This is a genomic window from Aeribacillus composti, assembly GCF_007827555.1.
Lineage (GTDB): Bacteria > Bacillota > Bacilli > Bacillales > Aeribacillaceae > Aeribacillus > Aeribacillus composti.
The window spans coordinates 1-54,304 of sequence record NZ_VISS01000030.1 but is presented as its reverse complement, the minus strand read 5'-3'; the positions used below and the strand labels follow the sequence as shown (position 1 = coordinate 54,304).

The 54,304-nt window shown below is 39.2% G+C and carries 56 protein-coding genes, 2 tRNA genes and 2 rRNA genes; 1 reads left to right on the top strand and 59 read right to left on the bottom strand.

From position 1 onward, the window contains the following. Window positions 1-320 precede the first annotated feature (320 nt). From lysS to metG, 47 genes are all read right to left on the bottom strand, one after another. Window positions 321-1,823 (bottom strand): lysine--tRNA ligase, encoded by a 1,503-nt coding sequence (gene lysS / locus FB379_RS14710; RefSeq protein ID WP_130157184.1) that lies wholly within the window; start codon window positions 1,821-1,823, stop codon window positions 321-323. A gap of 89 nt (window positions 1,824-1,912) precedes the next feature. After that, window positions 1,913-2,905, bottom strand: coding sequence for a tRNA dihydrouridine synthase DusB (dusB, locus tag FB379_RS14705; protein ID WP_144598270.1), 993 nt, complete (start codon window positions 2,903-2,905; stop codon window positions 1,913-1,915). Between the two features lie 15 nt (window positions 2,906-2,920). Then, complete coding sequence (locus tag FB379_RS14700; RefSeq protein WP_063387553.1) at window positions 2,921-3,136, bottom strand: helix-turn-helix domain-containing protein; 216 nt, start codon at window positions 3,134-3,136, stop codon at window positions 2,921-2,923. After that, a complete protein-coding gene (folK, locus tag FB379_RS14695; protein ID WP_063387554.1) occupies window positions 3,088-3,615 on the bottom strand; it encodes a 2-amino-4-hydroxy-6-hydroxymethyldihydropteridine diphosphokinase in 528 nt (175 codons plus the stop codon). Before folK ends, FB379_RS14700 begins: the two co-directional genes overlap by 49 nt. After that, window positions 3,612-3,974 carry a dihydroneopterin aldolase gene (gene folB / locus FB379_RS14690; RefSeq protein WP_063387603.1) on the bottom strand — a complete coding sequence of 121 codons (363 nt, stop codon included), beginning with the start codon at window positions 3,972-3,974 and terminating at the stop codon, window positions 3,612-3,614. The genes folK and folB overlap by 4 nt, the downstream gene beginning before the upstream one ends. Beyond that, entirely contained in the window at window positions 3,970-4,818 is an 849-nt protein-coding gene (gene folP / locus FB379_RS14685; protein ID WP_063387555.1) for a dihydropteroate synthase, read from the bottom strand. Before folP ends, folB begins: the two co-directional genes overlap by 5 nt. Then, the gene (pabC, locus tag FB379_RS14680; RefSeq protein ID WP_144598269.1) at window positions 4,809-5,687 is read right to left on the bottom strand and encodes an aminodeoxychorismate lyase; all 879 of its coding nucleotides are present in this window, start codon (window positions 5,685-5,687) and stop codon (window positions 4,809-4,811) included. Before pabC ends, folP begins: the two co-directional genes overlap by 10 nt. A gap of 2 nt (window positions 5,688-5,689) precedes the next feature. Then, on the bottom strand, window positions 5,690-6,277 hold the full coding sequence (pabA, locus tag FB379_RS14675; RefSeq protein WP_066247253.1) for an aminodeoxychorismate/anthranilate synthase component II: 588 nt from the start codon (window positions 6,275-6,277) through the stop codon (window positions 5,690-5,692). After that, window positions 6,274-7,704, bottom strand: a complete 1,431-nt coding sequence (locus FB379_RS14670; protein WP_144598268.1) for an anthranilate synthase component I family protein — start codon at window positions 7,702-7,704, stop codon at window positions 6,274-6,276. The genes pabA and FB379_RS14670 overlap by 4 nt, the downstream gene beginning before the upstream one ends. Window positions 7,705-7,846: 142 nt before the next feature. After that, window positions 7,847-8,776 carry a cysteine synthase A gene (gene cysK, locus FB379_RS14665; RefSeq protein WP_066247248.1) on the bottom strand — a complete coding sequence of 310 codons (930 nt, stop codon included), beginning with the start codon at window positions 8,774-8,776 and terminating at the stop codon, window positions 7,847-7,849. Window positions 8,777-8,861: 85 nt separating this feature from the next. Next, window positions 8,862-9,743, bottom strand: a complete 882-nt coding sequence (locus FB379_RS14660) for a peptidylprolyl isomerase (protein ID WP_144598267.1) — start codon at window positions 9,741-9,743, stop codon at window positions 8,862-8,864. A gap of 22 nt (window positions 9,744-9,765) precedes the next feature. Further along, a complete protein-coding gene (hslO, locus tag FB379_RS14655; RefSeq protein ID WP_066247243.1) occupies window positions 9,766-10,650 on the bottom strand; it encodes an Hsp33 family molecular chaperone HslO in 885 nt (294 codons plus the stop codon). Between the two features lie 7 nt (window positions 10,651-10,657). Further along, window positions 10,658-11,431, bottom strand: a complete 774-nt coding sequence (locus tag FB379_RS14650; RefSeq protein WP_063387562.1) for a type III pantothenate kinase — start codon at window positions 11,429-11,431, stop codon at window positions 10,658-10,660. Between the two features lie 128 nt (window positions 11,432-11,559). Continuing rightward, the gene (gene ftsH, locus FB379_RS14645; RefSeq protein ID WP_066247240.1) at window positions 11,560-13,521 is read right to left on the bottom strand and encodes an ATP-dependent zinc metalloprotease FtsH; all 1,962 of its coding nucleotides are present in this window, start codon (window positions 13,519-13,521) and stop codon (window positions 11,560-11,562) included. 93 nt (window positions 13,522-13,614) lie between these two features. Then, the gene (gene hpt / locus FB379_RS14640; RefSeq protein ID WP_066247237.1) at window positions 13,615-14,157 is read right to left on the bottom strand and encodes a hypoxanthine phosphoribosyltransferase; all 543 of its coding nucleotides are present in this window, start codon (window positions 14,155-14,157) and stop codon (window positions 13,615-13,617) included. A 20-nt stretch (window positions 14,158-14,177) separates the two neighbouring features. After that, window positions 14,178-15,554 (bottom strand): tRNA lysidine(34) synthetase TilS, encoded by a 1,377-nt coding sequence (gene tilS / locus FB379_RS14635; protein WP_133309093.1) that lies wholly within the window; start codon window positions 15,552-15,554, stop codon window positions 14,178-14,180. Between the two features lie 207 nt (window positions 15,555-15,761). Next, window positions 15,762-16,736 (bottom strand): protein kinase domain-containing protein, encoded by a 975-nt coding sequence (locus FB379_RS14630; protein ID WP_063387566.1) that lies wholly within the window; start codon window positions 16,734-16,736, stop codon window positions 15,762-15,764. Then, window positions 16,705-17,436 (bottom strand): vWA domain-containing protein, encoded by a 732-nt coding sequence (locus FB379_RS14625; RefSeq protein ID WP_066247229.1) that lies wholly within the window; start codon window positions 17,434-17,436, stop codon window positions 16,705-16,707. The genes FB379_RS14630 and FB379_RS14625 overlap by 32 nt, the downstream gene beginning before the upstream one ends. A gap of 76 nt (window positions 17,437-17,512) precedes the next feature. Continuing rightward, on the bottom strand, window positions 17,513-19,996 hold the full coding sequence (gene spoIIE, locus FB379_RS14620; RefSeq protein WP_144598266.1) for a stage II sporulation protein E: 2,484 nt from the start codon (window positions 19,994-19,996) through the stop codon (window positions 17,513-17,515). 349 nt (window positions 19,997-20,345) lie between these two features. Beyond that, window positions 20,346-20,417, bottom strand: a tRNA-Glu gene (locus FB379_RS14615). 10 nt (window positions 20,418-20,427) lie between these two features. Next, window positions 20,428-20,504 (bottom strand) — tRNA-Met (locus tag FB379_RS14610). 170 nt (window positions 20,505-20,674) lie between these two features. Next, window positions 20,675-21,052, bottom strand: a complete 378-nt coding sequence (locus tag FB379_RS14605; RefSeq protein ID WP_063387569.1) for a S1 domain-containing RNA-binding protein — start codon at window positions 21,050-21,052, stop codon at window positions 20,675-20,677. An 82-nt stretch (window positions 21,053-21,134) separates the two neighbouring features. Further along, the gene (locus FB379_RS14600) at window positions 21,135-21,512 is read right to left on the bottom strand and encodes an FtsB family cell division protein (protein ID WP_242009344.1); all 378 of its coding nucleotides are present in this window, start codon (window positions 21,510-21,512) and stop codon (window positions 21,135-21,137) included. A 20-nt stretch (window positions 21,513-21,532) separates the two neighbouring features. Further along, entirely contained in the window at window positions 21,533-22,108 is a 576-nt protein-coding gene (gene yabQ, locus FB379_RS19305) for a spore cortex biosynthesis protein YabQ (RefSeq protein WP_422386933.1), read from the bottom strand. Window positions 22,109-22,149: 41 nt separating this feature from the next. After that, entirely contained in the window at window positions 22,150-22,455 is a 306-nt protein-coding gene (gene yabP / locus FB379_RS14590) for a sporulation protein YabP (RefSeq protein ID WP_063387572.1), read from the bottom strand. A 111-nt stretch (window positions 22,456-22,566) separates the two neighbouring features. After that, the gene (locus FB379_RS14585; RefSeq protein ID WP_063387573.1) at window positions 22,567-22,830 is read right to left on the bottom strand and encodes an RNA-binding S4 domain-containing protein; all 264 of its coding nucleotides are present in this window, start codon (window positions 22,828-22,830) and stop codon (window positions 22,567-22,569) included. Next, window positions 22,827-24,305: a bifunctional methyltransferase/pyrophosphohydrolase YabN gene (gene yabN, locus FB379_RS14580; RefSeq protein ID WP_144598264.1), complete on the bottom strand. Its 1,479-nt coding sequence runs from the start codon at window positions 24,303-24,305 to the stop codon at window positions 22,827-22,829. Before yabN ends, FB379_RS14585 begins: the two co-directional genes overlap by 4 nt. Continuing rightward, entirely contained in the window at window positions 24,298-25,905 is a 1,608-nt protein-coding gene (locus FB379_RS14575) for a putative polysaccharide biosynthesis protein (protein WP_158640206.1), read from the bottom strand. Before FB379_RS14575 ends, yabN begins: the two co-directional genes overlap by 8 nt. A gap of 698 nt (window positions 25,906-26,603) precedes the next feature. Beyond that, entirely contained in the window at window positions 26,604-27,140 is a 537-nt protein-coding gene (spoVT, locus tag FB379_RS14570; RefSeq protein WP_063387575.1) for a stage V sporulation protein T, read from the bottom strand. Between the two features lie 190 nt (window positions 27,141-27,330). Next, window positions 27,331-30,858 (bottom strand): transcription-repair coupling factor, encoded by a 3,528-nt coding sequence (gene mfd, locus FB379_RS14565; RefSeq protein ID WP_242009343.1) that lies wholly within the window; start codon window positions 30,856-30,858, stop codon window positions 27,331-27,333. A gap of 66 nt (window positions 30,859-30,924) precedes the next feature. After that, on the bottom strand, window positions 30,925-31,152 hold the full coding sequence (locus FB379_RS14560) for an anti-sigma-F factor Fin (protein WP_063387577.1): 228 nt from the start codon (window positions 31,150-31,152) through the stop codon (window positions 30,925-30,927). 76 nt (window positions 31,153-31,228) lie between these two features. Further along, the gene (pth, locus tag FB379_RS14555) at window positions 31,229-31,786 is read right to left on the bottom strand and encodes an aminoacyl-tRNA hydrolase (protein ID WP_144598262.1); all 558 of its coding nucleotides are present in this window, start codon (window positions 31,784-31,786) and stop codon (window positions 31,229-31,231) included. 80 nt (window positions 31,787-31,866) lie between these two features. Further along, window positions 31,867-32,481 carry a 50S ribosomal protein L25/general stress protein Ctc gene (locus FB379_RS14550; protein ID WP_144598261.1) on the bottom strand — a complete coding sequence of 205 codons (615 nt, stop codon included), beginning with the start codon at window positions 32,479-32,481 and terminating at the stop codon, window positions 31,867-31,869. Between the two features lie 190 nt (window positions 32,482-32,671). Then, window positions 32,672-33,628, bottom strand: a complete 957-nt coding sequence (locus FB379_RS14545) for a ribose-phosphate diphosphokinase (RefSeq protein WP_063387580.1) — start codon at window positions 33,626-33,628, stop codon at window positions 32,672-32,674. 19 nt (window positions 33,629-33,647) lie between these two features. Continuing rightward, window positions 33,648-35,027 (bottom strand): bifunctional UDP-N-acetylglucosamine diphosphorylase/glucosamine-1-phosphate N-acetyltransferase GlmU, encoded by a 1,380-nt coding sequence (gene glmU / locus FB379_RS14540; RefSeq protein WP_063387581.1) that lies wholly within the window; start codon window positions 35,025-35,027, stop codon window positions 33,648-33,650. Window positions 35,028-35,679: 652 nt separating this feature from the next. Then, window positions 35,680-35,973, bottom strand: a complete 294-nt coding sequence (gene spoVG, locus FB379_RS14535; protein WP_063387582.1) for a septation regulator SpoVG — start codon at window positions 35,971-35,973, stop codon at window positions 35,680-35,682. Window positions 35,974-36,133: 160 nt separating this feature from the next. Further along, the gene (gene ridA, locus FB379_RS14530; RefSeq protein ID WP_063387583.1) at window positions 36,134-36,508 is read right to left on the bottom strand and encodes a 2-iminobutanoate/2-iminopropanoate deaminase; all 375 of its coding nucleotides are present in this window, start codon (window positions 36,506-36,508) and stop codon (window positions 36,134-36,136) included. A gap of 35 nt (window positions 36,509-36,543) precedes the next feature. Beyond that, window positions 36,544-37,365, bottom strand: coding sequence for a pur operon repressor (gene purR, locus FB379_RS14525; protein WP_063387584.1), 822 nt, complete (start codon window positions 37,363-37,365; stop codon window positions 36,544-36,546). A 56-nt stretch (window positions 37,366-37,421) separates the two neighbouring features. Then, window positions 37,422-38,291, bottom strand: a complete 870-nt coding sequence (gene ispE, locus FB379_RS14520; RefSeq protein WP_063387585.1) for a 4-(cytidine 5'-diphospho)-2-C-methyl-D-erythritol kinase — start codon at window positions 38,289-38,291, stop codon at window positions 37,422-37,424. A gap of 149 nt (window positions 38,292-38,440) precedes the next feature. Beyond that, on the bottom strand, window positions 38,441-38,629 hold the full coding sequence (locus tag FB379_RS14515) for a small, acid-soluble spore protein, alpha/beta type (protein ID WP_063387586.1): 189 nt from the start codon (window positions 38,627-38,629) through the stop codon (window positions 38,441-38,443). A gap of 136 nt (window positions 38,630-38,765) precedes the next feature. Beyond that, entirely contained in the window at window positions 38,766-39,032 is a 267-nt protein-coding gene (gene veg, locus FB379_RS14510; protein ID WP_063387587.1) for a biofilm formation stimulator Veg, read from the bottom strand. A 190-nt stretch (window positions 39,033-39,222) separates the two neighbouring features. Then, a complete protein-coding gene (yabG, locus tag FB379_RS14505; protein WP_063387588.1) occupies window positions 39,223-40,119 on the bottom strand; it encodes a sporulation peptidase YabG in 897 nt (298 codons plus the stop codon). Window positions 40,120-40,194: 75 nt separating this feature from the next. Continuing rightward, the gene (gene rsmA / locus FB379_RS14500) at window positions 40,195-41,073 is read right to left on the bottom strand and encodes a 16S rRNA (adenine(1518)-N(6)/adenine(1519)-N(6))-dimethyltransferase RsmA (protein ID WP_063387589.1); all 879 of its coding nucleotides are present in this window, start codon (window positions 41,071-41,073) and stop codon (window positions 40,195-40,197) included. Beyond that, window positions 41,027-41,635 (bottom strand): ribonuclease M5, encoded by a 609-nt coding sequence (gene rnmV / locus FB379_RS14495; RefSeq protein WP_186439261.1) that lies wholly within the window; start codon window positions 41,633-41,635, stop codon window positions 41,027-41,029. The genes rsmA and rnmV overlap by 47 nt, the downstream gene beginning before the upstream one ends. A gap of 129 nt (window positions 41,636-41,764) precedes the next feature. After that, a complete protein-coding gene (locus FB379_RS14490) occupies window positions 41,765-42,952 on the bottom strand; it encodes a G5 and 3D domain-containing protein (RefSeq protein WP_066247264.1) in 1,188 nt (395 codons plus the stop codon). A gap of 235 nt (window positions 42,953-43,187) precedes the next feature. Next, window positions 43,188-43,955, bottom strand: coding sequence for a TatD family hydrolase (locus tag FB379_RS14485; RefSeq protein WP_063387590.1), 768 nt, complete (start codon window positions 43,953-43,955; stop codon window positions 43,188-43,190). 96 nt (window positions 43,956-44,051) lie between these two features. Next, the gene (gene metG / locus FB379_RS14480; RefSeq protein ID WP_094244833.1) at window positions 44,052-45,995 is read right to left on the bottom strand and encodes a methionine--tRNA ligase; all 1,944 of its coding nucleotides are present in this window, start codon (window positions 45,993-45,995) and stop codon (window positions 44,052-44,054) included. 315 nt (window positions 45,996-46,310) lie between these two features. Between metG and FB379_RS14475 the strand changes: the two genes are divergently transcribed. Then, on the top strand, window positions 46,311-46,595 hold the full coding sequence (locus FB379_RS14475; protein ID WP_063387592.1) for an AbrB/MazE/SpoVT family DNA-binding domain-containing protein: 285 nt from the start codon (window positions 46,311-46,313) through the stop codon (window positions 46,593-46,595). Window positions 46,596-46,626: 31 nt separating this feature from the next. Here FB379_RS14475 and rsmI read toward each other — a convergent pair whose 3' ends face one another. The 12 genes from rsmI to FB379_RS14415 all read right to left on the bottom strand — a co-directional run. Then, window positions 46,627-47,502, bottom strand: coding sequence for a 16S rRNA (cytidine(1402)-2'-O)-methyltransferase (rsmI, locus tag FB379_RS14470; protein WP_066247202.1), 876 nt, complete (start codon window positions 47,500-47,502; stop codon window positions 46,627-46,629). Window positions 47,503-47,550: 48 nt separating this feature from the next. Then, the gene (locus tag FB379_RS14465; protein ID WP_066247199.1) at window positions 47,551-48,288 is read right to left on the bottom strand and encodes a tRNA1(Val) (adenine(37)-N6)-methyltransferase; all 738 of its coding nucleotides are present in this window, start codon (window positions 48,286-48,288) and stop codon (window positions 47,551-47,553) included. A 72-nt stretch (window positions 48,289-48,360) separates the two neighbouring features. Next, window positions 48,361-48,726: a DNA replication initiation control protein YabA gene (gene yabA / locus FB379_RS14460; protein ID WP_063387595.1), complete on the bottom strand. Its 366-nt coding sequence runs from the start codon at window positions 48,724-48,726 to the stop codon at window positions 48,361-48,363. A gap of 13 nt (window positions 48,727-48,739) precedes the next feature. After that, window positions 48,740-49,567 (bottom strand): competence/sporulation regulator complex protein RicT, encoded by an 828-nt coding sequence (gene ricT, locus FB379_RS14455; protein WP_063387596.1) that lies wholly within the window; start codon window positions 49,565-49,567, stop codon window positions 48,740-48,742. Between the two features lie 2 nt (window positions 49,568-49,569). Further along, window positions 49,570-50,562 (bottom strand): DNA polymerase III subunit delta', encoded by a 993-nt coding sequence (gene holB, locus FB379_RS14450; protein ID WP_063387597.1) that lies wholly within the window; start codon window positions 50,560-50,562, stop codon window positions 49,570-49,572. A 16-nt stretch (window positions 50,563-50,578) separates the two neighbouring features. After that, entirely contained in the window at window positions 50,579-51,019 is a 441-nt protein-coding gene (locus FB379_RS14445; protein WP_144598260.1) for a YaaR family protein, read from the bottom strand. A 12-nt stretch (window positions 51,020-51,031) separates the two neighbouring features. After that, entirely contained in the window at window positions 51,032-51,361 is a 330-nt protein-coding gene (locus FB379_RS14440; protein WP_063387599.1) for a cyclic-di-AMP receptor, read from the bottom strand. A 109-nt stretch (window positions 51,362-51,470) separates the two neighbouring features. Further along, a complete protein-coding gene (tmk, locus tag FB379_RS14435; protein WP_063387600.1) occupies window positions 51,471-52,106 on the bottom strand; it encodes a dTMP kinase in 636 nt (211 codons plus the stop codon). Window positions 52,107-52,111: 5 nt separating this feature from the next. Further along, on the bottom strand, window positions 52,112-53,551 hold the full coding sequence (locus FB379_RS14430; RefSeq protein ID WP_144598259.1) for an aminotransferase class I/II-fold pyridoxal phosphate-dependent enzyme: 1,440 nt from the start codon (window positions 53,549-53,551) through the stop codon (window positions 52,112-52,114). Between the two features lie 81 nt (window positions 53,552-53,632). Continuing rightward, window positions 53,633-53,836 (bottom strand): sigma factor G inhibitor Gin, encoded by a 204-nt coding sequence (locus FB379_RS14425; RefSeq protein ID WP_063387602.1) that lies wholly within the window; start codon window positions 53,834-53,836, stop codon window positions 53,633-53,635. A 120-nt stretch (window positions 53,837-53,956) separates the two neighbouring features. After that, window positions 53,957-54,072, bottom strand: a 5S ribosomal RNA gene (gene rrf, locus FB379_RS14420). 138 nt (window positions 54,073-54,210) lie between these two features. After that, window positions 54,211-54,304, bottom strand: a 23S ribosomal RNA gene (locus FB379_RS14415); the annotation flags it as partial.

Here is a 54,304-nt window from a genome sequence, read left to right as displayed (position 1 = left end):
AGCCAGGATCAAACTCTCCAAAAAAAGTTTGTCACCAAATGCTCTTTTAGAATCAACAGGCACGCTTTTCGTTTTGTTCAGTTTTCAAAGATCATGTTGAAAAAAAGACGACTTTCTTATAATAACCTTAAATTTTTACTTTGTCAACAGATTTTTTTATCATTGTATCATTGATCATCAATAAGGACGGGTATTAATATAACACCATTTTCATAACAAATCAATAGTTTTGCATAAAAAAATTTATTTTATATAAAAAAATTATTCCATTTCCAGCAGGAAGACAAAAGGGAGACCAGCCGTCTCCCTTTTGAAAATCATCATTTGTTTCTCATCTGCGGGAATAAAAGAACATCGCGAATAGACGGAGAATTGGTTAAAAGCATGACTAATCTGTCAATGCCAATGCCAAGCCCACCTGTTGGAGGCATGCCATATTCAAGAGCTTCAATGAAATCTTCGTCCATCATATGCGCCTCGTCATTTCCCTGCTCTCTTTCTTTTAATTGAGCTTCAAAGCGTTCACGTTGATCAATAGGATCGTTTAATTCCGTAAAGGCATTTGCATGCTCGCGACCGACAATAAACAATTCAAAGCGATCTGTGAATCTTGGATCCGCTTCATTCTTTTTGGCGAGCGGAGAAATTTCAACAGGGTGACCGTAAATAAATGTCGGCTGAATTAGTTTATCCTCGACTTTTTGCTCGAAGAACTCATTGACAATATGGCCGTATTGCATATTTTCGTTAATTTCTACTCCGTGTTCTTTAGCTAATACCCGCGCTTCTTCGGTAGATGTAACATTCCAAAAATCAACATTTGTATATTCTTTAATCGCATCTACCATGTGAAGTCTCTTCCATTTTGGTTTCAAGTCCACTTTATATTCATCGTATTGGATTGTCGTTGTACCTAATACTTCTTGTGCAATATGAGCAATCATGTTTTCTGTCAATTCCATAATATCATGGAAATCTGCATATGCCTCGTACAGTTCGAGCATGGTAAACTCGGGATTATGTCTTGTTGAAACGCCTTCGTTGCGGAAAACGCGGCCGATTTCATAAACTTTTTCTAAACCGCCGACAATCAGCCTTTTCAAATGAAGCTCAATAGCAATTCTCATGTACAAAGGCATATCCAAAGCATTATGATGAGTGATAAACGGACGTGCTGCCGCTCCTCCAGCAATGGAGTGCATCATTGGTGTTTCTACTTCCAAATACCCGTGACTGTCTAAATAACGGCGCATGGATTGGATGATTTTGCTTCTTGTTATAAATGTGTTTTTGCTGTCAGGGTTCATAATAAGATCTAAATAACGCTGGCGGTAGCGCTGTTCAATATCTTTAAGGCCATGGTATTTATCAGGAAGAGGGCGCAAAGCTTTCGTGAGCAGCACAAATTCCGTTGCTTTTACCGAGAGCTCGCCTACTTTTGTTTTAAAAACCGTTCCCTTCACGCCAATAAGATCACCTAAGTCAGCCATATCAAAAATTTCATACTGATCCTCGCCGACGCTGTCCTTCCGAACATAAATTTGAATTTGGCCCGACAAATCTTGGATATGGGCGAAACCTGCTTTCCCTTTTCCACGTTTTGTCATAATTCTGCCAGCTATAGAAACAAAAATATTTTTTTCCTCAAGTTCTTCCTTTGTAAACTCGCCGTACTGCTCTTTTAGTTCAATCGCCTGATGCGAGCGTTCAAATTTTTTTCCGAAAGGGTCGATTCCTTTATCTTTTAATGCATGAAGCTTTTCCCTGCGAACCTGCAATTGATCATTCAACTCTTCTTGGTTATGCAAACCTTCTTTGCTCATACGTATCCACTCCAATAATCTTAAAATTTAACATAGAAAACTGCCAGATTACTGGCAGCCGTCAAAGTATAAGAGAAAGCAGATTGTCTTTATGCGGATTGACGCTCTTTCTCTTCCACTTCACTTACAAAACGTTCAAGAAGGGAGACCAGTTCTTCTTTTGTTTCACAGTTATTAATAGCATTTCTCACTTTTGCATTGCCTCGAATACCTTTTAAATACCAAGCGGCATGTTTACGCATCTCTCTAACAGCGATGTGCTCACCTTTTAAATTGATTAAACGTTCTAAATGCAGTTTGCATACATCAATCTTTTCCCGAACTGTCGGCTCTTCAATTAATTCTCCCGTTTCTAAATATTTAACAGTGCGATAGATCATCCATGGGTTGCCTAATGCAGCACGGCCGATCATAACCCCGTCTGCACCCGTCTCGTCCAACATTCTCTTTGCATCTTGAGGGGTTTTGACATCCCCGTTGCCAATCACCGGAATATTCACAGCCTGCTTAACTTCTCTAATAATGTCCCAGTTGGCTTCTCCCTCATACATTTGAACACGGGTTCGTCCATGCAATGCAACAGCCTTGCCCCCTGCCCGCTCAACGGCTTGGGCATTTTCCACCGCATAAATATGTTCTTCATCCCAACCCATGCGCATTTTGACAGTTACCGGTTTTTTCACTGCATCCACAACAGCGGCAACCATGTCATAAATTTTATTGGGATCAAGAAGCCATTTTGCTCCGGCATCACATTTCGTAATTTTCGGTACAGGACAGCCCATGTTAATATCAATGATATCTGCTGTTGTATTGTTATCGACAAATTTTGCCGCTTCCACTAATGTTTCTTTTTCACCGCCAAAAATTTGCAAGCTTAATGGTTTTTCCCGTTCATCAATATAGAGCATGTCCATTGTTTTCGCATTTTTATATAAAATGGCTTTATCGCTGACCATTTCAGCACAAACTAAACCCGCTCCAAATTCTTTGACCGTCAGCCGAAAAGCCGAATTGCATACGCCGGCCATCGGAGCAAGCACAACACGGTTTTTCAATTGAATATCTCCTATTTTAAACAATTTCACCTGCCTCCTTTATTTTTCAGTATCCTCAGGCATCAGCTCGTTCACGCTTACATTCAGCTTAGCAGCAATAATTTCTACTAATTCCTTGCTGGGAAGTCTGTTGCCCCTTTCAACTTCACCAAGAACCGATACAGAAACGCCTAAGTCTTTTGCAAGGCTTTCTTGTGTATAGCCTTTTAGCTTTCTAAAAGCGCGAATCCTTCTTCCCCATTTTTCTGCTTCCATATTCGCACTCCTTTTTTATCTTTTAATTGATCTATTAAAACCAGTAAAGAACGATGCTGATTAGGCCATTGTACATCTCGATCAATTTCAAACAAAGGAATCAATACGAAAGATCGTTCAAACATTCTCGGATGAGGTATGGTAAGCTGTTCTGTTTCAATATTTTCGTTATTATATAATAAAATGTCAAGGTCTATCGTTCTAGGCCCCCATTTAACTTCCCTTGATCTTCCTAAATCATATTCGATTTTTTGCGTAAATGCCAGCAGCTCATACGGCGTGAAATTCGTCGCGATTTTAATGACCATGTTCAAAAACAATTCTTGGTCAATATAACCAACCGGATCGGTTTCATAAATAGAAGACATTTTGATAACCTCAACATCTGGATGCCTGTTCAATTGATTGATGCTTTCTTCCAAATAATATTCCCGATCGCCGATATTCGATCCTAAAGAAATATATGCATAGTTTTTCATGTTCTTCCCCTTTTGATTTCTACTGCTACAGACTTGTAATGACCCGGGATTGGCGGATCCGGCTTTACCACTTTTACTGTGCAATACAAAACAGTCGAAAACTCTTTTAACAGTTCAGATGCTAAATTTTCTGCAACGGCTTCAATAAGCTTATAGGGCTTGCCTTCCACAATTTCCTTGCAAACCGTGTACACTTTCGCATAATTCACTGTATCATCTAGTTCATCCGTTTTTCCTGCTTGCTTTAGATCCGTCTCTAAAATAACATCAACTCGAAATCGCTGTCCAAGTTTATTCTCTTCAGGATAAACGCCATGATAGCCCCAAAACTCCATTCCCGTTACATAGATCTTATCAATCGTGATCGCGCCCCTTTCCGAGCATCGCATCCATCATTTTCACCATCCGCGCAATCGGTTTAACGTCATGAACCCGAACGAATTGACAGCCCTTTTGCACTCCTAAGCATACGGTAGCCGCTGTGCCTTCCATACGCTCCTCTACCGGTAGATCGAGAACTCGTCCGATAAATCTTTTTCTCGACGTACCCAGCAAAACAGGGAAACCAAGGTTTGTAAATTCCTCCAGATGACGCATGACGTAGAGATTATCTTCAAAAGTTTTGGCAAAACCGATTCCTGGATCAAGGATGATTTGTTCGTCCCGAACGCCTGCTTTTTTGGCGATCTCGACACTTTCCATTAAATCGGAAATCATGTCTTTAATCAGATCGTTATACCCTTCTTTTTCTCGATTGTGCATTAGAATGATTGGGACGTTATATTCTGCTGCCACGCGAGCGATGTCCGGCTCCTTTTTCGCCCCCCAAACATCATTGATGATGGTTGCTCCAGCTTCCACCGCTTTTTTTGCCACATTCGCTTTGTACGTATCAATGGAAATAGGAACATGAATTTCTTTTGATAATTTTTCAATGACTGGAAGAACTCTGGCCAGCTCCTCCTCTTCTGAAACGGGTTCATGGCCCGGACGGGTTGATTCACCCCCGACATCAATGATATCGGCGCCATTTTCCACCATTTCTTTTGCATGCTTTAAAGCTTTCTCGATATCATTAAATTTTCCGCCGTCCGAAAAAGAATCAGGCGTAACGTTTAATATTCCCATTACTTGGGTTTTATCTTCGTAGTGTAATTGATACGGTCCGCACTGTAATATTTTTTCTTTCTCTATTACACCCATTGTTCATCACCCACTTCGAATTCAGATCTTGTCAAAATATGCTGCCGCACCTTCTTATAAATGGTGATTAATCGATTGGTCAAAATTCCCTGTTCACCTGCAAATGCAGTCTGACCAATATGTGTAATTGGGACAATCTCCTGCAAGGAATTTGTGATAAAAGCTTCTTGTGCAGATAACAGATGATCCAATGGATACAATCCTTCTTCATAAGGGATGCGATGTTTTTCAAGGATGGTTAACACGAACTGTCTAGTAATTCCGTTTAATATTCCTGTGCTGACAGCCGGTGTATAGACGGTGTTGTTTTTTACCCAAAAAATGTTGGAAACAATCCCTTCTGCGACATATCCTGAATGTGTTAAAAATATACCTTCCGTTTTCGGATGATCTCCAATTTCTCTCTTTGCCAGCACATTATTTAAAAAATGGTGCGATTTTATGCGAAATGATCCTTCCGGCGTGTTTCGCCGAACCGAAAGAATGACCCCCTGTTTTGTCAATCTTTCCGGCAAATTTAACTCTTTTATAAAAAAGATTAACACCGGATTTTTATAAGGAGCCGCCGACAACCCCAGCTCCTCTGCACCCGCTGAAACATTTATCCGGATATATGCATTATTTAAATGATTTAATTCAAGCAGTCTTTTAATAATTTGTTCTGCTGCCGAGTAAGAAAGAGAAAAATCTATGCCAAGCTCGCGAACCGCTGCATTTAAGCGATCGATATGATCATACAGTAAAAATGGATGACCGTTATAAGTCCTTAATGTTTCAAAAGCGCCGATTCCGTATAAAAATCCATGATCGAACGGAGAAATATGCAGCTCATCCTGCTTTTTATATTCACCATTTACATATAAGTACACTTTTATACACTCTTTTCTTCCGTACGATAATAGGAAAGGAAATGCTTTAACATCAGTTTTCCATGTTCAGTCATAATTGATTCCGGATGAAACTGCACGCCTTCAACCGGCAAAGATTTATGGCGGATTCCCATAATCTCTCCGTCATTCGTCCATGCTGAAATTTCAAAGCAATCCGGAAGCGTTTCTTTTTTGACAATTAAAGAGTGGTACCTTGTAGCGGTGAACGGGTTGTCTAAGCCGTCGAAAATAGTTTTTCCGTCATGATAAATTTGCGATGTTTTCCCGTGCATTAATTTGTCTGCGCGAACAACATCCCCACCGAACACTTGAGCTATTGATTGATGACCTAAGCATACGCCAAAAATCGGAATTTTCCCTGCGAAATACTTAATTGCCTCCATGCTGATCCCCGCCTCATTCGGCGTACACGGACCGGGAGAAATCATCAAATAGGCTGGATTGAGCTGTTCAATTTCCTCAATCGTAATTTCATCATTTCGTCTGACAACAAGCTCTTCGCCGAGCTCACCAAGGTATTGGACTAAATTGTACGTAAAAGAATCATAGTTATCAATCATTAAAATCATCTCTTCTCACCTCTAACTAACTTATTCTCATCTTCGCTCAAATCTTTTGCTTTCCATAACGCTTTTGCTTTTTTCAAACACTCTTTATATTCATATTCTGCAACAGAATCAATGACGATTCCAGCACCTGCTTGCACATAACCCCAACCGTTTTTAGCCAGTAGCGACCGTATTACAATATTAAATTCTAAATCTCCATTAAAGCCGAGCCAGCCGATCGAACCAGTATATAACCCTCTTCTAGTCGGCTCCAGCTCTTCAATTATTTCCATTGTTCGAACCTTCGGCGCTCCCGTGATTGTGCCGCCCGGAAATACAGCACGCATAATGTCGTAAAATCCTTTTCCTTCTTGCAGCTCTCCGCGAACATTTGACACGATATGAATGACATGTGAATATTTCTCAATAGCCATCAGTTCGTTAACTTCAACACTGCCATATTTACATACCCGCCCTAGATCATTTCGTTCTAAATCTACAAGCATGATATGTTCTGCACGTTCTTTTTCATTGGTGATTAATTCCTCAGAAAGCTGGCGGTCTTCTTCATCGCTTCTTCCTCTTGATCTCGTTCCAGCAATCGGACGGGTATTCAGTACATTTCCCCTCTTTTTTATGAGCAGCTCTGGAGATCCACTGGCAATTTGAAACTCAGGAGTATGAATATAGGCCATATATGGGGATGGGTTAATTTTCCGTAATGCTTTATAAATTTCAAACGGATGCGTCGAAAGCGGTTTTGCTTGTCTGACGGATAAGTTGACTTGAAATACATCACCGCTTGCAATATAATCCTTTACTCTTTCAACAGCTTTTTTAAACGGCTGTTCCATAAACATTATCGGCTCATAGCTGAGATCAGCTGAATTCGTATAGCTGAAAATCGTTTCCTCACTTTGCTTACACCATAAAGCTTTCATTTCTTCCAGCCGCTTTTGTGCAGCATCTTTTTCCCCATGTTTATGATACGTTATCAGCCAAAGTGTTTTTTCAGTATGATCAAAAACGGCGATATCTTGAAAAACGATAAAATAAATGTCGGGCACGTGTAAATCGTCCACAGCTATATTGGGTAATTTTTCGAAATAACGAACTGCATCATAGCTAATAAAGCCGATAGCGCCTCCTTGAAAGTCGGGAAGGGAAGGATCGCTTTCACATTTAAACTGTTTCATCCATCCTTCAAAGAGCAAGAGCGGATTTCCTTCCTTTACTTCTTTTTTGTTCCCGCTATAGATCGTAATTGCCCCGTTTTTTCCTTGTATGACGGCAAAAGGGTTTAAACCAGCTATGCTGTAGCGGCCGCCTCTTCCGCTTTCGAGAAGAGCGTAATGTTGTTGTTGTTTTGCCAGCGTTTCAAAGCGATTGAAAAATCGTTCTTTTTCAAAAGGTATTTGGACTGCCAGCAGTTTTCTCACAAATTCCATCGTTCACTCTCCTTCACCCATAAACTTATTTTACAACAAGAAGGAGAGCTTGGCATCAACAGTATTATTTTTCCCCTTCACATAAAATCCAAAAGGCTGCCGACAAAATTCGTCGACAGCCTTTAAACTATTATTCATTCTATTATTCTTCGTCAAACTTATATAATGGAGTACTTAAATATCTTTCTCCATTACTTGGGATGACTGCTAGTACCTTTTTGCCTTTTCCTAGCTCTTTCGCCACTTTCAATGCAGAGAAAATGGCAGCACCTGAAGAAATTCCGCCTAATACTCCTTCTTCTCTCGCAGCTTTTCTAGCGGTTTCAAAAGCTTGCTCAGTTGTAACAGTAATGACTTCATCATAAATCTCTGTATTTAAAATATCCGGAACAAATCCTGCTCCAATACCTTGAATTTTATGCGGACCTGGTTTTCCGCCCGATAATACAGGTGAATCAGCCGGCTCAACAGCATAAATTTTTATGTTCGGATATTTTTCTCTTAATACTTGACCAGCACCAGTAATCGTACCTCCAGTACCGATTCCGGCGACAAATGCATCCAATTGATCACCCATTTGCTCAACGATTTCCGGGCCAGTTGTTAAACGGTGAATTTCTACATTTGCACGGTTTTTAAATTGCTGCGGCATGAAATAGCCGTGTTTTTCCGCAAGCTCTTCTGCTTTTTTAATAGCCCCTTTCATGCCTTCTGGACCAGGAGTTAAAACAAGCTCTGCTCCATATGCACGCAATAAATTACGGCGCTCTAAACTCATTGTTTCTGGCATAACTAAAATAGCATGTAAACCTTTTGCAGCTGCCACCATTGCTAAACCGATCCCTGTGTTTCCGCTTGTCGGTTCGATAATTGTGTCTCCTGGTTTTAGTTTGCCTTCTTTTTCTGCCGCTTCAATCATTGCTAATGCAATACGGTCCTTTACACTTGATCCAGGGTTAAAAAATTCAAGCTTTAAATAAACGTCTGCACTGTCCTCTTCTACAATTTTTCCCAATTTTACAACAGGAGTCTTTCCAATTAGATCTAATATAGAGTTTGCAACAACTGCCATCTTATACACCTCTATTTCCGAGTAATTATATTGGTTTTATTGAAAATAATATACCAATAAATTTATGAATTGTCAATCTTTTTCTTCATTTTTCATAAAACCATGTTACGCCGATGTCATCCCACAACTGCTTTGCTGATACATTTCCTTCCATCTGTTCCAAAGCGATTTGCCTGCGAATCTGATCCTTTACTTCGTCAAACTCCAGCTGTTCTCCTTTTATTTTCTCATGCAAAAATATAATCGCATATCCTCTTTCCAGCGGTATTGGGTCCGACCACTCATTGACCTTCATTGTTTTAGCTTGTTCAATATATTCCGGCGGTACATCGCTGGAACCTTCGGAAACATAACCGAGGTCTCCGCCTTCCTTCGCCGTCAACTGATCCTTGGACCGTTCAGCTGCAATCCCTTCAAAGCTTGATCCGCCTTTTAATTCATTTATAATTTGTTGGACTTCTTTTTTTGAATCAACCACGATATGGGAAAGATGATACGTGTCATTCATAATATATTGATGTTTATTTTCTTCATAAAATTTCTTCAATTCATTCTCACTAATGTTGACATCTTTCGTTAAAAGCTCTTCTAATAAAATACTATAGCGAATTTGTTTTCTCAGTTCTTTGTCGTTAAGCACGCTATCGCCGTATGATTGAGACGATATTTTATACATTTGTATTTCACGTTCAACTGTTTTTTCATCTACATCAATATGATTCTTTTTTGCAAGCTCGTCCACAACTTGAATATTGATCATTTCCTCAAGTGTTGTTTTCCCAAATCGTTTTTCCAGTTCATTTAACCATTCCTGCCTCGTAATGCGGCTATCGCCGATTTTGGCAACAATTTCATCATTTTTCTCTTTTTGCGCTTCTCTTGTATAAGCACTTACCAAAAAGGCAATCGTCACGCAGTTCGTTAATACAAGACTGAAAATTATGACCAAAAGCGCTTTTTTACTCATTCCTCCAGCTCCCTGCCATAAGCTATTTTCTAGATGCCGCTTCTTTTAATTCCTGCAACTCTTCTTTTGAAAACACATATATCTCATTACAGAAATGGCATTGAGCTTCAGCTTTTTCATCCTCATCGATGATTTGTTGAATTTCCTCTTCTCCTAGACTAATAATGGCATTTGCAAACCTATCTTTAGAACAGCTGCAGTGGAAGCTGACAGGCATGCGATCGATCACTTTCATATTCCCTTCGCCCAGAACACCTTCCAATATTTCTTCAGGAGTCAGCCCTTTTTGAATTTGCTTAGAGATCGGCTCTATTGTTTTTAACCGCGTCTCAATTTCCGTAATGATTGATTCTTCAGTTCCCGGCATAAGCTGAATAATAAATCCGCCAGCAGCCAGAACAGAGTTATCAGGATTGACTAAAACTCCCACTCCTACTGAAGACGGGACTTGCTCTGACGTCACTAAATAATAGGCAAAATCTTCTCCCAGCTCCCCGGAAATAATAGGGACTTTACCGGAAAAATGTTCCCTTAATCCTAAATCCTTAACAATCGACAATGTACCGTTTTTCCCGACTGCGCGGGCTACATCCAGTTTTCCATGTTTATTTAATTCAAAATGGGTCTTAGGATTGGATACATAACCTCTCACTTGACCTTTTGAATTACTGTCAATAACAATGGCTCCTATTGGACCGCCGCCTTCTATTTTTATCGTCAGCTTCTCATCACCTTTCAGCATCGAACTCATCATCACGCCGGCTGTCATTGCTCTTCCAAGAGCAGCGGTAGCAGTCGGCCATGTTTGGTGGCGACGTTGAGCTTCACTCACTGTATCAGTCGTCTTCACTGCATATGCACGCACTCCTCCGTCATAGGCCAAAGATTTGACTAAATAATCGTTCATTTGTTTCCTACTCCCTTCCGAGATTTCGTTCGTAAATTAACCGCAAGCCTGTTAATGTTAACAATGGATCAACGATTTCGATCATGTCAGATTCATTGGCGATTAACCCAGCTAGACCGCCTGTTGCAATAACTTTCGGTTCTTTTTTAGCTTGCGCTTTCATCCTTCTGACAATTCCTTCTACTTGGCCAACATAGCCGAATAAAATTCCTGATTGCATGGCGGCTACTGTATTTTTCCCAATAATATGATCAGGTTTGGCGATTTCGATTCTAGGAAGCTTCGCGGCTTTTGAGTATAAAGCTTCGGTGGAAATGTTAATCCCTGGTGCAATGGCACCGCCTTCATATTGTCCTTTTTCATTAATGTAGCAATAAGTTGTTGCTGTGCCGAAATCAACAATAATAAGCGGACAGCCATATAAATGAACACCGGCAACTGCATTGACGATCCTGTCCGCCCCAACTTCACGCGGATTATCATACTTTATATTAAGGCCTGTTTTAATTCCTGGGCCGACAATAAGCGGATCTACATGAAAATATTTCTCGCACATTTTTTCCATGGCATACATAATCGGTGGAACGACAGAAGAAATAATGATTCCCGTTATGTCCGAAAATTTTAATCCTACGTATTCAAACAATGATTTAAACATCATTCCGTATTCATCTTCGGTTTTATGTCGATTGGTTTCAATTCGCCAATGGTAAAGCAATTGTTCTTTTTCGTATACTCCAATCACGGTGTTTGTATTCCCAACATCTAAAGCTAAAATCATGTCCATCACCTTTTCCCTTCGTTCAAACATTCCCTCATCATCATATCACATATTGATCGCAGTAGGCTGCTATCGGGCACGAAGGCAATAGAAAACCGCCAACTTTGTATAGTTGACGGCTTTATTACTTATTCTTCTTTAAGCTCCGGTTTGATAGAGGGAGCCTCATCTTTCTTTGTCTGAATATTGACTTTTACAGCTTCATCTTTTTGGTTGTTCTCTTCTTTTTTCACATTTTCTGAAGCTGCTTTTTGTTCAGACTTATCAGGCAATGAACCGTGTTCCACCAGATGTTTAATTTGTTCTGCATCAAGTGTTTCCACTTCTAATAACGTTTTTGCAATTAGTTCAAGTTTATCGCGATTTTCTGTCAAAATTCGTTTTGCTTTTTCATAACATTCTTTAATGATGCGCTGAATTTCTAAGTCAATTTCATAAGCAATCGCATCACTATAATTTTGCTCACTTTGGATGTCACGCCCTAAAAAGACCTGGCCTTGAGAGCTTCCAAATTGCAATGGACCCAATTTTTCTGACATTCCAAATTCTGTAACCATTCTGCGCGCAATATTTGTCGCACGCTGGAAGTCGTTGTGGGCACCGGTGCTAACTTCACCGAAAACAATTTCTTCCGCAACCCGACCGCCAAGCAATCCTGTTATTTTGTCAAGGAGCTCAGGTTTTGTCATGAAATAGCGGTCTTCTTTTGGCAGCATGACAGCATATCCTCCAGCTTGACCCCGAGGAACAATCGTTACTTTATGCACCATTTCCGCCTCATCTAAAACGAGACCGATAACGGTATGTCCGCCTTCATGATAGGCAACAATACGGCGCTCCTTTTCCGAAATAACCCTGCTTTTTTTCGCAGGTCCTGCAATTACACGATCGGTTGCCTCATCTATATCCGCCATATCGATTTTCTTTTTATTTTGGCGAGCAGCAACGAGAGCAGCCTCATTCAATAGGTTTTCCAAGTCAGCTCCAGAAAAGCCCGGCGTTCTCATCGCAATGTTCCGCAAATTCACCGATTCATCCAACGGTTTATTGCGTGCATGTACTTTGAGCACTGCTTCGCGCCCCTTCACATCCGGACGATCAACCGTAATTTGACGGTCAAATCGACCAGGGCGGAGAAGGGCTGGGTCTAAAATATCCGGACGGTTTGTCGCCGCAATAATAATGATTCCTTCGTTGGAGCTAAATCCATCCATCTCAACGAGAAGCTGATTTAACGTTTGTTCACGTTCATCGTGACCGCCGCCTAATCCCGCTCCTCTTTGGCGTCCAACAGCATCAATTTCATCAATAAAAATGATACATGGGGCATTTTTCTTAGCCGTCTCAAACAAATCCCGAACACGAGAAGCACCTACACCGACAAACATCTCAACAAAATCAGATCCGCTTATGGAGAAAAACGGCACACCTGCTTCTCCAGCCACCGCGCGGGCCAGCAATGTTTTACCAGTTCCCGGAGGGCCTACTAAAAGGACTCCTTTCGGTATGCGCGCTCCAAGTTCAGAAAACTTGCGGGGATCCTTTAAAAATTCAACAACTTCCACTAGTTCAGCCTTTTCCTCATCGGCTCCTGCAACATCTTTAAATTTTACTTTTTTCTTGTCGTCGTTATACAGCTTTGCCTTGCTCTTCCCGAAGTTCATAACTCGGCTTCCGCCGCCTTGAGCCTGATTGAGCACAAAGAAGAACAAAATAAAGATTATAATAAATGGGATGAGGGATGTGAAAAATTGCACCCATCCGTTTGTATCATCTGCTGGGGACCATTTAACTTCCGTTTGATTTTTTGAAGCAGCAGTATTGATGAGGTTTAATGCGTCATCGCCTGATAAATAGGTGATAAAGTATTGATTTTCTTCATATCCCTTCAGCTGTCCTCTGACTTCATATACTCCTCTTACTGGTTTTAACGTTATATTTTCAACATCTCCGTTTTCCAAATTGGAGATGAAGGTACTATATGTCATTTGTTCAGTTTTTTGGTTACCGCCCTGAAAAAAATTCACAACGCCGATAACCACTAAAAAAATCAGCAAATAAAATATGGTGTTTCGGAAAATCCGATTCATTCCTTACCTCCTCCCACAATGAAACAAACTATATTCAATAGTATCATAGAAAATCATCCCAGCACAACTGATACGCTATCCTTTCAACGATCATTATTTATTTTGATAAACTTCAGGCTTTAATATCCCTATAAACGGAAGATTGCGGTATTTTTCCGCATAGTCCAGACCATAACCGACAACGAACGCATCCGGAACTTCAAAACATACATAATCTGCCTCAATATTTGCCTTTCGCCCGCTCGGTTTGTCCAAAAGGGTTACAATTTTAACGGATGCTGCTTTCCGATACCGGAAAAGATCGACTAAATAGCTTAATGTCAATCCGCTATCGATTATATCTTCAATGATTAAAAGATCCCGGCCTTCGACGGAAGTGTCTAAATCCTTAATTATTTTCACCTCACCCGATGAAACGGTTTTGTTTCCATAACTGGAAACGTCCATAAAATCAATTTCCAAATATGTATTAATATGCTTTATTAAATCCGCCATAAACGGCATAGCGCCTTTTAAAACCCCGATAGCGAGGGGAAACTTATTTTTATATTCCTCCGTTAATATCGCCCCTAATTCTTTCACTTTTTCTTTGATTTCTTCTTCTGAAATTAAGACTTTTTCAATATCCTCGATCATTTTCTTTCCTCCTGATGAGATCACTGCTCTTTATATTGTAATACAATATAAGATTCATTGGTAATGCTAATTTCCTCTAAATTTGATTTTTTTACAAGCGGAATCCATATGATTTGGCCGTTGCCATTTTCAACGATTGGGAGAAGGTTGCGCTCTTCCCTCGGTATTTTTTTATCAATAAAAATATCTTTTACCTTTTTCGTACCGTTCATGCCTTTAATTGTCATTTTGTCTCCTTTTTTTCTGCTCCGAATAATTAAAGGCGGAACGTACCATTTTTTTGGAAGATAGAAAACGTCATCACCTTTATACGAAGGAATCCCAAAAAAGGTTTCAGTAAAAAATATTTTCCCGTTCGGCAAATGTAATTTTCCCGGTACCGGTACCGTGTAGCAGAAAGATTCACTATTTGGCGATTGAAACGTAAAGGTGCATTCATCATAAGATTTTATGACTTTGAGCCCCATAGGCAAATGAAGCATCCCCGAAGGGTGCGCTTTCATCAAAAATTCGTTTACATTTTCAATATGAACAGCCGAGAAGGAGCCGCTTTTTATCAGATCATTCAATATTTGATAAACCGCTCTCCTTTTGATCGGATCAGGAAGCTTTTTATATTCTTGTTTATGAATAGTAACGGAAGAATTCGTTTTTCTTATCACTACTTTATTTAATTTTTCCTTCGTTAATTCCTCCAAAAATCGCTCATCATCCAAAAAGACCTCACTGAAATATTGAAAATGTTCATGCAGCCTTTTGTTCTCCTTTTTCAAAAACGGCAAAACATATTTGCGAAACCTGTTCCGTGTATACGTATCTTTTTCATTGCTTGGATCAAATCGGGGCGCCAGCTGAAATTCTTCACAATACTTTAAAATTTCATCCTTTGTTGCGGCTAAAAAGGGGCGTATGATTCTCCCTCTGCCGAAAGGCCGTATGACAGGAATTCCCGCTAGTCCCTTCCCTATTGTTCCGCGAACAAGATTCATTAAAATCGTTTCAATTTGGTCATCTCCATGATGAGCTAGAGCCAAAGCATCCGCCTGAAGCTGATCCATCAACTCTAAGAAAAATTGGTAGCGGCATTCTCTAGCAGCCTGCTGGGCATTCAACCGGTGTTTCTCAGCATAACGGGCCGCATTGATTTGCTTAGCGTAACAAGGTATGTTTAATTCCCGGCAAAAATTGATGACAAATTCCATCTCTTTTTGTGATTCTATGCCTCGGAACATATGATCAACATGTGCTGCTATAACAGTGATGCCATATTGATCTTTAAATGTATTTAAAAAATGTAGAAGTGCCAGTGAATCCGGGCCGCCGGACACACCTACTATGACCGTACTATTTTTTTGGAGCAATTGATGTTTTTCAATAAACGCACATACATTTTGAATCAAAGACCGTCACATCCAATATTTCTCTAGTTATCTTTATCCTATCATTATTTGCCTGCCTTCTGCAAAGACAAAGCCTTTTGCATTTTACTGTTATTTTCCTAAAAGGGAAGCAGTTCAGATCGGACATTTTTTGAAATAGTCGGGGCACTCGCGGAAGCATGAGAAGGGGGAAAAGCACTGCCGCTTTAAACAAGCAGCAGCCATTTACAGAAGTGTCGCAAAAATATATAAAGAATATAGAAATGCCAGGCAAACCATGATCACCAATGTTTCGATCAGCCCTTTGCTTTTCTTTTTCTTTCTTTTTCGATTGTTAGCTGTCCTTTTCGGTTTAGATTGTGCTTGTACATTTCTCTTTCTTTGCAAATTAGCGTTTGAAACATGATGCAAAAGATCCTGCTTCATTTCCAAAGCGGATGAATAGGAGCCAAATAAAGCTTTCGTCAACACTTGTTTTCTTTCGTTTAAAAAAGGATGGGAGTTAATGATTTGCATCAATTGCTCCTTACTGTTTCCTTTTTTTGAAAAGCGTTTTTGAAAAACAGCATTGATAATAATCATACCGACTGCAAAAAGATCATATTTCGGTTCAGCTTTTCTCGTCCCCAATTCCCAGTATCCCCTGTCAAAAAACTCTGTAAATTCTTTAATGGATCTTCCGTTTATCGTTGTGCCACCTACATCAATACAGCGAATTTTGGGAGGAGGTCCTGTAACAATTAGATTGTCAGGCTTTAAATCACCAAAAACCCAGCCTGACTGATGAAGCTCCTCCAAATTGGACAAAAGCTGCAAGATTAGCACGTCAATCCAAATCGCACCATTATTTTTAATAAACTGGATAAAATGTTCACCTTTAACATACTCCATAACATAAAACGGAAGCATCTTTCCGCTAGCTGTGTTAAACCAATCGTCCACATCGATCAAAGAAGGCCCAAGGCACGAACCTTGGACCTTGGCCAGTCTCTTTAACACGTTTACTTCTGAAGTGATTCCCATGCTATTTTCACTTATTTTTAATGCTGCATACCCTTTACTGGATTCAATAAGGTAAACCGACCCTGTTGCTCCGCACCCCAGCATTTTTAATATCCGATACGTGTTTCCATGCCATTTTCCTTTAATAATGGTACCGGGAAGAACTTTACATGCTTTGTTCATCGAGGTATTCATCATCGAGCATTCCCCTCAATGAGCGTTTTTGTTTAAAATGTTGTATAGCTCCTTTTATCGCCGGACCAGTTGGTGTCAATCCTTCTGTCGTTAATTTCGGAAAAATGGTTGATAAAGAATCCAGTTTCGGAGTCCAATCCAATAAAATTTCTGTTTCTGATCTTTTCCCAGGAAATATAAACAGCGAATATTGATTATTGCCTATTCTTGAATTTAGGCTAATGGATAAATCAAAAAGCGCTTCTTTTACCGTTGGAAGCTTTGGCCCCATGCTTGCGCTCGTATCTACGAGAATTAAAATTTCTAAATTGACCGTTTCACCAAGCTCTTCCACAACCTCCATAACTTCACCACGCTGTTCAGGCGGCAGCTCTTCTATAGAAGTTGATTTTCCTAAAATATGCTTTAATTCACGATTGACAACTCCCTGCAATGTTTGTGTCATCGCTTTTCTAGTGACCATCTGTACTGTTTGTGAAAGCTGATGGGCATAAACTACTTGGCTCACTCCTCCCCCTGCCTCAGCAATTCCTTCTATTTCCTGCATTGCATCTTGATCTATCACATTCTCTTCTAAAATCCCAATTACGTTGACAGTAATCCCATGCTCCTTAGCTAAAGCCGCCATAGCAATTGGATCTTCACCATGATTTGAGCATCCGTCAGTTAACAACAAAATTTGTTTTAATGTCCCTTTTCTCATTTTTCCTCCTCCTGGTCAATGATTTATTACCATCCTCACCAGAAGGAAAACGTTTTATACTAAGCATGGCAGAAAATCAGCTTATCTTTTTCGATTTATAAAAATTTGAAACAGGGATCGCCGCCCATTTCGGTGTATTATGATTAATTCGAGCCACCACAACCGTCATATCGTCATCGATTGCCCCCGATCTGGAGCGGATCACCTCCTCCATAATTAAATCGGCTATTTCTTGTGGATCATCTGTCTCTATTTCTTTTATTTTTCTTTTCATCCATAAATCATAATTTTCTACATGCCTTGGTCCCTCAAATATTCCGTCACTCATCATAATTAATAAATCTCCTGCTTTTAGCTGTTCGTCTACAATGTCCACCTCAAAATCATCGATAATGCCGATCGGCAAATTACTAGACTCGATTTTGATAATTTTATTTCCACGTTTAATAAAACTCGGAGTAGATCCGATTTTCATAAATTTGCAATTGGCGCTTTGTAAATCAATGATAGACAAATCTAATGTTGCATAAATTTCATCTGTCGTTCTCAGCGACAATATAGAGTTGATGGTTTTGATAGCAATTTTTTCATCAATGCCTGATTGAAGAATTTTTTCCAACAATTTAATCGTTTCATTGCTTTCAAAATGAGCCCTTTCCCCGTTCCCCATTCCATCGCTAATGGCTATGGCAAATTTTCCGACGCCCAATTCAATCATGGAATGGCTGTCGCCTGAAACAAGACCTCCTCCTTTTGCAGCATGAGCAACACCCGTTTCTACTTTGTATGCTTTTGCAGAACCGAACACAACGTGACAAAATCCATTTGGATAACCTGCACATTCTTCATTTTTCACGATGATCATTTCGTTTAATATATCGGAAAGCATCGGAGCAATAATTTTTTCACATTCTCCATGGCCGCCGCAATACGGAATGCTCATTTCTATATCGACGTTCCCTTTTTCAAGGCTGTATATATCAATATGGCCAATTTCTAAACCGAAGTTTTGAAGAGCATAGAAAATTTGCTCTTCCTGCAGAAAATGATGTTCCCGTTCCTTTTTCATTTCCCGAGAAAAGTCGGACATTACTTGAGCAACTCCTAGCAGCTGTTCAGCTACCAATCTTCTGCTTTCTTGCACTTGCTTTTTTAATTTCCGATTCGCTTCTAAAAAGTGCATTTCCTGCTCAATCGTCCCGACCACTAGATTAGCTTTCGAACAATGCCTGTGAAGCTTTTTCTGCAATCTGCGATTATTTGCATACGTCTTTTCTTTCGTTTCATTCATCACTTGCTTCATTAATTGATATGTCTGGTCAAAATTGTTGACCCAGCATTTCTCCTTCTTAAAACAAGTTTGGCAGGTCTGTCCGGTGATCTTGCTTAAAAATAAATCCGTTTCTCTTTCTATATCCTCTCCATCCTCCGGGTAAAAAGTCGAAAAGCTCTCAGATAATGCCCGAAAAACGTTAGAAAATTGATCAACCCGCCGAGCAGTTATATCACGTATATTTCGAACATACTTCTGCTGCTCCAAAACATGCTCGTTTGTTCCAGGAATATGCTTTGCCAGCTGTTCTGTAAAGCTTTTCGGGGTCAGTAAAAACAGCAAAACCGCGGTGCCCGATTCCCATAAGGTTGTCCAAACATCAGCCGATCCTTCTCCATATAGCGTGATTAAAAGTGAGCCAATGATCAGGCCAACTGACGCTCCTGCTTTTTGTCCTTCCTTTAGCAGACCTCCCAATAAACCTGAAAATGCAAGTAGGCTCATATGATACAAATTGGAGACATTCGCCAGGCTAAGCACCAAACCTGTTACAGCACCAACTGTACATCCGATGCCTGCACCTCCGGTAAAAGCGAGCAATAGGACAATATATCGTGAAAGAACGTGTTCCGCCTGTATATTTTGGTAACTGATTCCAACTAAGCCCGTCATGACGGACGCAAGCAAAATCATCAAGCAGATAATCTCTTCGACTCGTAAAGTTTGTTTATATTTCCGCACTGAAAGAAGCGGGATGCTCTGCAAAAAAATCAACGTCAGGATGATCGACAGACCTGCCTCAACCCCTGTCATTAAAAGATCGTACGTGCTGATAAATCCTGCAGTTAACTTTGAATATAAAAGGCGGCTGGCAGCAAGTCCCGAAAAAATCGTAAAAGGCAATATTTTTATTTCATCTGTTTTAATGAAAAAACTAGTCATTTTATGAAGCAAAAGAAATATACATATAGAAGAAAGCACTAACAAACATAATTCCAATGAGATGGTGAATGCCCCTGCAATTAGTGATAGTGCAGCAAGCAATGCCTTGTCCCTTTTTAAAAGCCATACAGCTCCAAAAAAAGGAAGGGCGAACGGAATAATCTCAGATAAAATAAAAGCTCTCCCCAGCAAAAACCCGACCAATACATAAACAAACCCTTTGTGAAACAGAAAAGAATGCAAATGCAGCCCCGCTCTTTTCCAAGATCTCCATAGAAGTGATTGTGTTCTTTCCAATTGGACATTGGCAAAAGGTATCAGAAATCTTCTCTCAACTTTTTCCATTATAGCGACACTCCTCCTACTACCGTAATTGATAGTCATTATACAAGCTTTTCATAAAGGAATTTGTCAAAAGGAGGAAATTGTTCATAAGAATATTTCGACGATTTCTGTTATAGACGACAAATCTTTAAAAGGAACAGAGCAGCCCATTGAGACATTGAGTCGCCGTCATTTCAAAGAGATGATTGTAACAGCGTGTTGGTCCGTTTTAAAAGCAAAAGCCGAAAAACATGAGTCGGAACTTGTTGAAATCGGTGAAAAATTAAATTTATCTATCCTATATAAATACAAAATTTTAAACTTTTCCATAAAAAAAGACTCTTTCTTTTAAAGAAAGAGCCTCTTCTCATGACCCGTACGGGATTCGAACCCGTGTTACCGCCGTGAAAGGGCGGTGTCTTAACCACTTGACCAACGGGCCAATATTCAATTGGTAGCGGCGGAGGGAATCGAACCCCCGACCTCACGGGTATGAACCGTACGCTCTAGCCAGCTGAGCTACGCCGCCAAATCAACTGCATCTTTATGTTCATGTAAAATACGCACATGTTCTATAATACATATGAACATGAGAGCCGTCAACAATAAAATAAAAAAATAATTTTCGGACAATTTAAATACACCACCTGAATCTTCAGGTGGCGGTCTGCGATCATCTATAACATTAACAGCAGCAAGTTACCCCCTTCTTGCTCCTCTCCCTCCTCGTCTTGATTCAGTGTGACGCCGAAGTGAAGCAAGACGGTCCTCGCTCTCTTTTAAAAAGCGGCTCATTTTTTGCTCAAAACTTTCTTTGGAACGATGATCATGTTTTTTTGGACGATCTTTTGCCTTTTTGATGGACAATCCGATTTTTCCGTCTTCTTCTACATTAATAACCTTGACTTCAACCTCATCACCGACTTTTAAATGATCATGAATGTCTTTCACGTAATTGTCAGCAACTTCACTAATATGAACAAGTCCTGTTGAGCCTCCTGGCAGCTCCACAAATGCTCCAAAATTCGTAATGCCAGTTACTTTACCTTGTAACTTGCTGCCAACTTCAATTGACATAAAAAAAATGCTCCTCCTTAAATCATAAAAAAATTAAAAATAATTTATTTAATTATACAAAAATAAAAAAACGGGGTCAATATTACTGTTCATTCCCCGGAATATTAAAAATGACTTCTCCTTCATCAGATAAAAAATAATCTTTTCTTGCAAGCTTTGTGATATATTCTTCATCCTTCAGCTTGATGATTTCTGCCTTCAAATCTTTTTCCTCATCTTTTAAATTCTCCAGTTTTGTTTCAAGCTGTTTTTTTTCTTCAAGCTTCTTATTGATAGCAATTGATTGAGAAACGAGCGTTGACGCCATAATCGCAATACAAGTAACAGCCATTATACCAAATGCAGCTAACCGTCGAATTAGCCCTCGTTTTCTTCTTTGTCTCATCTCAGCTTTAACTTCTTGTCCGGGTTCATTTGTTTGCTGCAGCATAGCTACATTCAACTCTCGTTTCTCTCTCATTCCTGCAATCCCTCCTAAATTTAGCGGAACCGACGATACAGCTTACGTAACATATTCTTTATATTTATGAATATTCCTTCTATGATTTGTTTCGAATGCAGCATCTTTTGCTTTATTGGTTGAGGAGCGTTTCCCCAAAGTATGTTCAATCCCCATAGTAATGGCGCTAATAAAATTTTACATAACTTGAATAAGAGTTGTGAAGACCATTTGATAACCTTCCATAAAAATAGTAAAAGAGACATAGAACATGCTATCGCCATATGAACTATCCATTTAATAGGATTGATAAGAAGCAGCAGAAAGATTTTTACAAAAAATTGGTATATAGAAACAGCGATTTTTATCATAATCCGCAAACATGCCATGTATCCGTTCCGTAGGAGGCTTTGATAGGCGGCAAAACCGCATAAAAGTGCTAAAAATACATAAAATCTTAATTCCCCTTGATTTACATACAATAGAACATAAAAAGTTAAAAGTCCTTGAACCGCCCAAAATACTAAATCGTTTAAAAAAACAACCCACCTTTTTCGATCCCATCTTTTTAAAAAAAAATTGTAAGTATCAAGTGCGGCGCCTAGAAAACTGCCCATGCCGATCATCGCAATCATGGTGTAAAATTGAGTGGTAAGGGTCATTTAAACAACTTGCTAAAAATGCCTTTAGCCTTCTCCGAACTGAAATCATCTAAATAAGAAACTTCATAAATTTTTCCTTTTATGGATACGACGCCTTTATCGACATCCAAGTTTTTCATTTGTAAATGTTCTCCCCGAACCGCGAGCGGACCCATTACCGTCTCAAGCAAAAATTCCTCATTATCAAAGCTTTCCACCTGCTTCACGCCAGAAATATCTAACAGCTTCCGGTCCTTCATGACTACATTATGCTCCTGCACGGTTTCTTTATGTGAATGGTTACCGCCATAATACTGGCTCATTATCATCCCCCCGCACTCTAATTAATGGATGCTTTCCTTTTACATTTTTATGTAAGATGTGCAGGGTTTAGAACAAGCCTTGTTGTTTCCTTGTACAATACAGGGAGCGTTTTATAAATCTGTCCTTTGTTCTTCCTTCAAAATGGTATAAAGATTTTTTGCCTCTTCCTTCTTTACTGTTTCATTTATAGATTCGATTTTTATTGTCACTACCTTATGTCCAAATTGAATGGACAGCTCGTCGCCAACCTTCACATTGGAGCTCGCTTTTGCTGGATGCCCGTTGATTGTCACTCTTCCTTGATCTGCCACTTCCTTGGCAAGCGTGCGTCTTTTCACCAGCCTCGATACTTTTAAAAATTTATCTAATCTCATGTCCGATCCCCCTCTTTCATTTTAGCCTCTTCCCAATATTGATCCATTTCTGCCAAAGACATACTTTTTAAATTTTTCCCAGCATCACGGGCCTTTTGTTCTATAAACCGAAATCTCCGCGAAAATTTTTCGTTTGTCATGACTAATGCTTCTTCAGGCTCAATTTCGTAAAATCTTCCAACATTAATAAGAGCAAACAGAATATCGCCGAACTCTTCTTTTGCTTTTTCCGTTCCGCCATCTCCATTATCGATTTCCTTTTTAAACTCCTGCAGTTCTTCTGACACCTTCTCCCAAGCATCCAGTACATCCGGCCAATCGAAACCGACTTTCGCCGCCTTTCTTTGATATTGATAAGCTTTTGACAGAGCTGGGAGCGCCTTTGAAACAGAATCTAAAAGTGATTCGCTCTCATTCTTGTTTTCAGATTTTTTTGCTTCCTCCCAGTTCTTTACAGCTTCTTCTGCATTTTGTGCCTCGACATTGCCAAAAACATGGGGATGGCGGCGGATCATTTTATCTGTTAACATGCGAATCACATCATCAATGGTAAAAAATCCTTCGTCATCTCCAATTTGGGCATGAAGCACCACCTGAAGCAAAACGTCTCCGAGCTCTTCAATCATATGATCAATATCATTTTCATCAATAGCTTCAATCAGCTCGTAGCATTCTTCAATTAAGTACCGCTTTAATGATTGATGGGTTTGCTTTCGATCCCACGGACAGCCGTTTGGCCCGCGAAGTGTTCGAATGACGTTTCGCAACGCTGAAAAGCGATGATACAGCAATTGTTCATCCTTGACCGGCGGGATGTATAACGATGTTAAATTGCTCAGTTCTACACACCTATCCATTTCATATAATCGAACTTTTTTAATGTCCTCGTATTTGCTCCCTGCAGCCGTTACGAGGTAAACTTCATAATCGAACGGCAAGTCTTCCATTAACGTCAATTTCACATCCGATGCAATCATCTTGTCATAAACTTGGCAAATAATCAAATGCTGCCGAAAGGAAAGCTCTTCCCGCTTCATATCCTGCGCATCAATGAATTGCAAGCCTTCGACAGGATCGATGCGCAGAGCTTGAAACATTGCATCCAAAAACGATTGTCCGCCCTGTATCGACACATTTACTTTTCCTTGCTCCATTTCCTTCAGCAAAAGCTGAACGGTTTTTTCTGCAACAAGCGGATGTCCAGGTACCGCATATACGATATGCTGATATTTTTCTGCTTCCTCCAATAGTTTTTTTGCAATTTCCGCATAAACATCTTCAAATTGATCAAACATTTCATAAACGGAATCGAAAGACTGAAACGAGCCAATTTCGTCTTTAATTTCACTTAAAACAGGATGATCCTCTGTTCTTACAAATAGCGGCAGACTGGAGGTCAAAATTTTAAAAACCCCTAGCGGCAGCTGATCGACATCCCCCGCACCCAGGCCAACAATCGTAATTTGCTTATCCATTTTCCTTCCTCTCTTTCCATGCACTGATCTTATTTTTAAAAGGCAAGCTCTCTATTTCCTTCCCTGTAAAAATGGCTGATTGGATGATGAAAAACATATACACAGCCGCTCCGAAAACGACAGCTGTCAATGATTGAATGGAAGCGCTCATACGCGTTTCGTCTGATATAAAAAAATCGAATAGAAAAAAGTAAAGCTTGATCGATAAAAACATGACAACAGCAGAGCCAATCATTTTCCATACAGCCTTGAAAGAAGCTAACTTATATTTTTTCCGATTTAAAACCGCTAGATTCAATAAGCACACGACCCCATATCCGCAAACAGTCGCCAATGCCGCCCCGTATGTATGGAAAAACGGAATGAAGCATTCATTGAGTAATATTTTCACGGCTACTCCGGCTAAAACAGATAAAGCCGGCCAGACGGTTTCATTGACTCCTTGCAAAATGCCGGCAGACGTTATCGCAACCGAGCTAAATAAAATCGAAATGCTGAACACCGATAATACGCCCGCCCCTTTTGTATCGGCAAACAGCATGAAATCAACTTGCTCGATGATGGAAATTAAACCTGCCGTAGCCCCGATGGCGACAATCAAACAAATTTTAAAAGATAAGGCGACATGCTGCTGAATATATTGAAATGCTTTATGCCGAAACGATGAAATAAGCGGAACAAGAGACAATGCAAGAGATGTAGCTGCAACCGTTCCTACCTGCAATAGCGGTTGTCCCCGATCATATATGCCTTTTGCTATTTTCGCTGCTTCAGGATCTGCACCGCTGTTGACCATCAGTTTATATAGCTGAAATGAATCTGCCAATTGCATAAAAATCATCAGCATGCTCGTCAAACAAAAGGTCACAGTATAAATCAGCAATTTGGTTAAGATCTTTTTCACAGATACAGCCGCTTCTTTCGATGATCGGGAAAGCGGTAACGGCACTCTTTTTTTCCAATATACAAGCAAAAGCATAAACGCCCCGATATACCCAATGAGGGAGCTAAAAATGGCGCCGGCAGCTGTTTCATAAAGATCGAATCCTTTATAAACGAAAAAGCAAGTGATCGATAAAAAAGCACCGACCCGTATAGCTTGTTCAACGATTTGCGACAAAGATACCGGCAGCATTTCATGGCAGCTTTGAAAAACGCCTCTTAGCATTGAAATAAATGGAAAAAACAGAAACGAACATGCAGCCGCTTTTAATAAAAGCGTCAGTTTCGGATCACCCATCCAACGCGCAAGCTTGTCAGCTCCTAAAAACAAGCTCGTGAACGAAAACAGACTGATCAAAGCAAAAAAAGAAAAACAGACGACCAATATTTTCCGGAAATTTTTAAAATTGCTGCCATCGCTATACTCATTCAGCAGCTTTGACAGAATAACCGGAAATCCCGTTGTCGATAAAACCATGACAATTGCTAAAAACGGATATATTTGCTGATAAATATAAAAACCGATATCCCCTACAATATTTTGATAAGGAACTCGGTAGATAGCACTTAATCCTTTCGTAATGATTCCAGCAGCCGTCAATAAAACCGCACCTTGCAAAAATTTGTTCGTTCTTGCTTGAGGCACATTTTGAATCACACGTTTACTCCTTCCAAAATTCATACTTCATCTTTTTCCAGCATATTATAACATAATCTCGTCCACATTCGGCTGAAAGAGAATCTTTAGAGCGCTCGGCTAAACTTCACGGCTTTTAAGTCCAAATTCCGGCATAAGTTCCGTAAATAAAAAAAATCTAACACATACCCCATTTAACCTTCGTGGTTATCGCAAACCTAGAGACACCTTTCCTGAAAGGTTTATTTTCTGCTCCTTGCCACGCTCAATAAAATTTAACAGCGATGAAATGCCTGCTATCCTGTTGACTATTGTGAAGGGAATTGGCTGTCCGCCCTTCGAAGTGATGAGCTTTCTTGGCAAATTCATCGACAGGATTTTAGAAAAATTCCCCAAAATAAGAAGGTGAATTAGAGGAACAAAAGGTTTTAGTCTGTTCCTAAAGAGGAAAAACAGAACTTCAACAAACCGTGTCGAAATATCATATAGATGAACTTTGAAAATGATGGAAATAAATCCATCCAACACAATCATGTTTTACGTTGTAGCTTTCCATCCGAAAGATGTTTTAAACAGGTAGCGCCGTCGTTCGTTAAATACGTGAAGAGTGGAAATAAAGAAGAGACCACAGAAACTGTTGTGAATTCTGTGGTCTCTTTTATTAACGTGGTGTTGGAGACAGTCTGCTTGTGGAAGAAATAAAAAAGTAATTATTCCCTTTATTGTTCCATTTGTCTTGCCAAAAAACTAGCGGCTGTCTCAACTGCCTTACTTTCTACTTCTGTTAAAGGCTGCTCTTTCGAAAATATGACAACAGCCCCGATAGGATCACCGTTTGCAATGATCGGTCCAATGCAATAAGATTTTACTTGTTCTGTTACACCATCAGCGATTTCAATTTCTTCTTCTTCTGAAATGAAAACCGATTGCCGTTCATCCATCACCCGTTCCAGCAGCTCGCTTATATTTTTATTCAAATACTCTTTTTTCGAAACTCCGGAAACAGCAATAATAGCATCACGATCACATATGAGAACGGGGCTGTTTAAGCTATCGAATAACGCTTCAGCATATTCTTTCGCAAAATCACTCAATTCACTGATTGGGGAGTATTTTTTCAGTATTACTTCACCATCTCGGTCAACGAAAATTTCTAATGGGTCGCCTTCACGGATACGCAATGTTCTTCGAATTTCTTTAGGTATGACTACACGGCCTAAATCATCAATCCGTCGAACGATACCAGTTGCTTTCATCTTATGCTGCCTCACTTTCATCTAAAGATTAGTAAAGTAGCGATTGCCCTTTTTCCATTTTTGGAACAATCACCATCGTTGAAATTAGTATCCTTCACTAACCACGTAATATACATGATGAAAGCGAATTTTTTCCAAACACCGCTTAAAAACCCATTGCCAGCATTTCCATTTTAACCCTGTTTCAATATTAGCCGGCAGAAACTTCTTCTTTCTTTGCGTCTTTTAAGCCTGCCAACAGCTTCATTAAAATAGACAGCCATTTTTCAGTTTCTAAATTATGAATTTGCAATGTTAATTTCAGCCTTTTCCCTTCCATGCCAAACCCGACTATGCGACCGAATTCATCCGTTAGCTCGAACAATTTTTGTCCGTCAAAGGAGCTGCTTGCTTCCTCTGAAATAAGAATCGTGATAAGATCTTTCGTTTGTTTAATGACTTCGACTTTTTCTTGCCGTGCATATAACTTTAGCTTCGCTACTTTAAACAAAAAGTCTACTTCCTTTGGATACTCGCCAAATCTGTCCAATAATTCTTCATGCAGTTCCTGTAAATCATCAAACGTTTCGATGCCTCTAAACCTTTTGTACATGTCAATCTTTTGTTTTCCATCATCAATGTAAGACTGCGGAATGTAGGCATCTAATTCAAGCTCAATTTCAACTTCCCTTTTTGTCTCTTTTGGCCGTTCACCTTTCCGTTGTTCGATCGCTTCCTTCAGCATTTGGGAATATAAATCAAAACCTACCGAATCAATGAAGCCATGCTGTTGAGGACCTAACAAATTACCGGCTCCCCGAATGGCCAAATCACGCATCGCAATTTTAAAACCCGAACCTAATTCAGTAAATTCTTTAATGGCCTGCAATCGTTTTTCAGCAACTTCTGATAAAACTTTGTCCTTCCGGTAAGTAAAATATGCGTAAGCGACACGATTGGAACGACCGACACGCCCGCGCAATTGATAGAGCTGAGAAAGCCCCATTTTATCGGCGTCATAAACAATCAATGTATTTACATTCGGAATGTCCACACCTGTTTCAATAATAGTTGTGCTGACAAGCACGTCATATTGGCCATCCAAAAAGTTTAATATTACCGATTCAAGCTCATTTTCAGACATTTTTCCATGTGCAAAGGTTACTCTTGCATCTGGAACAAGCATAGAGATTTCATTGGCTTTCCGGTCGATATCCTCAACCCGGTTATATAAAACGTATACTTGACCTCCTCGCGCTAATTCACGTTCGATCGCTTCTTTCACAAGCATTGGGTTATATTCCGCTACATATGTTTGAACAGGAAAGCGATTTTCTGGAGGAGTTTCAATAATTGATAGATCACGCACGCCGATCATGGACATGTGGAGTGTTCTTGGAATCGGAGTTGCCGTCAAAGTTAACACATCAATGTTTGCTTTCATTTGTTTTATTTTTTCTTTATGTGTAACTCCAAATCGCTGCTCCTCATCAATAATCAACAAGCCTAAATCTTTAAATTGAACATCTTTGGAAAGCAAACGATGTGTTCCAATGACTAAATCGATCGTTCCATTTTTCAAGCCTTTAATCGTTTCATTCTGCTCTTTTCTCGTCCGGAAGCGGCTTAATACACCAATGTTAATTGGGTAATCTTGAAAACGATCCCTGATCGTTTCGTAATGCTGCTGCGCTAAAATGGTTGTCGGAACAAGAAAGGCAACTTGTTTTTGATCCATAATCGCTTTGAAGGCAGCCCGAATCGCCACCTCGGTTTTCCCATATCCGACATCTCCGCAAAGAAGTCGATCCATCGGCCGCTCCCGTTCCATATCCTTTTTCACCTCTTGAATGGAACGAAGCTGATCTTCTGTTTCTTTATAAGGGAATGTTGCTTCAAACTCCCTTTGCATTTCCGAATCAGGGCTGAACGCATAGCCTTTGCTTGCTTCCCGCTCAGCATACAGTTTAATTAAATCGTCAGCAATATCTTGAACAGACGATTCCACTTTTTTCTTGACTCTTTTCCATTCGTTTCCGCCTAATTTGTAAATTTTCGGCTCTTTTCCTTCTGTGCCCACATATTTTTGAACTTGATCAATTTGTTCAACTGGAACATACAGTTTGTCATTTCCTTGGTAACGAATGTGCAGGTAGTCTTTGTGTATACCGTTAATTTCTAAAGTTTCAATTCCAAGATATTTTCCAATCCCATGATTAACATGTACGACATAATCTCCCACTTCAAGCTCAGAATAGCTTTTAATTCTTTCTGCATTTGAAAGCTTCTGCCTTTGCTGTCTTCGTTTAACCCTCTTTTTGAAAAGTTCTTCTTCCGTTATGACCGCAAGTCGTCCTAAAGGAAGTTCAAAGCCTGTCTGTAAATCTCCTTTTAAAATGTGCAGCCCCTTTGACAGAATGTGGTTTGAATCAGAAATGACCGCTTCAATCTCATAGTCTCCAAGCACCCGTTCAAGTCTTTTGGTCCGTTCATCATTTGCACCGAGAAAAACTACGGTGTAATTTGCCTTGATCCAGCGATCAACTTCTGATTTCAACAAGTGCATTTGTCCATGGAAATTTTGCATCTGCTTGCAAGACACGTTCATCAAATTTTGCGGGTTTGTATAGGGGACGTGCCGCAAAAACAGTGATAAATAAACAATTGGATAAGATGTGTCACGTATAAGCTGGTAGTATTTATGGGACACTTTCGCATCATGGACAATTTTCCCTTGTTCCAGTAAAGAAGTAAACCATTCTCCTTCTTCATTCTCAAGATGATCAACCATTTCATGCACACGGCTTACTTCATCAATGACAATAACCGTATCCGCAGGGAAATAATCTAGCAAACTAGCAGGTTTGTCATAAAAGAATGAAAAATATTTAAAGAACTCCTGATCCTTCTGCCTATTTTGCAATTTTTCCAGATCATAGCGGATATTTTCTATAAATAAATTTTTGTGCTCATCTTTTTTCAATTTCTTTAAGCTGTTTGATAAAGCCGCTTCTAACTGCTTCATTCCTTTTTCATAATGGCTGTCCGTTAAAATGATTTCCTCTGCCGGTCCGATTGTCACTTCTTGAATCATTTCAATCGATCTTTGATCTTCAAGACTGAACGTTCGGATTGAATCTACTTCCGTATCAAATAGTTCGATGCGAATAGGATGTTCCTCCGTTAAAGGATAAATATCAATAATTCCACCGCGCACGCTGAATTCCCCAGGAGCAGACACCATGGAAACACGTTCATATCCCATTGAGTGAAGATGCGGAAGCTTCTCGTTTAATTCAAATGTTCCTCCAACAGAAATAGAAAGCTGATGGCTTTTCCATAACTCTTTCGGTGGGAGCATTCGTCTTAATGCAGCAACAGGGGCTACAACGATGCTTTTTTCACCTTTACATAAACGATTCAACACTTCCATCCTTTGTGCTTTTAGCTCTGGACTTGCGACTGCGATCTCAGATGCGATCAATTCATTTACAGGATACAAATAGACGGAATCGCCTAGTAAATTATTTAAATCTTCATAAATGATCTGAGCTTGATAAAGGTTATGAGTCACAACCAGCATCGGTTGTTTGATATCTTTGTAAAAAGCGGAAATAAATACAGACCTTGCTGAGCCAGAAAGTCCGGCTACCATTTGCTCTTTCAAACCTTCTTTTATACCGTCTACAACTGCTTGAAAGTCGTTTTGCGCATAAAAAAATTGATACAGGCTTTCCAATCTCCAGCCTCCTCTCGACAAATATAAAAATGCTTTGGAAATTTTGAAATCAAGTTTCCAAAGCTTTTACTGTATAAAATTTTCATATTGATGAAAATCGGGATTTCGCTCTAGCGCCTCCTGACAATCTTCACAAATACTTTTGACATGAATATCACCGTTTGGAAGATACTCGATCATTTCTTTCCGCTCTTCGTTCGTTAAATGATGAAATCCTAAATCGACGCTAAAAACAGATTTTTCAATGCTACCAATTTTGACGCCGCAATGGCGGCAATAATAATGAAGCGGCATCCTCCAACCTCCTGCACTTGTGGAATGAAAGGTTTTATGATTATTATGAACGGCAGGAGCCATTTTTATACGTTTGTTAATTGTATTCGTTCATGACTTCTAAGAATGGAGTGTGTATCCATTTTTCACATGCACTAGCCGATCGATCAACGGAATGTTGAATATGGTGCATTTCTTCTTCTGTAAATTTTCCTAATACATAGTCGACGATATCCATCGCGTGTTTCGGACAGCCAATCCCAATTCGAATCCGTTTAAAATCTTCCGAACCTAAATGCTGAATGATAGATTTCATTCCGTTGTGACCACCAGCACTCCCTTTCATTCTAAGGCGAATCTTGCCTACAGGCAAATCTAAATCGTCATATATTACAACCAACTGTTCAGTTGGGACATTGTAATAATTCAGTAAAGGACGAATGCATTCACCCGATAAATTCATAAATGTAAGCGGTTTTATCAATAATATCTTTTCATTTGAAAAATGACCGATACCGTATATCCCGTTAAATTTGCTTTCATTTAAAGATATGTTTAAACGCTTTGATAATTCATCAATTACCATAAACCCAACGTTATGTCTAGTTTGTTCATATTTTTTTCCAGGATTGCCAAGCCCTGCTATTACTTTCATGAAATGTCCCCCAATTTTTTATGATAGTGAGATGACAATTAATAGCATAAAAGACGTAACCAAAATAGGTTACGCCTAATTTATTCTTCTACAGCTCCGTCTTCCTTCTCTTCACTTTTTTGCTCATCAGCCGTATCCAATTCTTCATTTTCCGGCGGCAGGATGGTTGCCACAACCGTTTCAGGCTCATCTAAAATTTTAAACTGTCCATCTGTTTGAATATCTTGTACATGGATTGTATCATCTATTTCTAAGTTTGTTACATCGACTTCAATCGCCGAAGGAATATGAGCAGGTTTCGCTCTCACTTCCACCTCATGTGTTGTCTGCTGCAGCACACCGCCCTCTCTTACTCCTTTTGCTTCTCCAATTAAGACAATTGGTACTTCGATATCTACTTCATCATCCATATCGACAACATAAAAATCCGCATGTATAATCGTGTTTTTCATTGGGTCATGCTGCAGTTCGTACAGGAGGGCTTGATGGTTTTCGCCGTCAAGCTGAATGTTCAACATCGCATTGCGCCCTTGTTCGCGCAAAATTTTTAACAATTCCGATTCGCTCACTAAAATCGCTTTGTTCTCTTGTTTTTTTCCGTAAATTACGGCTGGAATTTGTCCTTGCTTTCTAGCTTTTCTTCTTGACGAATTGGTAAATGATTTTCTTTCTTTTGCATGTATGACTGCTGTCATGGTAATCCCCTTTCTTTCAGACTTTTTTTCTAATAACTCAATTCGAAAAAAGCCTTCTTACTACTATTGGTTTCCCATCATCACAAAGTCTAAACATGCTAATGAAAGAAATAATCAACTCACAACTCGCAAAGAAGATCCCTATAATATTATAATCTGCTAAAATCGTTTAAAAGTCAAAGACAAAATATTAGTCAAAAAGCACGCTGACCGATTGTTTTTCATGAACACGGATGATCGCTTCACTTAGCAATGGAGCGACAGAAAGCTGAATCAGCTTTTCAATTTTTTTCTCTTCCGGCAAAGCGATTGAATTCGTTACGACTAACTCTTTAATCTTCGAGTTTTGAATTCGTTCTATCGCAGGTCCAGACAACACCGGATGTGTACAGCAGGCATAAACTTCCCTTGCCCCATGCTCTACTAGAGCATTTGCCGCAAGCGTAATCGTTCCTGCTGTATCGATGATATCATCAATTAAAATGGCTGTTTTGCCTTCGACATTCCCAACAATGTTCATAACTTCAACCATATTTGGCTTAGGACGGCGCTTATCGATTATGGCAATTGGCGCCTTCAGCCGATCTGCCATTTTTCGTGTTCTCGTCACACCGCCATGATCAGGAGAAACAATGACAATATCATCAAAGCGTTTTTCCAAGAAATAATCTGCTAAAATCGGCACTCCCATTAAGTGATCGATAGGAATGTCAAAGAAACCTTGGATTTGCGGAGCATGCAAATCAAGAGTAATCATCCTTGTCGCGCCTGCAGTTTCCAATAAATTCGCAACAAGCTTAGCAGTAATAGGTTCTCTTGCACGTGCTTTCCGATCCTGCCGCGCATAACCATAGTATGGCATAACAATATTAATGGTTTTGGCAGATGCACGTTTAAGCGCATCAATCATAATGAGCAATTCCATTAAATGCTCATTGACTGGATCACTTGTCGATTGGATCACGTATACATCGCAGCCGCGAATGCTTTCTTCAATATTAATTTGAATCTCCCCGTCACTAAATCTCGTAACCGAACTTTTTCCCAAATCGACTCCTACTATATCCGCGATCTCCCTGGCAAGGGCTGCGTTTGAGTTTAAAGAAAAGATTTTTAAATTTTCGTCTTTATAACGATTTTTTGTCATTGTAAAGGGACCCTCCAAATTACGATTTTTTACCATTCATTTTTTCGATGACGTATCTCTCTTTATTCACTTGACGAGCCCTTGCGATCGATAATGCGCTGCCAGGGACGTCATCTGTAATAGTTGATCCGGCTGCTACATATGCTCCTTCGCCAATCGTAACCGGCGCAATAAGGTTTGAATTACATCCAATAAAGGCTCCGTCTTCGATTTTCGTTAAATATTTATTTTTCCCGTCATAGTTAACTGTTATCGAACCGCAGCCAAGATTCACCCCATTCCCAACTTCTGCATCTCCAATATAGCTTAAATGGGATGCTTTCGATTCTTTTCCAATTTTAGATTTTTTGACTTCGACAAAATTCCCAATTTTTACTCCATCGTCAATAACGGAGGCTGGGCGAATGTGTGCGAACGGACCGATGTTAACCTGATTTCCGATCTGACTGTCATGAACAACAGAATGACGGATGTTCGTATTATGGCCAATTTGGCAATCTTTAATTTCGGAGTTGGGACCGATTTCACATTCCTCTCCGATGACCGTTTTACCGATAATGACTGTACCCGGATAAATGACAGTATCTTGTCCGATCTCTGCATCTACTGATATATATGTATTATCAGGATCGACAATTGTAACTCCGTTTTTCATATGCTTTTGATTGATTCGCCTTTTCATAATAAGCTCCGCTTGCGAAAGCGCTATGCGGTCGTTTACCCCTAACGTTTCTTCAAAAGAATCTGTTTGAAACGCTGAAATGATTTCGCCTTTTTCCTTCAAAATCTCAATTACATCCGGCAAATAATATTCGCCTTGCGCATTGTCATTATTGACATGCTTTAAAGCTTCAAATAAGGAAGCGTTATCAAAGCAATAAGTTCCCGTATTAATTTCTGTCACAAGACGTTCACTTTCTGTAGCATCTTTATGCTCAACTATTTTTTCAACCAGCCCTTCTTCATTGCGGATCACTCGTCCATATCCAGTCGGATCATCCGCTTCTGCTGTCAGAATGGTGGCTTTTGCTTTCGTTTCCAGATGATGCTTTAACAATTTTTCAAACGTCTCGCTGGTGATCAGCGGCGTATCGCCACAAACAACAATTGTCGTTCCTTCTTTCCCCTCAAGATATTGAGCCGCCTGCAAAACAGCGTGAGCAGTTCCAAGCTGCTGCTCCTGCAAAACATACAATGTCTGTTCGCCGAGCTCTGATTTTACTTTTTCCGCACCATGACCGACGACGGTAATGATTTCGTCAACTTGAAGCTTGGAAACATTGTCTATCACATGCTGTACCATAGGTTTACCGCAAACAGGATGCAGCACTTTATAGAGCTTTGATTTCATTCTTGTTCCTTGCCCGGCTGCTAAGATGACTGCAAAACATTTCTCCATTTATAGGCCTCCAATACCCTTTTTATCCATAAAAATCTTATCTTAAATAATGTTCTATTTCAAGAAATCTTGTGTGATTCCGTAAATTTCCGTTTCACTCTATTTTTCTCGAAAAAGGTACAGAAATAGGATAGGAATTTTATTAAAAATCTACGAGGAAGCCCTAAATTTTATGCTTCTTCCCTCTTCTCTAAAGGTCGGTTTTAATACTTTGACGAAAAAACAAGAAGGAAAAGAACGCCTGATTGGAGGCCTTAACAAAAAAAAATTCATTTCAGCAGAACAACATTGCCTAAAGTTTTTTGATTTATTCGATTGCTTCCTTTCGATGAACCAAATTTTCTGACAGTGGCTGAACGTAGAAGGTTATACTTGGATGCATTGTTGTTCAATGAAGTTGATTTACGATTTACAGCTCTGCATTTTTTCAAATGCCGATGTATGAACATTAATTTTTGAAACAAATACCATTTCCTATACAACCATCAGACTTGATGATCAATAGCTGCATAACAATTGAGTATGTAAGAAAAACAAAGGAGGCCATCTATTCTTTTGCAAACGTTTACTAAATCGTATTAGTGAACAGATCCTTTAAAAAAGAAAGGGTCTTAAGCTGAATGCTTTAAGCCCCTTCTTTTACATCATATTTTTATGAAGCCCCTGCTTCTTCATATTCAAAATCTTCCGTCTCACCTAAACGGTGATATTCAGCTAGAACAGCGTCTTGAATTTTACCGCGAGTATTTGAATTAATAGGATGTGCAATGTCTCGAAACTCTCCATCCGGTGTACGTTTACTAGGCATTGCTACAAAAAGGCCGTTATTTCCGTCAATTACACGTATATCGTGGACGACAAATTCATTATCCAATGTTATGGACGCAATCGCTCTCATCCGACCTTCTGTATTGACGCGGCGCAATCTTACATCTGTCACTTCCATCCTGTTCACCACCTTTTTCTTCGCAAAAACTTTAGTAACCATAATTCAACAATTCAACGGATTTTTAAATTTTCCTTCTTTTCACACAAAAAATTTTTGGGAAAAATAAAAAAATAAAAAAGGATCCGATTCGCAAAACGGATCCTGAACAATCAACCTTTTATTTAACTAAAGCAATCACTTCAATTTCAACGAGGACATCTTTCGGAAGTCTTGCAACTTCCACACATGACCGAGCAGGCTTATGCGTTTGAAAATATTCCCCATATACTTCATTAAAAGCAGCGAAATCGTTCATATCTTTTAAAAATGCGGTTACTTTGACAACAGTTTCCAACGAAGCGCCTGCTTCTTCCAATACACCCTTTAAATTCGCGAAAACTTGGTGAGTCTGTTCTTTAATATCTCCTTGTACCAAGTTTCCTTCAGGGGTTAAAGGAATTTGTCCAGAGCTATAAAACATGTTATTCACAATAATTCCTTGAGAGTATGGTCCGATTGCAGCCGGAGCCTTTTTTGTTGAAACGACTTTCATTTTGAAACACTCCCTTACGATTCATTATTTTTATGCTAGAGGAAATCGAAATAATTTCCTTTACTAACTTGTATGGATCGTTCCTTTTCATTCATATCGGAAAGTTTTAAAATGGAAATATATTCATTTACAAGCCGTTCATCCACGCTTTCTGATTCCACAAGAACCCCAATTCCTGAAACATTTGCGCCAAATTCAGACAGCATGCTGATCATGCCGTTGATCGTTCCTCCGGCCTTCATAAAGTCGTCAACAATTAACACATTCGATCCTTCTTTTAAGCTCCTCTTTGCAAGCGTCATAGTTTGGATTCTTTTCGAAGAGCCTGAAACATAATTAATGCTTACCATCGGCCCTTCTGTCACTTTATTGTCACGGCGAACGATGACAAAGGGAACATCCAAATAGCTGGCAACTGCATAAGCAATTGGGATTCCTTTCGTAGCTACAGTCATGACGACATCAATTGTACGATTCGCAAAAACCGAAGCAAATAAACGCCCGATTTGATTCATCATTTTTGGATTTCCCAGTAAATCTGTTAAATATAAATAACCTCCAGGCAAAAGCCGGCTGGGGTCTGAGACTTTCTCGCACAGTCTTTGAATAATTCCATTTGCTTCGTCCCTCGTCACCTTCGGAATAAATTTGACACCGCCAGCTGCGCCTGGGGTTGTGATTAAAGTTCCGATCCCTTGTTGCTCAAAGGTTTGCTTTATGATCACTAAATCCTCGCTAATGGAGGATTTAGCTGATTCGTACCGTTCAGAGAAAAAAGTTAATGGGATGAGCGCATGTGGATGATGAAGCAAATAGTGTGTCATATCGACAAGTCTCCCACTGCGTCTAAATTTCATAGACGAACCTCCAAATCCCGAATGTTTTTAAAGTAAATATAACTTAATATTCGCATTTAATCAAGGGCTATCCGATCCCCAAGCATTCTGACTGCATACACTTGATCGCAAAATCCCCTCAAGCCGTTATAAACACGATGAAGCCTCGACTCGTGTTGAACAAGTCCATATACTGTCGGTCCGCTTCCGCTCATTAAAACAGCATCAGCTCCAAAACGTTTCATTTGTTCTTTAATCAAAGCAACTTCCGGATACATCTTCATTGTGACCGACTCAAGGACATTTCCAAGCTTCGCACAGATTTCTTGATAATTTTGATCCTTTATCGCTTTGACCATTCCACTAACATCAGGATGCTCAATGTCATTTATCTTCAAATGTCGGTAAATTTCAGCAGTGGACACACCGATATCAGGCTTCGCCAATACGACCCAGCAATGCGGAGGAGGATCAATCAGCTCAATTTTTTCGCCTCTTCCGGTCGCCACAGCTGTGCCTCCGTAAACACAAAAAGAAACATCTGAACCAATTTCTGCTCCAAGTTTCGCAAGATCATCAAGGGAAAGATCCAAATTCCATAGTTTATTTAATCCCCTTAACGTTGCTGCTGCATCACTGCTCCCTCCTGCAAGGCCCGCAGCAACAGGGATGCACTTTGAAATCGTGATTGCCACACCCTTTTGAATCCCGAAACGGTCCTTTAAAAGCTGTGCCGCTTGGTAAGCTAAATTCCGATCATCATCTGGCACAAATCGATTATGCGATATGATACGTATTTTATTTTCATCAAGAAGCTTCAGCTCGATTCGATCAGCTAGATCTATGGTCGTCATGACCATATTCACTTCATGGTATCCGTCAGATCTTTTATGTAAAACATCTAAAGATAAATTAATTTTTGCCGGAGCTTTTTCCAATACTCGCAAATACATTCACCTACTTTTTCGTTCTGACAAAATGTATTCACATTGTACCATAAATAGGGATATAATAGCATAATTCGACAAAATCCGTCCATTGAAAACACAAAAAAATGCCGGCCCAAACTATGAGCCGGCCACCCGAATGTCTGCTTTTAAAAAGTTTTGCCGTTTTGCTTAGCCAATTGCTCTTCTGCAATCTCGATCGCCCGTTTTACCATGTTTCCGGCATCACGAGCCCGAATGGCTCCCCATCCTTCATTTTTGACCGTTTCATAAAAGCCCAATTCCTTAGCCAATTCATACTTAAAGCTTTCTGACATAATGCCTCGGCGTCTAGCCATTCTTTGACTCCCCCTTAAATAAAAACAGACATTCCCGCGGATTTTATCCGCTTACTGTTAGTTTCAAGCGAAAAGCTTGATTTATGCTTTTAAAAAAATGCCAGAGAAAAAAATAAAAGCAGCAAACAAATTTCGTTTACTGCCCGCCCATTGCAACATTGTTGTTTTCATCTATAAAAGTAATTTGGACTGTTTCCGTTAACACATCTGCATAGCTGTATGAAACGCGTTCAAAAGCATTTTCTTCCTGGTCAAGTTCAATCACAAAAACCGATGGATACGTCTCGGCTAAAACGCCTGAACGTTCAATTGTTTTTCTACGTCCGCCATTCGCTTTTAATGTTAATCGACGGCCTAGATTAGAATCGAGAGCTTGTTTAATATCGGATAACGTTTTTGCCATTGGAACCACCTCACAAAGTTCATTATACACAGAATCGACTAATAAGTCAAATAAATTTTTTATTATAACAGCCTTTAAACATCTGTGTCAACGTTTTCTTTTCAACAAATTTCTCTAATACTTGTCATAGTTTTCCCGTTTTTGCAAAAATTATATGGATTTATCCAAAAAAAAAAAGCAGTCCAAACGTTTATTCGTTTTGACCTGCTTCCTCAATATATCGGTTAAATGGTAAACCTGACCGCATGACGCCCTTTGTTTCAATGCCTCCTAATCCTTTTTCCCGCGACAAGGTGTTTCGAAGTACATCCCAAACATTAATACGTTCTACAAAAGGAGTAAAGCTGATTTTAGAAACAATATACACAGGATCTAAAGCATGAATGTTCACTCTTGACGGTGAACTTGCAAAATTGGCCCCAGCTCTTATTAATGACTCAAAATGAGATTGGCATGCACCGGCAAAAATAATCAGCTGATCAAGCCCGGGAATTTTTTTCCGCGCCTTCCTGACCGTTTTAATAAAATCCTTCGAGTGTCGGTAAGCATTCAAATCCAATATTGTCCCTTTATGCTTCGAATAAGAATCATGTCCAGTAATGACTAGTATATCCGGCCGATATTTTTCTAAAAGCTCATCAATATGATCAGCCATTTCGTTTTCTTTTAAATGTATGCCGTGAACAGGAACACCAATTTTTTCGTATAAATTTAAGCATTTTTCCAAATAATTGGGGTCGCCATCTACATGTAATACTCTGCCTGGAATATGAAAACATTCATTTTGATATTCAAATTCGGACGAAGCGTAAAATTCTTGTTTTTCACGAGATAGATCATAATCTTGCTTCAGGAGATAAAGCGTATTTTCTATTTTTTCCCTTTCTTGTTTTTCACGTATTTTTTGTTCTTCTTTATTCATGATGACTAAGTCGTCATAAGGGGCATCAGCAATTAAACGGACGTCCTGTCCTGAAATAAGGGCAATCAGACGGCCAGTATGATCCTTTTTTATTTCTAAGATCCGAAAAAGCAAATCGCACTGATAAGACTTTCTGGCCACTATCATCCCCGGCTTTATTAGCATAATGTTCACTCCGAACGGGAATAGTTTTCTTTTCTTCTTTAACGTATGTCTTGCTTTTCAAAATGGTGATTTACCCTATTTAAATATTTCGTAAAGTCTGTCGCTCAATAAAGCAAATTCTTCAATGGTCAATGATTCCCCCCTGCGCTTTCCATCGATTCCTGCTGATGTCAAACATTCTTCAATTATGTTTTTATTCGCCTTCCCATTGGGTAAGTTGTTGAGTAAATTGTTCAATAACGTTTTTCTTCTTTGAGCAAAACTTGCTTTTACTACTTGAAAGAAAAATGCTTCATTTTTGACATGAATAAGCGGTTCTGGACGCAAATCGAGGCGAATGACAGACGAATCCACGTTTGGCTGAGGGATGAATACTGTCTTCGGCACCGACATAACCGTTTTCGCTTCAGTGTAATATTGGACGGCAATGGATAATGAGCCGTAATCTTTTGTTGACGGTTTGGCTGTCATTCGTTCTGCCACCTCTTTTTGAAGCATGACGACGATCGCTTTTAGTGGCAAACGGTTTTCCAAAAGCTTCATAATGATCGGCGTGGTGATATAGTATGGCAAATTGGCGACTACCATGACTTCACGGCAATTGTTCAATTTTTTTTCAATGATTTCGTGGAGGTTTGCCTTTAATACATCTTGATAAATGATTTCGATATTTGAATATGGAGCTAAATTTTCTTCAAGAATCGGAAGCAGTCTGCCATCGACTTCAAAGGCAATAACTTTCTTAGCATTTTTTGCTAATTGTTCTGTTAATGCGCCGATCCCTGGACCTATTTCGATGACTCCTGTTTCTTCTGTTACACCTGCACGCTCAATCATTCGATGCAATATGTTCGGTTCCACAATAAAGTTTTGCCCTAAGCTTTTTTTAAAAGAAAAGCTGTATTTTTCAAGAATTTGTTTCGTTCGGCTTAACGTTGCTATTTCTTTTTCCATCTGCCTCTTCCTCCTTTAAGATCGCCTCAATTGCCTCCAAAAACGCTTCTTTCGTAATATGAAACATTGCCAAGCGTTTCATTAGCTGTTTTCCGTTAGCATAGCCGATTTTTAGCCGCTCTCCAAGCTTTTCCCTCCGCTTTTTTGCCGTTGGACCGCCAATTAAACCATAAAAAATCAAATCTAACATGGAAATGCTGCTTTTCCATTCGTTCATTTCCTCTCTCACCGAACGCAGCGCTTTCCGAATAGATTCTGCGCTGGCATGCTCAACGCCAATTCCTCTCCCGTTTTTTGCTCTGGCCTCATTGCGTGGCAAAAAGGCATGTTTGCATCCAGGAACATGTTCAGCTATTGTTTTGCGAATTTTTTCTCCCGGAGCGTCAGGATCCGTAAAAATAATAACTCCCCGCGTGTTTTGGGCAAGGCGTATTTGTTCAATAATCGATTGATTAATGGCAGAGCCGTTCGTTTCAATCGTATCGGCGTCCACTGCTCTTTTTATTGCCAGCGTATCATCTTTACCTTCAACGATAATAATTTCTTTTATTTTTTTTTTCATTTTTTCCTCCAAAACTTGAAACCTTTTTGTAATATTTGTCGTCAAATTGTATAAAAGGCTACTGATTTCCAATTATACCGTAAAAAAACAGAGGGTCGAAACCCTCTGTCAAAACAGCACTCGATAAAATTAACGTAAAACCCTTATTTTGACCTTTTTTCGACCCCATTGATATGCTTGAGACTTATTTGGGAAAAATACGTCAATTTTATTTCCGGAAATTGCTGAACCAGTATCGGCGGCAACTGCATATCCGTATCCTTCAACATACACCTTTGATCCGAGCGGAATGACAGACGGATCAACTGCGATTACCTTTGCATTTGGATTTGAGCGCAAATTGTACCCCGTTGCTGTTGTGCCTGAACAGCCATTGCAGGATGCTGTATATGCAGTAGCCGTCACATAAAATTCTTTAGACTTGCTGCCAGTTCCTCTTGAAGCTAGTGCAGGCTGCGAAGAAGCTTTTGTCCCGACAACAACAATTTTATCTTTGCTTTCCTTCGTTGTTACAGTTTTTATAAGCTTACGGGAAATTTCTTTTCCATTTTCCAAAATGACTTCAAACTGTTTTTGGCGTGTTCCTTTTTCGCCTTCTTGAATCACTTTTTTCGTTCCTTCAGCTAAATTTTTATCTGTACGTTGAACGATTTTAAATACAATTGGTTCTTCCACTACATCGGTGACTTTTTCTACTCTGGTAATTTCTACATTTGTGTTTTTATTTAACACTGTTGTTAGCCCAGGTTTTACTTTATCCATTGGGTTCAATTTTACGTTATGTTCCTTTAAAAAGTCAGCGACAGTAGTCGAAGTAGACCAAATCTGTTGGTTTTTCCCACCAATATTTAAAGTGATAAGATGCGCTTTATTCACCTTTAGTTCCATGTTTTTTTCAATTTTTGCATCTAATGCTGGTAGAACTTCATCTTTTTCGGTAATGGAAATTTTTTGCTGCCTTAAAACATCTTCTACCGTATCAGCAGTTGTGAAAATCTTCCTTCGCTCATTGTCTACAATCAGCTGGACAGGTTTGGCATATTTTATCACTATATTCATGTTGTCTTGAATGTCCCGATGTTTCGCATGAGAAATATAATCATTAGCTTGTAATTTTATATCTAATTCTTTCAAAAGATCACTGACTTGGTCTGCATGGGTCCTTACTTCCTCTGTTTTCCCATCAATAGTGACTCTAACAGTATCTTTTGTTCCTTCATATCCCCCATACGTTGCTCCTGTGCCAATTAAACATACACCGACTGCAGAAAGGACATACTTTTTTCTCTTGGAAAGGTTGGATACCATATTTTTCATGTTTTCAATCACGAAAACGCCTCCTTCTCCTCCGTGAGATTATATAGAGTATTTTTAAACCTGTCAACCCTCCTGCACTTTTCTCGTTTTTTGTAACTATTATCTTGAAGTTTGAACAAAAAGTGAAGAAAGACTTCTCGACACGTTTATCCTATGAGGAAAAGAAGACGTGTAGAACTTTTTTGAATCATTCTTTTTTCAGACAAGCTTGAACAAGCTTCGACAGAAATCTTTATCATGAAATGCCGAATAATTTTTTTCCATTTCTGGTTGTAATTTTTGCTATTTCTTCAAAGGTGAGTCCTTTCAGCTCTGCAATTTTTTCTGCGATATATTTGACATAGCTTGGTTCATTCCGTTTGCCACGGAATGGATGAGGGGTTAAATAAGGACAATCGGTTTCAATTAATAATCGGTCCAATGGAATTTCCGCAGCTACTTCTTTTGGTTTTTTTGCATTTTTAAATGTAACAGGACCGCCGAACGAAATATAGAAATTCATGTCCATACATTGCTTGGCAACCTCTAAGCTTCCGGAAAAGCAATGCATGACTCCGCCTACTTCCTTCGCATTTTCCTCTTTTAATATTTGAACAATGTCTGCAGTTGCTTCTCTGTTATGAATAATGATCGGCAGCTGTACTTCCTTTGCTAATGCAATTTGCTTGCGAAACACTTCTTTTTGCACATCCTTAGGTGATTTATCCCAATGATAATCCAGGCCCATTTCACCTAGTGCGACAACTTTCGGATGGCTGGAAAGCTCTCTTAACCAATCTAAATCGTGATCCGTCATATCAATGGCATCAACCGGATGCCAGCCGACAGCTGCATATATAAAGTCATACCTTTCAGAAAGCTCTATAGCCTTTGGAATTGTTTCGCGGTCAAAGCCGACAACAACGATAGTTTCCACTTTTTCTTGAAGTGCCCGGTCAATTACTTCGTTTAAATCCTCCTCAAATTGCACCGCATTTAAATGTGCATGAGTATCAAACAGCATATTTTGACATCCTTTCCAATCATTTTTTCCCTTTTTCGATAAAAGGGAAAGAGGTGTTCCACGTGAAACACCCCAAAAAAACATTCTTCGACAAATTTATTTGATTTTCGTTCCATTCGGTAAATCTGAATCGACGGTAGCAAGCGACAAGGTTCCGTTTTCTTCCCCTGCCAAAATCATTCCTTGCGACAATTCTCCACGCAATTTTACCGGTTTTAAATTTATTGCACAAATAACTTTTTTGCCGATTAATTGTTCAGGCTGATAATATTTAGCAATTCCAGAAACAACTTGGCGTTTTTCAGATCCTAAATCCAACTGAAGTTTTAACAGCTTGTCTGCTTTTTCTACTCTCTCCGCTTGAATAACCTCCGCCACGCGTAAATCCACTTTCATAAAATCATCAATTGTAATTTCATTCTCATCATCTGCTGTTTCTTTTTTAGCCTCAGGTGCCGATCCTTTCATCTGCTCTTTTATATAGTTCACTTCCTGTTCAATATCTAAACGCGGAAACAGCGGCTCTCCTTTTTGCACCCGAACCTCTTCCAGCTGCCCAAACTTATGAATGGATTCCCAATTTTTCAAATGATCGTCCTCTACACCTATTTGCGCAAAAATTTTATCCGGTGTTTTTGTTAAAAATGGTTTTAATAAAACGGCTATATGTCGAAGCGACTCAGCCAAATGATACATGACGGATGCAAGCTGATTTCTTTTTGACTCGTCTTTTGCCAGTACCCAAGGCTCCGTCTCATCAATGTATTTATTTGTCCGGCCAATAAATTGCCATAGGGCTGTCAGCGCAACGGAAAACTCCATTTTATCCATGGCTTCTTCGTACTTTTTAACTGTTTCGGTTCTGAATGTGCGAAGAGCCTCATCGTAAGGCGTTTCATCCGCTTGTTCTTTTTTTACAATGCCGTCAAAATATTTATCGATCATGGCCACCGTTCGGTTTAGTAAGTTTCCTAAGTCATTAGCTAAATCATAGTTAATGCGCTCCACAAAGCCTTCAGGAGTAAATACTCCGTCCGCTCCAAACGGAACTTCACGCAGCAAATAATAGCGCAAAGCATCAAGCCCATAACGGTCAATCAATGTAACTGGATCCACAACATTTCCTTTTGATTTAGACATTTTTCCGTCCTTCATTAACAGCCATCCATGTCCAAACACTTTTTTAGGAAGAGGCAGATCAAGCGCCATGAGCATAATCGGCCAGTATATCGTGTGAAAGCGGACAATCTCTTTCCCTACTAAATGAACATCTGCAGGCCAATATTTTTTAAATTTTTCTTCATTCTCGGTTCCGTAGCCGAGCGCCGTAATATAGTTTGTCAATGCGTCAATCCAAACATAAATAACATGTTTTGGATTACCAGGAACTTTAATGCCCCAGTCAAAAGTCGTCCGGGATACCGCCAAATCTTCCAGCCCAGGCTTTATAAAGTTATTGATCATTTCGTTTTTTCTTGATTCCGGCTGAATAAACTCTGGATTTTCTTCATAAAATTGCAGAAGCCTGTCGACATATTTGCTCATTTTAAAGAAATAAGACTCTTCTTTTACCTTCTCAACAGGGCGGCCGCAATCAGGGCAATTTCCGTCCACTAGCTGTCTTTCTGTAAAAAACGATTCACAAGGCGTACAGTACCATCCTTCATACTCATCTAAATAAATATCTCCCTGCTTTACTAGACGGTCGAAAATTTTTTCTACTACCTTCTTATGTCGCTCTTCAGTCGTTCTTATAAAATCATCATAGGAAATATCTAATTTTTTCCATAATTCTTTAATCCCTGAAACAATATCATCAACATACTTTTTAGGAGATACTCCTTTTTCCTCCGCTTTTCGCTGGATTTTTTGCCCATGCTCGTCAGTTCCCGTTAAATACATGACATCATAACCGCGAAGGCGTTTATATCTCGACATGGCATCGCCGGCTACCGTTGTATACGCATGACCGATATGTAATTTATCGCTCGGATAGTAAATGGGCGTCGTTAAATAAAATGTTTTTTTTCTGTTTTCCACAATATTAATCCTCCTTTGCCACTACATTACAGAAAAGCTCTCGTCAGTTGGACGAGAGCGACAAAACCAAGCATTGATTACATATTCTATGATACCATCATAGCCTGTTTTATCAAGAAAATATACATAATCTTTCATCATCTTATAAGATTTACACAGTTATTTAAATTGAACAGTATTTCGAATCAAAAGGATTGACGTTTATTGGAAAAACTGTTATTCTATTAATTGACAATCGCAAATGTCGAATAATGGCGAAAAAGGGAGTATATAGGCGATAAATCTTTATTTTACAAATGGGAGGAGACAAATTTTATGAAATCTACTGGAATTGTTCGTAAAGTTGATGAGTTGGGACGCGTAGTTATTCCGATTGAATTGCGCAGAACATTAGGAATTGCTGAAAAAGATGCTTTAGAAATTTATGTGGATGACGACCGCATCATTTTGAAAAAATATAAACCTAGCATGACTTGTCAAGTAACTGGAGAAGTTTCTGATGATAACTTCCAGCTTGCAGGCGGAAAAATTGTTCTTAGCCGCGAAGGTGCAGAGCAAATTTTAAAAGAAATCCAAACCATTTTGGAATCTTCTAAATAAAAAGTTAAAAGTCCCTACTATTCAGGGACTTTTATTTCAAATGATACTCCTGATACACTTCCCGTTTTGGCAAATTTCGATCCAATGCGGCCAATTTGATCGCTTCTTTTGATGGATAGCCTTTTTCTATATAATGTTCAACATGTTCTTTAATCGTCCATTTACTCCACCATGTTTCTTTGTTATCATCGGGAGTATTTTCTTGACTGCCTTCAATGATTAAACAAAACTCCCCTTTGATTTCATGATTTTCCGCCCAATCTAATAGTTCATCAACTGTCCCCCTCACAAACTCCTCATACATTTTTGTTAACTCTCGAGCAACAGCTATTTTCCTATTGCCAAAAAATTCATGAATATCCTTTAACGTTTCAACGAGTCGATGAGGAGATTCATAAAGGATAATGGTTTCTTTCTTATTTTTTAATTGCTCCAATTGTTTTTTCTTTTCTTTTTTCTTGTGATGTAAAAATCCAAAAAAATAAAAAGGCTGAGGCGCAATTCCTGAAGCGATCAATGCCGTTAATGCAGCATTAGCCCCCGGAAGCGGTATAACCGGATAATGATGGTCTAAAACTAGCTGAACAAGCTCACTTCCTGGATCAGAAATGGTTGGCATGCCGGCATCGCTGACAAGTGCAACTTTTTTCCCCTCTTCAATCATTTTCATGATCTGTCTTCCACTCGAATTTTTATTATGTTCATGATAGCTGATGATGTTTGTATCAATATGATAATAATGACATAATTTTTTCGTTTGTCTCGTGTCCTCCGCTGCAATAACGTCACACTCTTTTAACACACGGATTGAACGGAACGTCATATCTTCTAAATTTCCGATCGGCGTCGGCACTAAATATAGTGCGCCCTTCTCTACATCTTCCGCATAGCTTTTTTGCTGCCACATCCCTATTCACCACCATAATTTATACATTCCGCTTTAGTCACATTTTATTTACCCGTACAATATTTTTTGAACTTCATCCGTATAATTGTTTTGATCATCGTAAACGATCAATGGGGGTAGAATTTTTAAATCAGGATTCCCATCTTTTATTCCTTCTACTAATAAAGTATTTGCTTCCTTTCCAAGCTTTGGATATACAAAGCGAATTCTTTTCGGTTCCACTCGATATTTTTTCATGAGTTCGATCATTTCTAAAAATCGTCCTGGACGATGGACAAAGGCAACTTTTCCCCCCGGCCTTACCAATTGGCTGCTTACACGTATAGCATCTTCAAGAGTGCATAATATTTCATGCCTTGCAATCGCAAAATATTCGTTTTTATTTAACTCTTCTTGTCCCGGCGTTTTGAAATAAGGGGGATTGCATGTTACAACATCGAACTTCCCATACCCAAGCTGTTTCGGCATGTCCAAAATGTCGCCGTGAATGATCTTTATTTGATGTTCAAGGTGATTATATTGGACAGATCTGACAGCCATATCAAACAGCCGCTTTTGTATTTCCACTCCTGTGATCGTTCCTTTTGTTCTTGTGCTTAATAAAAGTGGAATCACCCCGTTTCCTGTACAAAGGTCAATCAAATTCCCTTTTTGGATCGGGACATACACAAATTTTGCGAGAAGAACTGCATCGAGAGAAAATGCAAAAACTGAAGGACTTTGAATGATGCGCAAATCTTCCGCTAACAAATAATCCAGCCTTTCATCATCGTGCAAATATACCATGTAAATTTCCCTTTCTTGAGATTACTTACTCGTCCTAGTCATAAGAAAAGCCTCCTGAAAAGGAAGCTGCACTTACTTTTTATTTAAAAATGAGAGGCAGAACAGGCAATCTCCATCTTTCCTTACACTGCCATAATGCAGATTACAAATATGAAATCCTTCCTGATAAAGTCTTGCCAGGTTATCATACCCTTCGCCAATATCTATATGTCCAAGCTTTTTTTCCTTCTTCTTAGCGCTTTTCAATTCTTCTTGTTTCAAATTCATTTGATCAAAAGAAGACATTCGTTTGCGCAAGTGGTCGTTTTCCAATTTTAAATGTTGGTTTTCTTCAATTAATTCTCCTATATGCTGCTTTAATTCTCCTAATTGGCGGTACAAATAACCAATTTGTTCCTCCAGCAATGTCACAGCATCAAAAATTTCTTTTTTGTTCACTGGTTTTCCACCTCTAATCTGTGAACTCCATAGAAACAGCATCGTCTTGTATTAATTCTTCCCATGTGTATTCAACGACGCGATCGCGATTGATCAGTTCAACTTGCAGCACACGTTCTAAAATATTTAGTCCGACAACCTTTCCTGTTCCATTCGGAGTTTCTATAGTATCTCCAATATCCGGAAGTTGCTCTTTTGCTGTTTCATATTCATCATTCTCATATTTTAAGCAGCACATTAATCTTCCGCATAACCCCGAAATCTTTGTAGGATTCAAAGACAAATTTTGATCTTTCGCCATCTTAATCGAAACAGGCTCAAAATCCCCTAAAAATGTGGAGCAGCATAGCATTCTTCCACAGGGGCCGATTCCGCCAAGCATTTTCGCTTCGTCTCGCACCCCGATTTGTCGAAGTTCAATTCTCGTTTTAAAAATAGAGGCCAAATCTTTTACAAGCTCGCGAAAATCAATACGCCCGTCAGCAGTAAAGTAAAAAATGACTTTGTTGCGGTCAAATGTATACTCTACATCGACAAGCTTCATCTCTAAACCGTGTTCTTCTACTTTTTTTAAACAAATATCCATCGCTTCTTTTGCTGCCCTGTTGTTTTCTTGGACAATCATCCGATCCTTTTCATCAGCTTTCCGAATGACTTTCTTTAATGGAAGCACAATATCATGCTCTTCCACTTGTTTTTTGCTGACTACTACTTTTCCATATTCAATCCCTCTGATTGTTTCAACAATGACATAATCATCAAGCTGTATATCAAAACCATTTGGATCAAAATAATAAATTTTTCCCGCCTTTTTAAAGCGAACTCCTACAACATCATACAAGCTTATCCCTCCTGCAATGTTAAAACCAAATCTTCCATAAGAAGCTGCGGATTAACATTGAAATTTAACCGTTTTTTTGCATTCAAAATGGAGACGATTTGGTGTAAAACAGTTCGTTGGCCAAGCTTTAGCCCTTGCTGTTTTAACATTGGCAATATATCTAAATAAACAACGTCATCTTCATTTCCGATTTGAATTGATAATAAATCTTTATATAAAAATAGGAGAAAATCCAGTCCCATTTCCATTTGCTCTTTATCTGCAAAAAAAGGCACCCAATGATTATGAATAAAAAGCAATGCATGGTCGGGACGGGAGTCCAATACTTCATATAATTTTATCACTTTGGTTCTTGCTTCCGCAAACCAATCGTCACGGCTAAGTGAAAATGCTTCTTCAATATTATTGGTAACTTGACTGACGAGGGCAGCTATATGACTTGGAGTTCCTTTTTTCTCAAGTTCCTGCTGAATCATTTTTGGGGGAATGGGTTGGAAGGTTAATATTTGGCATCTAGAAAGAATTGTCGGCAACACTCGATGAACTTGATTTGTTATTAATATTGCCATTGTTCCTTCCGTCGGTTCCTCCAAAAATTTCAATAAACTGTTGGCCGCATTGACAGTCATCTGGTCGCATCCAGATATGATATAAAGCTTCCGGTTCGATTCAACGCCCGTTTTTGCAAATTCCTTCTGCAATGCTTCTATTTGTTCTTTTTTGATTGATAAGCCATCAGGCTCTATAAAGTGAAGATCAGGATGATTTCCGCTCTCAACTCTCTTGCAGTTTGAACATTGTCCGCACGGTTTATAATTTTTCTCCAAATGCTCGCAAAAATAACTTTTTGCAGTTAAAAAAGCAGCATCCTTTTTTCCTGTGCCCTTTTTCCCTTGAAATAAATAGGCGTGGGCCAATCTATTTTTCTTAAAAGAATTTTGTATTATTTTCAATACTTTTGGCTGAAGTTTTTCGAGTTCTTCCCATGTTTTCATTTATTGTACCACTCGCTTACGTATATAAATTCACGATCAGCCCTTTTATTTCCCCTATTTTCCCTAAAATGTTTACGGCATCTTTTTCTTTATTTAAAATTTCTTCGGTCAATTCCACCAGCTTTTGGTCAATTTGGGAAACGATTTTTAAATTCCGTCTGTTCCCATAAAAATCCCAGCTCTTTGATTCTTTGACACCCATTCCGAATTCAATCGTTTCACGAATAAGCCGCTTTACTAATCTTTTAAACTTAGACAAATCATGCATATTTCTCGATTTACTTAGACGTTCTCCGGCTTTCTCCAGTTCATTTAAAAGCTGTTTCCATTGTTCTTCATGGAGCTTGGATTCATGCTTTTCAACCATTTGAGAAAATATTTTAGATCTGTTTTGTGTTCCGTTCTGTTCAATTGTTTGTTTAGGCAGTATTGTTCTTAAATCTTCATTTACTTTCATTTGCTCTCACCTTTAAAATTGATGAAATTGTTCAACTGGAAGGACAAAAACAGTTGCACCGCCAACCTCAATTTCAAGCGGATAGGGAACGTAAGAGTCGGTATTCCCGCCTATCGGTGAAACTGGAGCAACAAGCTGTTGGCGAGATTGGCAGTTCGTTTTAATGATATCGAGCGCTTTTTGCACACGAATGTCTTCTGTTCCAATAATAAAAGTAGTGTTGCCGGACTTTAAAAATCCCCCGGTGCTTGCAAGCTTTGTCACACGAAAGTTATGTTCCGTCAGGGCTTTTAATAAGCGGTTGCTATCTTGATCCTGGACAACAGCCATAATCAATTTCATACGGAAAAGCCTCCTTATTAATAAAAACGGAAAAGCAGGACATCTTGCCAGGACATTTTGCAGCGAATATCAATTTTTCTTCATTATATCAAGCTTGAGAACGATATGACTACAATGTTTCCTTCCAAAATAAGTCCAATGCACTCTCCGCTTCAAAAAAAACTTTTTCCAAAGGCTGATCTGCATTGATCACTTTTATTCTATTCGGAAACATTTCAATGATTTTCTTGTATCCTTCATAAACCTTTTGATGGAAATCCAATTTTTCCAAGTCAAGTCGATTGATTTCTCGATTTTGATTGCTAGTTATTCTTGCTAATCCTTTTTCCGGCAAAATATCAAAAAACAGCGTAAGATTGGGCATCATGCCGGTTATTGCAAATTGATTTATTTCAAGCACCTCTTGAATCCCGAGACCTCTTGCATACCCTTGATAGGCTAAAGAACTGTCAACGAATCGATCGCAAAGTACAATTTTTCCTTTATGAAGAGCGGGAATTACTTTTTCGACTAAATGCTGTCTTCTCGCGGCAGCATAAAGAAGCGCCTCGGTCCTTGCATCCATCTCTGTATGTTCTTTATGAAGAATAATTTCCCGAATTTTCTCGCTGATGACAATACCGCCTGGCTCGCGCGTCACGACAACGTCTTTTCCTTCTTTTTCTAACTTTTTTTCAAGCTTTTTAATAATTGTCGTTTTCCCCGCTCCTTCAGGTCCTTCAAACGTAATAAAAATTCCTTTCATTAAGATCACCTTTTCCTGAAAATAGAAATAAGGCCTTCTGCTAATTTCTTTCCTCCTTGAAAATTAGCACGCAGCTTCATTAACCTTTTCAACGCTTCAATTTGATTTTTTGTAATTTTTTCTCCCCTCATCAAAAGCGGTATTCCCGGCGGATAAGGAATAATCATTTCAGCAGAGATCTCTCCTATCGCTTCTTCTAATGATACAAATGTTTTTGTACAGTTTTCCATTGCCTCGTAAGAAATAGATAGCTGGCTGATTTCGTCTATTTGTACTTCCTTCTGAAGACCCCATTCCATCTTGCTTGTTTGGGTATTTTTTAATATGTCACTGACTTTCGAAAAGTGTCCAGTATCTTGAAACTCTTTAGCAAACGGAAGCACAAACAAAACATTTAGAGGATCGGCAAGCTCAGGATAAATACGTGCTTTTTCAAAAAGCTCCATTAAATCATAACCTGACATGGCATTTTGTGAACGAATTGTCAGTTTTAAAGGATCAACAGCCACAAAAGGATCCTTCGAAGACACTATATCGATATAGTCAAGCTGTTGAAAGATCTCCACATATTTATGCAAAGTTTGATTCAATTCCTCTTCCTTCGTTAACATATCCTCGACATACGCTCTTGCTAAATCAAGTGAGGCCATAATCAAATAAGACGGACTGCTTGTTTGCAGCATATGTATATAATGGCTAATTTTTTCCTCATTCACCAATTTGCTGTTTACATGCAAAAATGCTCCCATTGTCATAGCAGGCAATGTTTTATGGGCAGATTGTACGACAACATCTGCACCAACCGAAACAGCTGATTTCGGAAACGAAGAACTTGCGATCAAATGAGCCCCATGAGCTTCATCGACTAATACCGGAACACGGCGGGAATGAGCAAATTGAATAAGTTCATTTAATTTTGTATATGTTAAACCGTAATAGGTAGGGCTTGTCAAAATGATCGCTTTTACTTGAGGATATTTTTGAAAAGCTTTCTTTACCGTTTCAACTGGTACATAAGAAGGCACTTGAAAACCTTCATCGAACTTGGGAGATAAAAAAACAGGCTTTGCACCGGCCAGCTCTAATCCATGCATCACTGATTTATGACTATTTCGTTGAACGAATACGACATCCCCCTTTTGACAATTAGCAAGAATCATTGCCAAGTTTCCGACCGTTGAACCATTCACTAAAAAATATGTTGACGATACTCCATATAGTTCTGCTGCAAGCTGCTGCGCCTCTTTAATGATCCCTTCAGACGCATATAAATCATCTAAATTAGCAATCTCAGTCAAATCCAGCTGAAGCGTTTGCCGAAAATGCGGAAACTGATTTGGATCATAAAGAATCCCGTTTTTATGACCAGGTACATGAAATGAAAGAGGATTTAACTGACGATGTTGAATTAAAGCATTATACAAAGGAGTACGAATTTTTCCCATCTGCTTTCATCGCCCTTTTCTATTTGCTGCATAATTTCATTATAACAAAAAGAAAAACTTGACCATCTGTTTATAGCCAAGTTAAGAATAAATTTTGGAAGCTGCCGCTTTTTTTAATTGCTCAACAAAATATTGATATTTCCGGTCACTCGTATCAGTCTGCACCATGTCCTTTTCACAATCCGTGCAAATAAAACTTGAATATAAATGAATGCCCTTCTCTTTTTGCTTATCACAGATCACACACGTTTCCCCAATTATTTCACTCTGTTGACTGTAAGTCATTCCTTCTCCACCTCCACCTTCATTATGTCCAAAATAAATATAATCTATGCAATTTTTGGAATTTTTTATTTATTTTCATATAAAAAAAGAGCAGCATCGATCGCCGCTCTTTTTCTTTTTGCCTGGCAGCGTCCTACTCTCGCAAGGGACAAACCCTCACTACCATCGGCGCTGAAGAGCTTAACTTCCGTGTTCGGGATGGGAACGGGTGTGACCTCTTCGCCATTGCCACCAAGCAAATTATTGTATTCATTGTTCCATTCAGTTCGATGGACAACTAATATTATAACTTTTTGATCGCAGTTGTCAACACTTTTTTGAATATCATTCTTTCAAAACTAGATAACGGTTCCTTCACGAATAGATGCTCCTACTTGGTTAAGTCCTCGATCGATTAGTATCCGTCAGCTCCACGTGTCACCACGCTTCCACCTCGGACCTATCTACCTCGTCATCTTCAAGGGATCT

Coding starts and splice junctions, on each gene's coding strand:
- hpt (WP_066247237.1), bottom strand. CDS start 14,157: ATGATCGAGGATATTGAAAAAGTCTTAATTTCAGAAGAAGAAATCAAA.
- cysK (WP_066247248.1), bottom strand. CDS start 8,776: ATGGCAGTTGTTGCAAACTCTATATTAGATCTAATTGGAAAGACTCCT.
- FB379_RS14550 (WP_144598261.1), bottom strand. CDS start 32,481: ATGACAGCAGTCATACATGCAAAAGAAAGAAAATCATTTACCAATTCG.
- FB379_RS14475 (WP_063387592.1), top strand. CDS start 46,311: ATGAAATCTACTGGAATTGTTCGTAAAGTTGATGAGTTGGGACGCGTA.
- spoVG (WP_063387582.1), bottom strand. CDS start 35,973: ATGGAAGTGACAGATGTAAGATTGCGCCGCGTCAATACAGAAGGTCGG.
- FB379_RS14700 (WP_063387553.1), bottom strand. CDS start 3,136: ATGGAAGCAGAAAAATGGGGAAGAAGGATTCGCGCTTTTAGAAAGCTA.
- FB379_RS14465 (WP_066247199.1), bottom strand. CDS start 48,288: ATGGTATATTTGCACGATGATGAAAGGCTGGATTATTTGTTAGCGGAA.
- rsmA (WP_063387589.1), bottom strand. CDS start 41,073: ATGGAAAAAGAAATAGCAACGTTAAGCCGAACGAAACAAATTCTTGAA.
- glmU (WP_063387581.1), bottom strand. CDS start 35,027: ATGGAGAAATGTTTTGCAGTCATCTTAGCAGCCGGGCAAGGAACAAGA.
- yabN (WP_144598264.1), bottom strand. CDS start 24,305: ATGGATAAGCAAATTACGATTGTTGGCCTGGGTGCGGGGGATGTCGAT.
- FB379_RS14425 (WP_063387602.1), bottom strand. CDS start 53,836: ATGACTTACAGTCAACAGAGTGAAATAATTGGGGAAACGTGTGTGATC.
- FB379_RS14445 (WP_144598260.1), bottom strand. CDS start 51,019: ATGAAAGTAAATGAAGATTTAAGAACAATACTGCCTAAACAAACAATT.
- veg (WP_063387587.1), bottom strand. CDS start 39,032: ATGGCAAAAACGTTATCCGATATTAAACAAGCTCTCGATTCTAATCTA.
- FB379_RS14485 (WP_063387590.1), bottom strand. CDS start 43,955: ATGCTGTTTGATACTCATGCACATTTAAATGCGGTGCAATTTGAGGAG.
- spoVT (WP_063387575.1), bottom strand. CDS start 27,140: ATGAAAGCAACTGGTATCGTTCGACGGATTGATGATTTAGGCCGTGTA.
- FB379_RS14605 (WP_063387569.1), bottom strand. CDS start 21,052: ATGTCAATTGAAGTTGGCAGCAAGTTACAAGGTAAAGTAACTGGCATT.
- FB379_RS14600 (WP_242009344.1), bottom strand. CDS start 21,512: ATGAGAGAGAAACGAGAGTTGAATGTAGCTATGCTGCAGCAAACAAAT.
- pabA (WP_066247253.1), bottom strand. CDS start 6,277: ATGATTTTAATGATTGATAACTATGATTCTTTTACGTACAATTTAGTC.
- FB379_RS14650 (WP_063387562.1), bottom strand. CDS start 11,431: ATGATTTTAGCTTTAGATGTTGGGAATACAAACACCGTGATTGGAGTA.
- holB (WP_063387597.1), bottom strand. CDS start 50,562: ATGAAAACATGGGAAGAACTCGAAAAACTTCAGCCAAAAGTATTGAAA.
- lysS (WP_130157184.1), bottom strand. CDS start 1,823: ATGAGCAAAGAAGGTTTGCATAACCAAGAAGAGTTGAATGATCAATTG.
- FB379_RS14515 (WP_063387586.1), bottom strand. CDS start 38,629: ATGGCTAGACGCCGAGGCATTATGTCAGAAAGCTTTAAGTATGAATTG.
- yabQ (WP_422386933.1), bottom strand. CDS start 22,108: ATGGGCAGTTTTCTAGGCGCCGCACTTGATACTTACAATTTTTTTTTA.
- rsmI (WP_066247202.1), bottom strand. CDS start 47,502: ATGTGGCAGCAAAAAAGCTATGCGGAAGATGTAGAGAAGGGCGCACTA.
- yabG (WP_063387588.1), bottom strand. CDS start 40,119: ATGCTAATAAAGCCGGGGATGATAGTGGCCAGAAAGTCTTATCAGTGC.
- FB379_RS14440 (WP_063387599.1), bottom strand. CDS start 51,361: ATGAAATTGATTATGGCTGTTGTCCAGGATCAAGATAGCAACCGCTTA.
- FB379_RS14560 (WP_063387577.1), bottom strand. CDS start 31,152: ATGCCGCTTCATTATTATTGCCGCCATTGCGGCGTCAAAATTGGTAGC.
- rnmV (WP_186439261.1), bottom strand. CDS start 41,635: ATGAAAAAAAAAATAAAAGAAATTATTATCGTTGAAGGTAAAGATGAT.
- FB379_RS14430 (WP_144598259.1), bottom strand. CDS start 53,551: ATGGGAAAAATTCGTACTCCTTTGTATAATGCTTTAATTCAACATCGT.
- yabP (WP_063387572.1), bottom strand. CDS start 22,455: ATGAGCCAGTATTATGGCGGTAACCATTCACATAAAGAAACCGTGCAG.
- FB379_RS14625 (WP_066247229.1), bottom strand. CDS start 17,436: ATGAGAAAAGGGACATTAAAACAAATTTTGTTGTTAACTGACGGATGC.
- hslO (WP_066247243.1), bottom strand. CDS start 10,650: ATGAACGATTATTTAGTCAAATCTTTGGCCTATGACGGAGGAGTGCGT.
- FB379_RS14545 (WP_063387580.1), bottom strand. CDS start 33,628: ATGACAAAAAATCGTTATAAAGACGAAAATTTAAAAATCTTTTCTTTA.
- FB379_RS14585 (WP_063387573.1), bottom strand. CDS start 22,830: ATGAGATTAGATAAATTTTTAAAAGTATCGAGGCTGGTGAAAAGACGC.
- folP (WP_063387555.1), bottom strand. CDS start 4,818: ATGGGTGTAATAGAGAAAGAAAAAATATTACAGTGCGGACCGTATCAA.
- ridA (WP_063387583.1), bottom strand. CDS start 36,508: ATGAAAGTCGTTTCAACAAAAAAGGCTCCGGCTGCAATCGGACCATAC.
- pth (WP_144598262.1), bottom strand. CDS start 31,786: ATGAAAGTAATAGCAGGGCTTGGCAATCCTGGAAAAAAATATGAACAA.
- FB379_RS14490 (WP_066247264.1), bottom strand. CDS start 42,952: ATGAAAAATATGGTATCCAACCTTTCCAAGAGAAAAAAGTATGTCCTT.
- FB379_RS14630 (WP_063387566.1), bottom strand. CDS start 16,736: ATGATGAATACCTCGATGAACAAAGCATGTAAAGTTCTTCCCGGTACC.
- folK (WP_063387554.1), bottom strand. CDS start 3,615: ATGAAAAACTATGCATATATTTCTTTAGGATCGAATATCGGCGATCGG.
- FB379_RS14660 (WP_144598267.1), bottom strand. CDS start 9,743: ATGAGTAAAAAAGCGCTTTTGGTCATAATTTTCAGTCTTGTATTAACG.
- FB379_RS14670 (WP_144598268.1), bottom strand. CDS start 7,704: ATGGAATTTGTGAGAAAACTGCTGGCAGTCCAAATACCTTTTGAAAAA.
- tmk (WP_063387600.1), bottom strand. CDS start 52,106: ATGAAAGGAATTTTTATTACGTTTGAAGGACCTGAAGGAGCGGGGAAA.
- spoIIE (WP_144598266.1), bottom strand. CDS start 19,996: ATGGAAAAAGTTGAGAGAAGATTTCTGATACCTTTTGCCAATGTCCAA.
- purR (WP_063387584.1), bottom strand. CDS start 37,365: ATGAAATTTAGACGCAGTGGGAGACTTGTCGATATGACACACTATTTG.
- ftsH (WP_066247240.1), bottom strand. CDS start 13,521: ATGAATCGGATTTTCCGAAACACCATATTTTATTTGCTGATTTTTTTA.